The 57,671-nt window shown below is 71.2% G+C and carries 47 protein-coding genes, 1 pseudogene and 1 riboswitch (2 of these 49 cut by a window edge); of the genes and pseudogenes, 33 read left to right on the top strand and 15 right to left on the bottom strand.

Going from position 1 to position 57,671, the window contains the following annotated elements; translation table 11 throughout:
- The 3 genes and pseudogenes from ABZ848_RS30515 to ABZ848_RS30505 all read left to right on the top strand — a co-directional run.
- Positions 1-105, top strand: the 3' end of a protein-coding gene (locus ABZ848_RS30515) for a YdbC family protein (protein WP_360837079.1). It extends 501 nt beyond the left edge of the window; the window shows 105 of its 606 coding nt (coding positions 502-606); its start codon lies off the left edge, out of view; the stop codon is at positions 103-105.
- A 151-nt stretch (positions 106-256) separates the two neighbouring features.
- Positions 257-916, top strand: coding sequence for a histidine phosphatase family protein (locus ABZ848_RS30510; RefSeq protein ID WP_360837077.1), 660 nt, complete (start codon positions 257-259; stop codon positions 914-916).
- 12 nt (positions 917-928) lie between these two features.
- Positions 929-1,845, top strand: a pseudogene (locus ABZ848_RS30505) (ADP-ribosylglycohydrolase family protein).
- A gap of 333 nt (positions 1,846-2,178) precedes the next feature.
- On the opposite strand, the gene ABZ848_RS30500 reads toward ABZ848_RS30505, so the two are convergent.
- A complete protein-coding gene (locus tag ABZ848_RS30500) occupies positions 2,179-3,726 on the bottom strand; it encodes an MFS transporter (protein ID WP_360837075.1) in 1,548 nt (515 codons plus the stop codon).
- A 186-nt stretch (positions 3,727-3,912) separates the two neighbouring features.
- On the opposite strand from ABZ848_RS30500, the gene ABZ848_RS30495 reads away from it, so the two are divergent.
- The 3 genes from ABZ848_RS30495 to ABZ848_RS30485 all read left to right on the top strand — a co-directional run bounded on the left by ABZ848_RS30495 (position 3,913) and on the right by ABZ848_RS30485 (position 6,027).
- Positions 3,913-4,536: a TetR/AcrR family transcriptional regulator gene (locus ABZ848_RS30495; protein WP_360837073.1), complete on the top strand. Its 624-nt coding sequence runs from the start codon at positions 3,913-3,915 to the stop codon at positions 4,534-4,536.
- Positions 4,537-4,618: 82 nt separating this feature from the next.
- Entirely contained in the window at positions 4,619-5,320 is a 702-nt protein-coding gene (locus ABZ848_RS30490; protein WP_360837071.1) for a ribonuclease HII, read from the top strand.
- 68 nt (positions 5,321-5,388) lie between these two features.
- Complete coding sequence (locus ABZ848_RS30485; RefSeq protein ID WP_360837069.1) at positions 5,389-6,027, top strand: hypothetical protein; 639 nt, start codon at positions 5,389-5,391, stop codon at positions 6,025-6,027.
- 256 nt (positions 6,028-6,283) lie between these two features.
- Here the strand turns inward: ABZ848_RS30485 and ABZ848_RS30480 are convergent, their stop codons facing one another.
- Positions 6,284-6,919: a hypothetical protein gene (locus tag ABZ848_RS30480; protein WP_360837067.1), complete on the bottom strand. Its 636-nt coding sequence runs from the start codon at positions 6,917-6,919 to the stop codon at positions 6,284-6,286.
- Between the two features lie 330 nt (positions 6,920-7,249).
- A complete protein-coding gene (locus ABZ848_RS30475; protein ID WP_360837065.1) occupies positions 7,250-9,415 on the bottom strand; it encodes a RecQ family ATP-dependent DNA helicase in 2,166 nt (721 codons plus the stop codon).
- A 339-nt stretch (positions 9,416-9,754) separates the two neighbouring features.
- Between ABZ848_RS30475 and ABZ848_RS30470 the strand changes: the two genes are divergently transcribed.
- The 7 genes from ABZ848_RS30470 (at position 9,755) to ABZ848_RS30440 (ending at position 21,227) form a co-directional block, all read left to right on the top strand.
- A complete protein-coding gene (locus ABZ848_RS30470) occupies positions 9,755-11,491 on the top strand; it encodes a DUF4192 domain-containing protein (protein ID WP_360837063.1) in 1,737 nt (578 codons plus the stop codon).
- 746 nt (positions 11,492-12,237) lie between these two features.
- Positions 12,238-14,157 carry a glycogen debranching N-terminal domain-containing protein gene (locus tag ABZ848_RS30465; RefSeq protein WP_360837061.1) on the top strand — a complete coding sequence of 640 codons (1,920 nt, stop codon included), beginning with the start codon at positions 12,238-12,240 and terminating at the stop codon, positions 14,155-14,157.
- A gap of 131 nt (positions 14,158-14,288) precedes the next feature.
- Positions 14,289-15,047, top strand: coding sequence for an NUDIX hydrolase (locus tag ABZ848_RS30460; RefSeq protein WP_030939512.1), 759 nt, complete (start codon positions 14,289-14,291; stop codon positions 15,045-15,047).
- Positions 15,048-15,114: 67 nt separating this feature from the next.
- Positions 15,115-17,214, top strand: coding sequence for an ATP-binding cassette domain-containing protein (locus ABZ848_RS30455; RefSeq protein ID WP_360837058.1), 2,100 nt, complete (start codon positions 15,115-15,117; stop codon positions 17,212-17,214).
- Positions 17,215-17,375: 161 nt separating this feature from the next.
- Positions 17,376-18,263 carry a FadR/GntR family transcriptional regulator gene (locus ABZ848_RS30450; protein ID WP_242764903.1) on the top strand — a complete coding sequence of 296 codons (888 nt, stop codon included), beginning with the start codon at positions 17,376-17,378 and terminating at the stop codon, positions 18,261-18,263.
- A 431-nt stretch (positions 18,264-18,694) separates the two neighbouring features.
- Complete coding sequence (locus ABZ848_RS30445) at positions 18,695-20,230, top strand: RNA polymerase sigma factor (RefSeq protein ID WP_360837056.1); 1,536 nt, start codon at positions 18,695-18,697, stop codon at positions 20,228-20,230.
- 133 nt (positions 20,231-20,363) lie between these two features.
- On the top strand, positions 20,364-21,227 hold the full coding sequence (locus ABZ848_RS30440) for a serine protease (protein ID WP_360837054.1): 864 nt from the start codon (positions 20,364-20,366) through the stop codon (positions 21,225-21,227).
- A 104-nt stretch (positions 21,228-21,331) separates the two neighbouring features.
- On the opposite strand, the gene ABZ848_RS30435 is transcribed toward ABZ848_RS30440, so the two are convergent.
- Entirely contained in the window at positions 21,332-21,562 is a 231-nt protein-coding gene (locus tag ABZ848_RS30435) for a hypothetical protein (RefSeq protein ID WP_242764899.1), read from the bottom strand.
- A 442-nt stretch (positions 21,563-22,004) separates the two neighbouring features.
- On the opposite strand from ABZ848_RS30435, the gene ABZ848_RS30430 reads away from it, so the two are divergent.
- The 6 genes from ABZ848_RS30430 (at position 22,005) to ABZ848_RS30405 (ending at position 28,897) form a co-directional block, all read left to right on the top strand.
- Positions 22,005-24,128 carry a DNA topoisomerase IV subunit B gene (locus ABZ848_RS30430; RefSeq protein WP_360837052.1) on the top strand — a complete coding sequence of 708 codons (2,124 nt, stop codon included), beginning with the start codon at positions 22,005-22,007 and terminating at the stop codon, positions 24,126-24,128.
- Positions 24,129-24,325: 197 nt separating this feature from the next.
- Positions 24,326-24,850: a DUF1453 domain-containing protein gene (locus ABZ848_RS30425; protein WP_360837050.1), complete on the top strand. Its 525-nt coding sequence runs from the start codon at positions 24,326-24,328 to the stop codon at positions 24,848-24,850.
- Positions 24,847-25,998, top strand: coding sequence for a histidine kinase (locus ABZ848_RS30420; RefSeq protein WP_360837048.1), 1,152 nt, complete (start codon positions 24,847-24,849; stop codon positions 25,996-25,998). The genes ABZ848_RS30425 and ABZ848_RS30420 overlap by 4 nt, the downstream gene beginning before the upstream one ends.
- A complete protein-coding gene (locus tag ABZ848_RS30415) occupies positions 25,995-26,678 on the top strand; it encodes a response regulator transcription factor (protein WP_360837046.1) in 684 nt (227 codons plus the stop codon). Before ABZ848_RS30420 ends, ABZ848_RS30415 begins: the two co-directional genes overlap by 4 nt.
- 69 nt (positions 26,679-26,747) lie before the next feature.
- Positions 26,748-27,308 carry a DUF485 domain-containing protein gene (locus ABZ848_RS30410; RefSeq protein WP_360837186.1) on the top strand — a complete coding sequence of 187 codons (561 nt, stop codon included), beginning with the start codon at positions 26,748-26,750 and terminating at the stop codon, positions 27,306-27,308.
- Positions 27,305-28,897, top strand: coding sequence for a cation acetate symporter (locus tag ABZ848_RS30405; protein ID WP_360837044.1), 1,593 nt, complete (start codon positions 27,305-27,307; stop codon positions 28,895-28,897). Before ABZ848_RS30410 ends, ABZ848_RS30405 begins: the two co-directional genes overlap by 4 nt.
- Positions 28,898-29,006: 109 nt before the next feature.
- On the opposite strand, the gene ABZ848_RS30400 is transcribed toward ABZ848_RS30405, so the two are convergent.
- Complete coding sequence (locus ABZ848_RS30400) at positions 29,007-29,699, bottom strand: response regulator (protein WP_242764885.1); 693 nt, start codon at positions 29,697-29,699, stop codon at positions 29,007-29,009.
- A gap of 161 nt (positions 29,700-29,860) precedes the next feature.
- On the opposite strand from ABZ848_RS30400, the gene ABZ848_RS30395 reads away from it, so the two are divergent.
- The 3 genes from ABZ848_RS30395 (at position 29,861) to ABZ848_RS30385 (ending at position 32,644) form a co-directional block, all read left to right on the top strand.
- A complete protein-coding gene (locus ABZ848_RS30395; protein ID WP_242764883.1) occupies positions 29,861-30,676 on the top strand; it encodes an ABC transporter ATP-binding protein in 816 nt (271 codons plus the stop codon).
- A complete protein-coding gene (locus ABZ848_RS30390) occupies positions 30,666-31,529 on the top strand; it encodes an ABC transporter permease (protein ID WP_360837042.1) in 864 nt (287 codons plus the stop codon). The genes ABZ848_RS30395 and ABZ848_RS30390 overlap by 11 nt, the downstream gene beginning before the upstream one ends.
- 62 nt (positions 31,530-31,591) lie before the next feature.
- The gene (locus tag ABZ848_RS30385; RefSeq protein WP_360837040.1) at positions 31,592-32,644 is read left to right on the top strand and encodes an ABC transporter substrate-binding protein; all 1,053 of its coding nucleotides are present in this window, start codon (positions 31,592-31,594) and stop codon (positions 32,642-32,644) included.
- A gap of 54 nt (positions 32,645-32,698) precedes the next feature.
- Here ABZ848_RS30385 and ABZ848_RS30380 read toward each other — a convergent pair whose 3' ends face one another.
- The 4 genes from ABZ848_RS30380 to ABZ848_RS30365 all read right to left on the bottom strand — a co-directional run bounded on the left by ABZ848_RS30380 (position 32,699) and on the right by ABZ848_RS30365 (position 37,422).
- Positions 32,699-33,379 (bottom strand): response regulator, encoded by a 681-nt coding sequence (locus ABZ848_RS30380; RefSeq protein WP_360837038.1) that lies wholly within the window; start codon positions 33,377-33,379, stop codon positions 32,699-32,701.
- Positions 33,376-35,046, bottom strand: coding sequence for a sensor histidine kinase (locus ABZ848_RS30375; protein ID WP_360837036.1), 1,671 nt, complete (start codon positions 35,044-35,046; stop codon positions 33,376-33,378). Before ABZ848_RS30375 ends, ABZ848_RS30380 begins: the two co-directional genes overlap by 4 nt.
- Positions 35,047-35,169: 123 nt before the next feature.
- Complete coding sequence (locus tag ABZ848_RS30370; protein WP_360837034.1) at positions 35,170-36,114, bottom strand: sucrase ferredoxin; 945 nt, start codon at positions 36,112-36,114, stop codon at positions 35,170-35,172.
- Between the two features lie 54 nt (positions 36,115-36,168).
- Positions 36,169-37,422 (bottom strand): citrate synthase, encoded by a 1,254-nt coding sequence (locus ABZ848_RS30365; RefSeq protein ID WP_360837032.1) that lies wholly within the window; start codon positions 37,420-37,422, stop codon positions 36,169-36,171.
- A gap of 109 nt (positions 37,423-37,531) precedes the next feature.
- Here ABZ848_RS30365 and ABZ848_RS30360 point away from each other — a divergent pair, with 109 nt between their 5' ends.
- Entirely contained in the window at positions 37,532-38,692 is a 1,161-nt protein-coding gene (locus ABZ848_RS30360) for a citrate synthase/methylcitrate synthase (RefSeq protein ID WP_360837030.1), read from the top strand.
- Between the two features lie 170 nt (positions 38,693-38,862).
- Here ABZ848_RS30360 and ABZ848_RS30355 read toward each other — a convergent pair whose 3' ends face one another.
- Entirely contained in the window at positions 38,863-39,099 is a 237-nt protein-coding gene (locus tag ABZ848_RS30355) for a hypothetical protein (RefSeq protein ID WP_242764867.1), read from the bottom strand.
- Positions 39,100-39,280: 181 nt separating this feature from the next.
- A complete protein-coding gene (locus ABZ848_RS30350; RefSeq protein ID WP_360837028.1) occupies positions 39,281-39,829 on the bottom strand; it encodes a DUF6082 family protein in 549 nt (182 codons plus the stop codon).
- 323 nt (positions 39,830-40,152) lie between these two features.
- On the opposite strand from ABZ848_RS30350, the gene ABZ848_RS30345 reads away from it, so the two are divergent.
- Positions 40,153-41,214, top strand: a complete 1,062-nt coding sequence (locus ABZ848_RS30345; protein ID WP_360837026.1) for a GTP-binding protein — start codon at positions 40,153-40,155, stop codon at positions 41,212-41,214.
- Here ABZ848_RS30345 and ABZ848_RS30340 read toward each other — a convergent pair.
- Entirely contained in the window at positions 41,211-43,667 is a 2,457-nt protein-coding gene (locus ABZ848_RS30340; protein WP_360837024.1) for a DNA topoisomerase IV subunit A, read from the bottom strand. The two genes, ABZ848_RS30345 and ABZ848_RS30340, sit on opposite strands and share 4 nt — an antisense overlap.
- A 294-nt stretch (positions 43,668-43,961) precedes the next feature.
- Here ABZ848_RS30340 and ABZ848_RS30335 point away from each other — a divergent pair, with 294 nt between their 5' ends.
- The 4 genes from ABZ848_RS30335 (at position 43,962) to ABZ848_RS30320 (ending at position 48,759) form a co-directional block, all read left to right on the top strand.
- Positions 43,962-45,356: a pitrilysin family protein gene (locus ABZ848_RS30335; RefSeq protein ID WP_360837023.1), complete on the top strand. Its 1,395-nt coding sequence runs from the start codon at positions 43,962-43,964 to the stop codon at positions 45,354-45,356.
- Positions 45,353-46,741 (top strand): pitrilysin family protein, encoded by a 1,389-nt coding sequence (locus ABZ848_RS30330; RefSeq protein ID WP_360837022.1) that lies wholly within the window; start codon positions 45,353-45,355, stop codon positions 46,739-46,741. Before ABZ848_RS30335 ends, ABZ848_RS30330 begins: the two co-directional genes overlap by 4 nt.
- Positions 46,742-46,933: 192 nt before the next feature.
- Positions 46,934-47,095, top strand: a riboswitch (cyclic di-AMP (ydaO/yuaA leader).
- 13 nt (positions 47,096-47,108) lie between these two features.
- A complete protein-coding gene (locus ABZ848_RS30325; protein ID WP_360837021.1) occupies positions 47,109-47,885 on the top strand; it encodes a M23 family metallopeptidase in 777 nt (258 codons plus the stop codon).
- A 187-nt stretch (positions 47,886-48,072) separates the two neighbouring features.
- Positions 48,073-48,759, top strand: coding sequence for a GntR family transcriptional regulator (locus ABZ848_RS30320; protein WP_360837019.1), 687 nt, complete (start codon positions 48,073-48,075; stop codon positions 48,757-48,759).
- A gap of 138 nt (positions 48,760-48,897) precedes the next feature.
- Here the strand turns inward: ABZ848_RS30320 and ABZ848_RS30315 are convergent, their stop codons facing one another.
- Positions 48,898-49,179: an HPr family phosphocarrier protein gene (locus ABZ848_RS30315; RefSeq protein ID WP_067441040.1), complete on the bottom strand. Its 282-nt coding sequence runs from the start codon at positions 49,177-49,179 to the stop codon at positions 48,898-48,900.
- A gap of 199 nt (positions 49,180-49,378) precedes the next feature.
- On the opposite strand from ABZ848_RS30315, the gene ABZ848_RS30310 reads away from it, so the two are divergent.
- Genes ABZ848_RS30310 through ABZ848_RS30295 form a run of 4 tightly spaced genes read left to right on the top strand, consistent with a single transcriptional unit; the run spans position 49,379 to position 54,761 of the window.
- Positions 49,379-52,219, top strand: a complete 2,841-nt coding sequence (locus ABZ848_RS30310) for a GNAT family N-acetyltransferase (RefSeq protein WP_360837018.1) — start codon at positions 49,379-49,381, stop codon at positions 52,217-52,219.
- Positions 52,220-52,274: 55 nt separating this feature from the next.
- Entirely contained in the window at positions 52,275-52,871 is a 597-nt protein-coding gene (locus ABZ848_RS30305) for a DUF5998 family protein (protein WP_360837016.1), read from the top strand.
- Positions 52,871-54,061: a nucleotide pyrophosphatase/phosphodiesterase family protein gene (locus ABZ848_RS30300; protein ID WP_360837015.1), complete on the top strand. Its 1,191-nt coding sequence runs from the start codon at positions 52,871-52,873 to the stop codon at positions 54,059-54,061. Before ABZ848_RS30305 ends, ABZ848_RS30300 begins: the two co-directional genes overlap by 1 nt.
- Before the next feature lie 46 nt (positions 54,062-54,107).
- A complete protein-coding gene (locus ABZ848_RS30295; RefSeq protein WP_360837013.1) occupies positions 54,108-54,761 on the top strand; it encodes a thymidine kinase in 654 nt (217 codons plus the stop codon).
- Between the two features lie 30 nt (positions 54,762-54,791).
- Here the strand turns inward: ABZ848_RS30295 and ABZ848_RS30290 are convergent, their stop codons facing one another.
- Positions 54,792-55,595 (bottom strand): VOC family protein, encoded by an 804-nt coding sequence (locus ABZ848_RS30290; RefSeq protein WP_360837012.1) that lies wholly within the window; start codon positions 55,593-55,595, stop codon positions 54,792-54,794.
- Between the two features lie 288 nt (positions 55,596-55,883).
- On the opposite strand from ABZ848_RS30290, the gene ABZ848_RS30285 reads away from it, so the two are divergent.
- The gene (locus tag ABZ848_RS30285; RefSeq protein ID WP_360837184.1) at positions 55,884-56,744 is read left to right on the top strand and encodes a sulfurtransferase; all 861 of its coding nucleotides are present in this window, start codon (positions 55,884-55,886) and stop codon (positions 56,742-56,744) included.
- Between the two features lie 108 nt (positions 56,745-56,852).
- Here ABZ848_RS30285 and sepH read toward each other — a convergent pair whose 3' ends face one another.
- Positions 56,853-57,671, bottom strand: the 3' portion of a protein-coding gene (sepH, locus tag ABZ848_RS30280; protein WP_360837010.1) for a septation protein SepH. 225 nt of this gene lie beyond the right edge of the window; the window shows 819 of its 1,044 coding nt (coding positions 226-1,044); its start codon lies off the right edge, out of view; the stop codon is at positions 56,853-56,855.

The following is a 57,671-nucleotide window of genomic DNA, read 5'->3' as shown; positions in this document are numbered from 1 at the left end:
CGCACCGAGCGCGTGGAGCGGCTGGCCCTGCGCGCACAGATCGAGGCCGACGTGGCGGCCCTCTCGGGTGACATCGTGGAGCTGGAACCGACCTGGACGGTCTGACGGGTCGGTTTGAAAGCCAACGGTCAGTTTGAAAACCGGACCCGCGAATCGTGCACTCTCATGTGGCCTGTGGTGCGAAAACTGTGTGACCTACGCCGTATGGAGCCCGTACGAGTGCTCGATCGGCCGTCACTCGATCTAGGGTTTTGGCATGGCACGACCACGGCGCATCGTCCTTGTCCGGCACGGGGAGTCAACGGGCAATGTTGATGACACCGTGTACGAGCGTGAACCCGACCACGCCCTCGCACTGACCGACCGCGGCTGGCAGCAGGCCGAGGAGACCGGCAAACGGCTGCGCGAGGTGTTCGGCCGCGAGCGGGTCAGCGTGTACGTGTCCCCGTACCGCCGTACGCACGAGACGCTCCGGGCCTTCCACCTCGACCCCGATCTCATACGGGTGCGCGAGGAACCCAGGCTCCGGGAGCAGGACTGGGGCAACTGGCAGGACCGCGACGACGTACGCCTGCAGAAGGCCTACCGGGACGCGTACGGCCACTTCTTCTACCGCTTCGCCCAGGGCGAGTCCGGCGCCGACGTCTACGACCGGGTCGGCGGCTTCCTGGAGAGCCTGTTCCGCAGCTTCGAGGCCCCCGACCACCCGCCGAACGTGCTGCTGGTGACCCATGGTCTGGCCATGCGCCTGTTCTGCATGCGCTGGTTCCACTGGACGGTCGCGGAATTCGAGTCGCTGTCCAACCCCGGGAACGCGGAGATGCGGATGCTCGTTCTCGGGGACGACGGCAGGTATGGGCTGGACCGGCCGTTCGAACGCTGGCGGGACCCGGAGCCGTACGGGATCACCGGATAGAGTGGCAGCGCGATGACCTTTGACTTGTCCCCCGGCGGGCGCCTGGACCGCGCCCTGGCGAGCCTGCGTGGACTGGCGGTGGGGGACGCGCTGGGCTCGCAGTTCTTCGTGCCGGCGAACCACCCGCTGCTGAAGCGTCGCGAGCTGCCGCAGGGCCCCTGGCAGTGGACCGACGACACGGAGATGGCCTGTTCCGTGGTCGCCGTCCTCGCCGCCCACCACCGCATCGACCAGGACGCGCTGGCGCAGTCCTTCGCCGAGCACCACGACTTCGACCGCGGGTACGGTCCCGCTGTCAACCGTCTGCTGCGACTGGTCCGGGAGGGCGGCGACTGGCGCGAGCTGGCCGCCGCGCTTTTCAACGGGCAGGGATCCTGGGGCAATGGCGCGGCCATGCGCATCGCCCCCCTGGGCGCCTGGTATGCGGATGATCCGGAACAGGCGACCCACCAGGCGGAGATCTCCGCCTACCCCACCCACCAGCACCGCGAGGCCGTCGTCGGCGCCATGGCCGTCGCGGCCGCCGCTGCCCTGGTCGCCTCGCCCGACGGGCCGCCGAGCCCCGGGGCGTTGCTCGACGGGGTCGTCGCGCTGGTGCCGAAGAGTGCCGTCGGCGCGGGACTGCGCCGAGCCCGGGACATGCTCGACTACGGCGACGCGGGCACGGTGGCGGCCGTGCTGGGCTGCGGACGGCGTACGTCGGCACACGACACGGTGCCCTTCGCGCTCTGGTCGGCGGCGCGGGCCCTCGCGACTACGAGCGGGCGTTCTGGACGACCGCCCAGGTCGGCGGCGACGTGGACACCACCTGCGCCATCGTGGGCGGGGTGATCGCGGCAGGGAAGGCGGGGGCGCCGCCGGCGGAGTGGGTGGGTCGGACGGAGGCGCTGCCTAAGTGGGTGCCGGACGTCCGGGCGACGCCGTCCTGAGTGCGCGGTCGCCGGGGAGCGGTGGTGAAGCCTTGCCGTCCCGGAGCGGCGATGAAGCGCTGCCGCCCGGGCGGGGCGGTGAAGGCGCAGCCGTTCAAAACTCTCCGTGTCCGGCGGGAACTCTGCGTGACCGGACGCCCGTTGTCATCGTGTCGGCCCGTGTTCCGTACGCGCCGACGGCTACGGACGACACGCGAGAGGTCCTAGGGGGTGGTCATGCGGTTCATGTCGCCTTGGCGAGCCCTGTGTGTGCGGATGGCCGGGCCGACGTCCTCGCCGTCGGTCCCCTGGACTCGGTCCGGCCACCCGCGGTCCCTCGCGGACCCGGGCGGATCAGCCCACCGCCGGGCCCGCCGTGCCGGCGAGTGCCTCCAGGTCGCTCTTGCGGACCCGGATCACGAACCAGGCCGTACCGAGGGCGAGTACGGCCATGGCCGCCGCCGCGACGAAGCCCATCGAGATGCCCTGGGCCAGCACCTCGTGCCCCCAAGTACCGGGCAGCTGGTGCGTCTTGGCGAACTCCGCCTTCTGTTCCGCCGAACCGTCGGCAAGGAACTTCGGCAGTTGCTTCTGCGCCTCGTCCTTGCTGGCCGAGCCGAACACCGTGGTCAGGATGGACAGGCCGAGCGAACCGCCCACCTGCTGCGTGGCGTTGAGCAGTCCGGAGGCCGCGCCCGCCTCGTGCTGGGAGACGCCGGAGACCGCGGTCACCGTGAGGGTCACGAAGTTCAGGCCCATGCCGAAGCCGAACACCAGCATCGGACCGAGCACCCCGCCCGCGTACGAGCTGTCGGAGCTGATGAGGGTCTGCCAGGCCAGGCCGACCACCGCGAGCGCCGAACCCGTCACCATGAAGGGCTTGGGCCCGAACACCGGCAGGAACCGCTGGGAGAGCCCGGCGCCGATCGCGATCACGACCGTCACCGGCAGGAAGGCGAGACCTGCCTGGATCGGGCTGTACCCCAGCACGTTCTGCACGAAGAGCACGATGTAGAAGAACATGCCGAACATCGCCGCGGCCAGGCTCAGCATGATCACGTACGTGCCCGAGCGGTTGCGGTCGGCGAACATCCGCAGGGGCGTGATCGGTTCCTTGGCGCGGGACTCGACGAGCGCGAAGGCCGCGAGCAGGACCACGGCCGCTGCGAAGGAGCCGATGGTCAGGCTGTCCCGCCAGCCCTCGTCCGCGGCGCGGATGAAGCCGTAGACGAGGGCCGCCATGCCCGCCGTCGAGGTCACCGCGCCCGCGATGTCGAAGCGGCCGGTGTGCCGCTCGGACTCGCTGATGTAGAGCGGCGCGAGCAGGGCGATCACCACGCCGATCGGTACGTTCACGAAGAGCACCCAGCGCCAGTCGAGCCACTCGGTGAGCATGCCGCCCGCAAGCAGGCCGATCGCGCCGCCGCCCGCGGAGACGGCGGCGAAGACGCCGAAGGCCCGGTTGCGTTCCGGGCCCTCGGGGAAGGTCGTGGTGATCAGCGCGAGCGACGTGGGCGACGCGATCGCGCCACCCATGCCCTGCAGCACGCGCGCGGCCAGCAACTGCCAGGGTTCCTGTGCGAGTCCGCCGAGCAGAGAGGCGAAGGTGAACAGCAGGATGCCGGTCATGAAGACCCGGCGGCGGCCGAGGATGTCACCGGCCCGGCCGCCCAGAAGCAGCAGGCCGCCGAAGGTGAGCGTGTAGGCGCTGACGACCCAGGTGAGGTCGGTCGTGCTGAACTTGAGAGCGTCTTGAATGTGCGGGAGCGCGATGTTCACAATCGTCGCATCGAGTACCACCATGAGTTGGCAGGCCGCGATGACCGCGAGCGCGATGCCGGGATGCCCTTGCCGGCGAGCCGCACCTGGCTTCTGGTCCTTGATCAATTGAGAGGATGTCACTATGGGTCCCCCACGAACGCTTTAGTGAACGATCCCGTTCACTGTCGCGTCAACGTTAGTGAGTCCCCAATAGTGAACGCAAGCGTTCACTTAAATTGGTGTCGTGCGGCGGGTCCCCCGTTGCCGTCGCGCGGCGCTCCACATCCCCGAAAACTCCACTCCCCCATGCATGCTGGAGACACTCAGATGGTTACCTCGCGCTGGACGGCCGCCCCCGCTCAGGCGGCCTCTCTCCGTCGGCGCGGCGCCGTGCTCGAACGCGCGATCCTCGATGCCGCCCTGGAGCAACTCAGTACGGTCGGCTGGAACGGCCTCACCATGGAGGGCGTCGCCGCCGGCGCCCAGACCGGCAAGGCCGCGGTCTACCGCCGCTGGCCGTCCAAGGAGGATCTCGTCGCGGACGCCCTGCAGGCCGGACTGCCGAGCTTCGCGGAGGCGCCCGACCTCGGCAGTGTGCGCGAGGATCTGCTCGCGCTGTGCCGGCAGGCGCGCGACGCGATGTTCTCGCGCCCCGGGTTCGCGGTCCGCGCTGTGATTCACGAGTGCGATCCGATCCAGGCCGAGCGCTTCCACAGTGTCATCTTCGACGGGATCGTGGAGCCGACGATCGAGCTGCTCCGTGAGGTCATCGCCCGTGGAATAGAGCGGAACGAGGTGCGGCCCGACGCGGCGAACAGCTATGTCATCGATGCCATTCCGGCCATGATGATGTACCGCTCGAAGATGCGCGGAAGCGAATGGGGGGATGGCGACATCGAGGAGATGATCGACCAGTTGATGGTTCCGCTGCTGCGGCCCGACGGCGAATGACCGGGGTTCGGGACGGTCTTGGCGCGGCGCGCGGAAACCGGGGTGTCGCCGGGTGATCCCCGAGGCGTACGCTAAGGGCGCCATGCCGTACGAACCACCTACTCACACCGTCGAGCGCTCCCTTCGCGCAACGACCGGAGCGAAGATCATTGCCGGTGTCGACGAGGTGGGGCGGGGTGCCTGGGCCGGACCTGTCACCGTCTGCGCGGCGGTCACCGGACTGCGCCGGCCCCCCGAAGGCCTCACCGACTCCAAGTTGCTCACCGTCAAGCGGCGCACCGTGCTCGCCGCGGAGTTGCAGAAGTGGGTCACCTCGTACGCTCTGGGTCACGCTTCGCACGAGGAGATCGACGAACAGGGCATGACGGCCGCCCTGCGGCTCGCCGCGGTGCGGGCCCTGGAGGCGCTGCCCGTCCGGCCCGACGCGGTGATCCTCGACGGGAAGCACGACTATCTCGGGACGCCCTGGAAGGTCCGCACGGTGATCAAGGGTGACCGGTCCTGCGTGGCGGTCGCGGCGGCTTCGGTGATCGCCAAGGTTCAGCGCGACAAAATGATGGCCGAACTGGGTATCGACCATGCAGACTTCGGTTTTGCGGACAATGCCGGGTATCCGTCTCCCGTGCACAAGGCCGCGCTGGAGGAGCGGGGCCCCACCCCGTACCACCGGTTGTCGTGGGCGTATCTTGATGCGCTGCCCCAGTGGCGGCACCTCAAGAAGGCCCGCAGTTGGGCGGACGGAAGCGTTCCGGAGATCGAGGGACAGCTCGGCTTCGACTTCTGACGACTCCGCTCGCACTCATGTGCCACCCCCCGACGCGAGCCGTACCAACGTTTGATAAATATCAGCTCATGCCTCTCATTCCCGAGGAGCCTCAGATTCACGAGAGTGCCCAGGGTCCCCGCGCCACTCCGGCCAGTGGCCGAACCGCGCCGACCCCTCGCCCCGTACCCGGCCCCCGCCCCGCGGCCCCGCCGCGACCCGGCCGACCCGGTCCGCTCCGGCCCACTCCGCCGGTGCAACGTACGTCGCGTGACGTGGCCGCCAAGCCCGGACCTTCGGGTCCGGTTGCCGCCGCAGCCCCCGTCGCGGCTCCGGCGACCCCGCAGATCCAGCTGATCCCGGCCTCGCTCGAAGGCGCGCTCGACGCCGCCGAGGAAGCCGTGGACCTGCTCCTGGACTCGGGCCGCGCCCCCGGCGACGTGCTGGTCATCACCACCGGCGAACAGCACCCGTGGGCCGCCCACGAACTGTCCTTCGGTGAAGCCTCCTACTGGGCTCAGCACGACGCGGGCGACGACGTCTTCTACACGGACGCCGCCGTCGCCTCTCGTGCCGGCTCGCGCCCGGTGGTCGTGGTCGCCGTCAACGGCGGTCCCGACACTGCCGCCGCCACCGCCCTGCCGCTGGCCCATGCCCGGGCCGGCGCCCTGCTGATCGTCTGCGGCGACCCGCAGCAGATCAACTCGGTTCTGGGCGCAGGCGTCTGAGCCCGCTCCGGGCTGTCCACGGGGACCCCGGAGCGAGGACGACGCCACGGTTGCGGCATCGGTACGGCGGACGCTTCGGCATGCTCGAATGACGGCCGAGGTGCCCACCGAGGGTGCCCACAGTACGGGCCCGTTCGCCGTGATCCGCAGGTCGCGGGGAGTGCCCGCGCGGCTCGGTGTTACGGCCTACGCGCGGGTCTCGGTCCCAGGTGCTCTACGTGAATACGGCGGGAACGTGCCGTACGGCCCGGTGGGCTCAGCGGGCTGCTACGCGGCGCAGGACCTCCGAGGCGGCACCGCCGGTACGCGGCAGCGGGGGCGGCGCCTCGGCCATGCCGAACGGTTCCGGCGACGAGTCGGCGCTCGGGCGGCGACCGCCACGGCCCTCGCCGAGGACCTGCCAGCCGTCCCGGGTCAGCGTTATGTAGGCCCCGCAGCGCAGTCCGTGCAGTGTGCAGGCGTCACGCAGGCCCCACATCCACGCGCCGTCCTCCTCCGTCCAACGCGCGTCCCCCTCGCGGCAGTACAGCAGCACGGCCGTGCGGACCGGCGTTCGTAGGCGCAGGTCGTGCGGGATGACCCGGCGCAGCTGGGCGAGCAGCGTGTTGCGGAACATCCAGCCGTCCGCCGGAGCCGGGCGGCGGGTGAACGAGGCGCTGGCGCGCAGCCGTTCGTCCGGGTCCAGGACCGCCACGATCGCGGTCGCCGGCCTGGGGCGGTGCCGGGAGTGCAGTCCGCTGACGACCTCCCGTGGATTGCGCAGCAGCGGGATGCCGGCGGCGGCCCACTCCGCCGGTTCGAGCATGCGGGCGAGCGGGTTGGCGGAAGCGGCGGACAGGTCGGCAGACGTCGACGTGGATGCCGCGGAGGACGGAGCGAATGCGAAGGTCACGGTCCTCCCTTCGGCTACGCGCCCACACTGCGGGCGAGGTCGGATTCGGGGGAGCGCACACCGCAGCAGAGCCCTACCGGACCACGGACGAGCCGTGCGGGGAGCGGAGTTCAATTCTTGCTGTCGAACTTGGATGCGGCAACGAGCAATTGGGGCCACTGACCGGATTCTGACGGTACGCGGTTTATATCCCTACCCCGGGCTTACTGCCGCGACGCGTGAGACGACCATTCACCTCGTGTTCGTACACCGTTGGGGCACAGCTGGTCCAGGGGGCGTCGGTCGACTCGGCTGAGGGTGTGACCGAAGCGCCTGCCCGAGGGCCGGCGATCAGCCCTGGACGGCCAGGACGAGAGGCAGCACCTCCTTCGCGCCGGCCCGTCGCAGCGCGCGGGCCGCGACCGCGAGCGTCCAGCCCGTCTCGGTGTAGTCGTCGACGAGCAGGACGGGGCCCGAGGCGTTGGCGAGGGCGGAGGCGAGCGCCGGTGGCACGGTTAGCGTGCCGTCCAGTGCCTTGAGGCGCTGGGCACTGTTGCTGCGGGAGACGTGGGGCGCGTCGGCCGCGTACTCGACGGCGCCCAACAGCGGCAGCCTGCCGATCTCCGCGATCCGCGCGCCCAGGGAATCGATCAGCCGGGGCCGGGTGCGCGAGGCGACGGTGACGACGCCCACGGGGCGCGCCTGCGCGCCTGCCTCCCCCGAGGCCCAGCCACCGGGCCCCTTGGCCCAGTCGGCGAGCACACCGACCACGGCCTTCGCCACGTCGTCCGGCACGGGCGCGTCCGGGGCCTGGGGCGTGAGCATGGGCCGCAGCCGGTTACCCCAGCCGATGTCCGACAGCCGGCCCAACGCCCGCCCGGCAGCCGCCTGTTCACCGGCCGGGATACGGCCCTTGAGGTCGACGCCGATCGACGGCAGCCCGGTCGGCCACATCCGGCGCGGCTCCACCTCGACACCCGCGCGGCCGAGATCGACGCGTGCCGCGTCCAGCGCGGCCGTGGACGTGTCCGCGGTGAAGCGGGTCCCCGCGCAGTTGTCGCAGCGCCCGCACGGCTTGGCACCCTCGTCGTCCAGCTGGCGTTGCAGGAACTCCATGCGGCAGTCCGTCGTCGAGGCGTACTCGCGCATCGCCTGCTGTTCGGCCTTGCGCTGCCGCGCGACCCACTCGTACCGCTCCGCTTCGTACGTCCATGGCCGGCCGGTCGCGATCCAGCCGCCCTTGACCCGCTGGACCGCCCCGTCCACGTCGAGCACCTTGAGCATGGTCTCCAGGCGGGAGCGGCGCAGCTCGACCAGGGGTTCCAGGGCGGGCAGCGACACGGGCCGGTCCGCACGCGCGAGGACGTCGAGTGTGCGGCGCACCAGTTCCTCCGGCGGGAAGGCGAGAGACGCGAAGTACTCCCAGATCGCCTCGTCCTCCCGGCCGGGCAGCAGCAGCACTTCGGCGTGCTCGACACCGCGTCCGGCGCGGCCCACCTGCTGGTAGTAGGCGATCGGCGAGGACGGCGAGCCGAGGTGCACCACGAAGCCGAGGTCCGGCTTGTCGAAGCCCATGCCCAGCGCGGAGGTGGCGACCAGGGCCTTCACCCTGTTCGCGAGGAGATCGTCCTCGGCCTGCTGCCGATCCGCGTTCTCCGTCCTTCCGGTGTACGAGGTGACCGTGTGGCCGCGTTGGCGTAGGAAGGCGGTGACTTCCTCGGCGGCGGCCACCGTGAGCGTGTAGATGATCCCGGAGCCCGGCAACTCGTCCAGATGGTCGGCGAGCCAGGCCATCCGGTGCGCGGCGTCCGGCAGCCGCAGCACGCCCAGACTCAGACTCTCCCGGTCCAGCGGGCCGCGCAGCACCAGGGCGTCCGACGTGCCCCCGGTGCCGAGCTGCTCCGCGACGTCGGCGGTAACGCGCGCGTTGGCGGTCGCGGTGGTCGCGAGCACCGGTACGCCCGGTGGGAGATCGGCGAGCATGGTGCGCAGCCGTCGGTAGTCCGGGCGGAAGTCGTGCCCCCAGTCGGAGATGCAGTGCGCCTCGTCCACCACGAGAAGCCCGGTGGCGGAGGCCAGCTTGGGCAGTACCTGGTCGCGGAAGTCCGGGTTGTTGAGCCGCTCCGGGCTGACCAGCAGGACGTCGACCTCGCCCGCAGCGATCTCGGCCTGGACGGTCTCCCACTCCTCGGTGTTGGCCGAGTTGATCGTCCGAGCGTGGATCCCGGCGCGGGCCGCCGCCTCGACCTGGTTGCGCATGAGGGCGAGCAGCGGGGAGACGATCACCGTCGGACCGCTGCCGCGGGCCCGTAGCAGCGACGTCGCCACGAAGTACACCGCGGACTTGCCCCACCCCGTGCGCTGCACGACGAGCGCGCGGCGTCTGTCGGCGACCAGTGCCTCGATCGCCCGCCACTGGTCCTCGCGCAGCCGGGCCGCGCCGGTGGCGTCCCCGACGAGGCGGGCGAGGACCGCGTCGGCGGCCGCCCGGAGTTCCGCGTTGCTCGTGTGCTCCATGCGTCCCATCCAACAGGACGGCACTGACAATCCGGACCGGGGCGGCTTGGGAGGGGGCCGGGGTGTCGGTGTTTCCGAAGAAGGGAGCGGGGGTGTCGTTGTGCCCGAAGGAGCTGGCCGGGGTTCAGGAGGAGCCTGGGGTAGCGGGCCTGTTTCCGAGTAGCCGGGTTCGGGTCCCGTGCGACCGACGAGGAGATCCTCCCAATCGTCCAACTCGTCGGGCGAGTGACCCGGCTCGGCTTGGCGATTCCGCTCGGTCGGCTTTGGTGTTGACGTGTCCCTGGTCGGACTTATCCACAGGGCAAAGCGGAACTTCATGATCCGCGAGATCGTCGGCGCATGACGAATCATGGCGAAACCACTGGATCCCCCGAAAACGGCAAGTCTGCCGGACGCGATGGCCACGAGCCCCGCGAGGACCGTCACGCGGCCCGCCCTGCCCCGGTCGACTGCACCGCGTACGACAGCCACGGCCCCGAGCACCAGGTCACGCTGCGCACCCCGGCCGAACTGGCCGACGCGCTGCCGTATCTGCTCGGATACCGCCCCGAGGACAGCATCGTCCTGGTCGCCCTGCACGACAGGGACGGCCGTGGGCGGTTCGGCGGCCGTGCCCGCCTCGGTATTCCGACCAGCGCGGACGACTGGCCGTCCGCGGCACGGCAGTTGGCGCACGGGCTGGTGACGGGCAGCGAGCGCAGAGGAGCGCGGCCCGAACAGATCGTCGCCTACCTCTGCCAGGAGCCGGCGAAGGGGGAGTCGGGTCGGCAGGTGATGGAACGGCTGCGCCCGCTGGCCCAGAAACTCCGCATCGAGTGCGGTCAGCTGGACGTCCCGGTGATCGAGGCGCTGTGCATCTCGGACGGCCGCTTCTGGTCGTACTGCTGCGTGAACGAGACCTGCTGCCCGTCCGAAGGCGTGCCCATGGGCCTGCCCGGCACCTCCGTGCTGGCCGCCGCGGCCACCTACGCCGGCCTGCAGGTACGGGGAACCCTGCGTGAGCTGCGAGCCAGGCTGCAGCCCTTGGAAACCGCGGCGGTCCTGGAACAGGAAGTCGCCCTGGACACCGCGAGCATGGCACTGGTGCCCAGGATTCTCGACGGCGCCAGCCGCGCGGGCGTGGCCGAGGAGACGCTGGAGCTGGCCGAGCGGATCAGGCACCGCCTGGCGGAGGCCCCTCCGGTGTCCGGCACGCTCATGGCGGACCTCCGCGACGACGAACTGCTCGGGCACGACGAAGCGGCATCGCTGATTCTCGGTCTGCAGGACCGGTCCACGCGCGACCGCGCGGCTGAGTGGATGGAGGGCGAGGAGGCCGCCCCGGCACTGCGCCTCTGGCGCGCCCTCGCCCGCCGCTGCGTCGGGCCGTACGGCGAGCATGCCGCGGCGCCGCTGACCCTCGCCGGCTGGGTCGCCTGGTCCGGCGGCGACGAACTGGAGGCGCGGGAGGCGCTGGCGATGGCACTGGGCGCCGACCCTGGCTATCTGTTCGCCCGACTGTTGCATCAGGCCTGCAACGAGAATCTGGATCCGGAGTCGATCCGGCGCTGCTTGCGGGCGGAACGGCGGGATCGCGAAAGGGGGGTGGATCGGGGGTCCAGGAGTCGGGAGACGGGCGTTGATGTGGGGCCGGCACAAGGGGAGAGCTCGGAGGGAGTCGAGGCCATCGGGGCAGCTTCGGCACCGGAAATGGGTGACGTGACCGGGGTGCCTTCGGGGGCGCGAATGGCCTCAGAGGCGGCTGAGGCTTGCGAAGCCATTCCTGCGTCGGAGGAAGAGGTTTCCCGGCGACGGCGCCGTACTCGTTCCGGTGGTGCGGCCGGGAGTCGGACTCGCCCAGCGAAGGCGGAGGGTGGCGCGACCGGGAGCCGAACTCGCCCAGCGAGGGCAGACGGTCGGGGCAGCACCGCAGGCGTTGCCCGTTCGCGGAAGTCGACGGCCGACGGCACCCGCCCTCGCCCCGCCCGCACGGCAGGCACGCACTCGCGCGCAGGCGTGAACGGACCGGCACACCGCCAGGGCAGCGATTCCGCGGGCACGCACCCCGGAGGCGACGGTGGCGAGGGGGACACGTGAGCAATGGCCGGGAGCGCCCTGGAATTCGTCGGCGAATCGACGTTGAGTGTGGAGCGACGAGTGAACGGCGGCGACAGGCCGCCGAGAGTGGCCCGTTCCGCCACCGCCATTCGGACGGGTCGGCCGTTCGTGAGCGTGACCCGGCAGAGCCCCGCCGCGTTCACCTGAGTGGCGGAGCGCCTGGATGGGCTGTGCCGCCGTGCAGCCCACGTCCGTCCGGATCCTTCACCCGGTGCCACACACGCCCGAGGTGCACTGAGCGCAGAAGAAGCCACCGCATGCATCAGCCGACCCCGTCCTACGCCGCCGACGACCGCCCACGCGACGCCCGGTTCGAGCCGTTCCCCCGGGCGGGCGCGGACCTGCCGACGCTCGTGAGCCCCAGGGGTGGGCCTGAGCCACTGTTCGCCGAAGACGATCTGCGTACCTCTGCGTCCGCTGGCACTGACCGGCGACCGGCCGCACCGGTGGATCGGCGACCGGTCGGCGGCGCGGTCGGCCGGGCTCCGTCCAACAGCTGGAATCCGCCCGCCGGCCGGCCCGCGGACCACCCCGTCACCCCCGCTCGACCGACGGATCCAGGACCGCCGATGCCTCGTTCGCCCGGCGTGGACCGGCCCGCCCCTCCGCCCACCGGCCCGACGCGTCGCCCACTCGCCTTCCCACCTTCAGGAACTGCCCCTCAAACCCGAGGAGTTCCCACGCCGTCCCGCCGGCCAGTAGAGCTGCCGTCAACCCACACCGCCATGATCTGCGTCGCCCTTCCCGGCCTCGCCATCTCCACGGAGCAGGGGCAGATGACCGGTCAGGGGCTGGAGGGGTTCTACCGCGCGGGTCGGCGCGTCCTGTCCCGTTGCCAGGTCCGGGTGGCCGGGCGTGAACCGGTCGCCGTGCAAGCCCGGATGACCGCGGCCGACCGCGCCCGTTTCGTGGGCACCCTGCGTGTCTCCCCGCACTCCGGCCCGGACCCGGACGTCGTGGTCAAGCGCATCCGGCACGCGGACGGTACCGAACGCATCACCCTGCACAGCGCGGCACTGCGCCCCCTGCGGATCCCGGTCGAGGTCGCCCTCGGCACGGACCTGGCCGATCTGGGCGCCATCGCCTCGGGAACCGCCGGCCCCGAACTGCCCGCCAGCGTCCACGACTCGGGCCTGCGCTGGTCCTGCGCCACCGGGAACTCCTGGGTCACGGCGGATCCGCCACCCGCCGACGCGCTGGCCTCCGCGGGGCTGCTGCGCTGGGAGTTGGAGCTAGCACCAGGCGGCAGCACGACCGTGGAGTTACGGGTGCGGCCGGACGGCGCCGGACCCGTCCGGGCTGCGGGCCGCGCTGCGACGAGCCCGCTCGCCGCAGCACGCGCGTCGGGCGACGATCCCCGGATCGGATCGCTCCTGCGCACGAGCGTCGAGGACCTCCAGGCCCTCCTGATGCGTGACCCTGTGCACCCCTCCGACCTGTACCTCGCAGCCGGGGCACCTTGGCGCTGCGGCCTGGCCCCGGCCGACGCCCTCGCCGCGGCCCGGATGACGCTGGCCCTCGGCACCCGGCTCGCCGCGGGCACGCTGCGCACTCTCGCCCGCACCCAACTCCCGGGATCCGGGCCGCAGTCCGGCATGATCCCCGGCCCGCGGCGCGACGCGGGCACCCACCTGCCGCCGGGCTGCACCGGCACGGAGGCCACTCTGCTCTTCCCCGTGCTCCTGGCGGAAGCCCGCCGCTGGGGGCTTCCCGAGCAGGAGACCGAGGAACTCCTGCCGGCGGCGGAGCGCTGCCTGACCTGGCTGCGGACGACTGTTGGCGACGGTACCTACCTGTCCGACCCCCACCCCGGCGGCCCCGTCCGCTGCGAGACACAGGCCCACGCACACCGCGCCGCGCTCCTCGGCGCCGACCTGCTCGACGCCTGCGGCAGACCCGGCGGCGCCGAGCTGCGGCAGTGGGCGCAGGCGCTGCGGACGGCGTTCCGCGAGGACTTCTGGATCGACGACCTCGGCGGCGGCAGACCCGCGGCCGCCCTCGCCCCGGACGGAGGCCCCGTGCCGCACCTCGGCGCGGCAGCCGCCCACCTCCTCGACACCGGCCTGCTGGGCGGGGGCGCACTGGCCGTCGGGCTGCTCGACAAGGTGCAGACCGAGCAGCTCGCACGATTGCTCGGCGGTCCGGCCATGGACTCGGGCTGGGGGCTGCGCGGACTGGGCGTGAAGGAAGCCGGATACAACCCGTTCGGCCACCGTAGCGGTGCCGTACGGGTACACGAGACGGCTGTGGCCGTCGCGGGGCTGGCAGCCGCCGGATACGAGAAGGAGGCCAACTCGCTGCTGCGCGGCGTGCTCGCGGCGGCGGAGGCCTTCGACCACCGGCTGCCCGAGATGTACGCGGGGGAGCAGCGCACCGACGGAAGCGTTCCCCTCCCGCACCCGGCGTCCTGCCGCCCCGCCGCCACCGCGGCGGCCGCCGGAGTGCTGCTGCCGATCACCCTCGCGGGCATCCGCCCCGACGCTCCCGGCGGGACCGTCACCCTGCGCCCCGTGCACAGCGCACCCCTGGGCGAGATCGTCCTGACGGGACTGCGCGTCGCGGGCGCCCCCTTCTCCGTACGGGTCAGCAGACTCGGCCTCGCCATGGTCGAGGAGGCGGGCGACGGGCTCCAACTGGGCGGGTGACCTCGGATGACGTACCACCGGAGGGCGGCCGGGAGCGGATGGCGAGGCGCATACCAGACCGAATTGGATCAGCCACCGAAGCGGCCGACGAAGGGAGTGTTTATCGTCAGGCAGACGACTATGATCGCCGCATGCCCTACGACCCGTCAGCCTTTCCGCCCTTTGCCGTCACCGTGGACCTGGTCGTGCTGACCGTGCGCCGCCATGCGCTGTGCGCGCTCGCGGTGCGCAGGGGCGAACCACCGTTCCAGGGGCGCTGGGCGCTTCCCGGCGGATTCGTACGGGCCGACGAGGATCTGGCACAGGCGGCGGCGCGCGAGCTGGCCGAGGAGACAGGGCTGCGCGCGCACGACCCCGCCGTACCGGCTCAGGACAACGGTGCCCATCTGGAGCAGCTAGCCACCTACGGCGACCCCAAGCGGGACCCGCGGATGCGCGTCGTGAGCGTCGCCCACCTGGCGCTCGCCCCCGACCTGCCCGCGCCCCGGGCCGGCGGCGACGCCAGCAACGCGCGATGGGCGCCGGTCGAGGAACTGCTGCAGCAGGGTGGTTACGGCCGTGACGGCGAACCGGTGGCGCCGCTCGCCTTCGACCATGCCCAGATCCTCTCCGACGGCGTGGAGCGCGCCCGCTCGAAGATCGAGTACTCGTCGCTGGCCACGGCGTTCTGCCCCACCGAGTTCACCGTCGGCGAGTTGCGCCGGGTCTACGAGGCGGTCTGGGGCGTGGCGCTCGACCCGCGCAACTTCCACCGCAAGGTGACGGGCACGCCCGGCTTCCTGGTGCCCACCGGTGGTACGACGACTCGCCAAGGCGGTCGCCCCGCCCAGTTGTTCCGCGCGGGCGGCGCCACGCTGCTCAACCCGCCGATGCTGCGCCCCGAGGTATGACGGCCGCCCGCGTGGAGCGAGCGCCACTATGCCCAAAAAGCGGACATAGCGCGCTATCTTGCTGCGGGTGATCCAGGCCTTCGGACTGACCAGCAACCCCCGCAAGGACCTTCCGCCCGCCGTCGACGACGTCTCCTTCGAGGCGCGCGCGGGCCGTGTCACCGCGCTGCTCGGTGCTCCGGGCGCCGGCCGGACGACGGCGCTCAGACTCATGCTCGAACTCCAACAGGGCCGTGGCATCACCTACTTCAGGGGCCGCCCCCTGCACCGCATCGCCCACCCCTCGCGCGAAGTGGGCGTGCTACTCGGTGACGTACCGGGACACCCGGCCCGCACCGTCCGCGGCCACCTCCGCATGCTCTGCGCCGCCGCCGGGGTTCCGGTCCGGCGCGCCGATGAAGTCCTCGAAGTGGTCGGCCTGGTGAGCCTGCGCGACGAACGCCTCGGCACGCTCTCGCGCGGCATGGACCGCCGCCTCGGCCTCGCCTGCGCGCTGCTGTCCGACCCCCACACGCTCGTCCTCGACGAACCCGCCGACGGCCTCTCCACCCGCGAAACCCACTGGCTGTACGGCATGCTCCGCGCTCACGCGACCCAGGGCGGCACCGTCCTGCTCACCACGGCCGACCCCAAGGAGGCCGCACGCAGCGCCGACCGGGTGGTCACGCTGGAGCAGGGCAGACTCGTCGCCGACCAGGACGCCGCCGAGTTCGCCCGCACCCGGCTGCGGCCCCGCGTCGCCGTCCGCAGCCCGCACGCCGCACGCCTCGCCGCCCTCCTCACCAAGGAGGCCCGCACCGCACACCGCTCTGTGGAGATCGTCCGCGAGGGCGGCAACCGTCTCTCCGTGTACGGCAGCACCTGCGCCGACATCGGCGAGACGGCGTTCCGCCACGGCATCCTCGTACACCAACTGGCGGACGAGATCGGGGACATGGGGCCGGGAGCGGGGGCTACGCCGCTGCACGGTTCGGAAGCGGCCGAGGCCACCTGGCGGGTGGCCGACGCGCCCATCACCAACGCGCCCACTATCGAGACACCCGCCACCGGGGCACCCGCCATCGAGGCACCGGCCACCGACGCGTCCACCACTGACTCAGGCCAGGCACTCCGAAGCACACCACACCACTCGGCGCCGGCCGGCGCCCCTCAATCCGCCGCCGCCCCTGGCATTGCCGACAGCGACCACGCCCCCCGCGGTGCTACCGGCCGCCCTCACACCGCCCCCGCTATCGCCGACAGCACTCGCACCGCCCCCTCCGACACCCCCAAGGCCGCCCCCGCACAGCCGCCCGAGCGCCCACGCCGTCAGGACCACCCAGGCACTTCCGCCCCCCGCTCCCTCGACCCCCGAGACCCCCTCTCCCCCCTCCCGCCCCCCATCTCCGTCCGCCCCGCCCCCAGCCCCCTCCGCCCCCTGCGCTACGAGATCCGCCGTGCCACCGGTATCGGGACCGGGTTCCTCACCGCCGCCGCCGTGCTTCTCGTGTCCGCGCTCACCGCCGTACTCCTGGCACGGATCGGACACACCCCGCAGTCGCGCCTGCTGGCCGCGTGGCCGCGGGAGGTGCCGTTGCCGCCGGCTGCCCTGGGGGCGGGGCTGCTCGGGGCGCTGGCCTTCGGTGACGAGTTCCGCCACCCCGCGCTGGCGGCGGATCGCGGCACCGTGCCCCGGCGGCTGGGGCTGCTCGTCGCGAAGCTCCTCGTCGCCGCGGCCACCGCGCTGACGCTGGCCTTCCTCACGGTCGGCTGCGACGCCGAAGTGCTCTATCTCGTATACGGACGAGAGCTCGCAAAGGTTCCCGCCGACTGGCTCTCGCTGAGCGCGAGTTGGATCGGGCTCGTCGTCGGCTGCGCCTGGGCCGGGGTGCTGGCGGCCGGCGTCTTCCGGTCCACCACGGCAGGGCTCGCGGCCGTGGTCGCCGTACCGGTGCTCGTCGTTCCGCTCGTACAGAAGGCCTTGCAGGGATCGTCCGTGCGGACCGCGGCCGGTCTTCCGATGCGGTTGCGCGAGACGCTCCTGCTGCAGTGGCCCTTCGGGGGAGAGCAATATCTTTCCGCCGCGGTACGGGTGCTCGCCCAACCCGTGGGCGGCGCGCTGACGTTGTCGCTGACCGCTCTGCTCTGCGCGTATCTGCTCACGACCCTGCGCAGCAGGGTCCGATGACGACCGTCCGTGTCCGTTCGCCCCACCCTGCGCACAACTCCCCGGGGAAAGCCCATTTCTTTCCGATAAGGCGTCAATTGCGACGGGGTGAGCGATCACCCTTTCGTGTGCTTTTCACCAAAGACCTCAAGGGAGTTGGAGGCGACGCCGACAAAGGATCCGTGAGTACCCTTGCGCACACCATGATGACCGCCGCCCGCTCCGCAGACTCCGGTCTCGCCGGCCCGGGCGAACTCGACCGCTACCCCTATGCGGAGGCCCCCGTCGCCGACCGTGTCGGAGTCCCTGCCTGGGAGAGCGCGGACCCGGAGCTGGGCCGCGTGGGCCGCCGCGCCGCGGGCAGCCGCGGACGCGGACTGCACGGCCAACTCGTCCAGCAGCTGGGCCAGATGATCGTCTCCGGCGACCTGGGCGCCGACCGCCCGCTGGTGCCCGAGGAGATCGGCCAGCGTTTCGAGGTCTCCCGCACCGTCGTCCGCGAGTCGCTCCGCGTCCTGGAGGCCAAGGGCCTGGTGAGCGCCCGGCCGAACGTCGGCACGCGCGTGCGTCCCGTCAGCGACTGGAACCTGCTCGACCCGGACATCATCGAGTGGCGCGCCTTCGGGCCGCAGCGCGACGACCAGCGCCGCGAGCTGAGCGAGCTGCGCTGGACGATCGAGCCGCTCGCCGCCCGCCTCGCCGCCGGGCACGGGCGCGAGGACGTCCAGCAGCGCCTCGCCGACATGGTGGAGATCATGGGCCACGCGATGGGGCAGGGTGACGCGCTCACCTTCTCCCGCGCCGACGCCGAGTTCCACTCGCTGCTCATCCAGGTCGCCGGCAACCGCATGCTGGAGCACCTCTCCGGGATCGTGTCGGCCGCGCTCCAGGTCTCCGGAGGCCCCGTCACCGGCTGTGACCGGCCCAACGAGACCTCGCTGACGTACCACGGCCGGATCGTCGACGCCCTCGCGGCCGGCGACGGCACGGGCGCCGAGACGGCCATGCGCCAACTGCTCACCGTCCACCCCGAGGTGGAGCGCGTGGTGCCGGCGCCGCGCGAGCACTGAGCGCGCGTACCGCGGGTGGCGCGGCCGGGGATGTCTCCCCCTCCTGTGGCATCGCCCGGCCGGCGAACCGTCTCCCGTCGGACCCCGCAGGATCTCCGCCATCCTGCGGGGTCCGACGGCGCGACGGGCCGTGTGTTCCGGGCGCGAGCCCTGGGTAGGAGGTGTTGGTGGCCTCCTCTGCCCTTGTCTGACCGTTTTTGAACGCTTACGGGGTGTGACTCGGGCCACGCAGATTGGGCGTAACGCTCGTGGGAACAGCACGATGACCTAAGAGGTGACAGCCGAGGAGGGAATACGGACGCCGTTCGCGGCGCTGTGCATCTTCCCGGCCCCCGCCCGCGCCGTCGGCCCAATCCCCAAAGCCGGCGGTCGGCTCCTGTCCGTCCCGGACGGGGCCGGAAGCCGTTTTCCAACGTTCCGAGAGGTTGTTCGTGTCGGCCAGCACATCCCGTACGCTCCCGCCGGAGATCGCCGAGTCCGTCTCTGTCATGGCTCTCATCGAGCGGGGAAAGGCCGAGGGGCAGATCGCCGGCGACGATGTGCGTCGGGCCTTCGAAGCTGACCAGATTCCGGCCACTCAGTGGAAGAACGTACTGCGCAGCCTCAACCAGATCCTCGAGGAAGAGGGTGTGACGCTGATGGTCAGTGCCGCGGAGCCCAAGCGCACCCGAAAGAGCGTCGCAGCGAAGAGTCCGGCCAAGCGCACCGCCACCAAGACGGTCGCCGCGAAGACGGTGACCACCAAGAAGGCCACCGCCACCGCCACCCCGGCGGCGCCCGCTGCCGACTCGCCGGTCGAGGACGACGCCCCCAAGGCCGCTGCCAAGAAGACCGTCGCCAAGAAGACGACGGCGGCGGCCGCCAAGAAGACCGTCGCCAAGAAGACGGCGGCGAAGAAGACCACCGCCAAGAAGGACGACGCCGAGGTCATCGAGGAAGAGGTCCTCGAGGACGCTCCCAAGGCCGGCGACGAGCCCGAGGGCACCGAGAGCGCGGGCTTCGTCCTGTCCGACGAGGACGAGGACGACGCGCCGGCGCAGCAGGTCGCCGCTGCCGGTGCCACCGCCGACCCGGTCAAGGACTACCTCAAGCAGATCGGCAAGGTCCCGCTGCTCAACGCCGAGCAGGAGGTCGAGCTCGCCAAGCGCATCGAGGCCGGTCTGTTCGCCGAGGACAAGCTGGCCAACGCCGACAAGCTGGCCCCCAAGCTCAAGCGCGAGCTGGAGATCATCGCCGAGGACGGCCGCCGCGCCAAGAACCACCTTCTGGAGGCCAACCTCCGTCTGGTGGTCTCCCTGGCCAAGCGCTACACCGGCCGCGGCATGCTCTTCCTGGACCTCATCCAGGAGGGCAACCTCGGTCTGATCCGCGCGGTCGAGAAGTTCGACTACACCAAGGGCTACAAGTTCTCCACGTACGCCACCTGGTGGATCCGTCAGGCGATCACCCGCGCCATGGCCGACCAGGCCCGCACCATCCGTATCCCGGTGCACATGGTCGAGGTCATCAACAAGCTCGCGCGCGTGCAGCGTCAGATGCTCCAGGACTTGGGCCGCGAGCCCACCCCGGAGGAGCTGGCCAAGGAACTCGACATGACCCCCGAGAAGGTCATCGAGGTCCAGAAGTACGGCCGCGAGCCCATCTCGCTGCACACCCCCCTGGGTGAGGACGGCGACAGCGAGTTCGGTGACCTCATCGAGGACTCCGAGGCCGTCGTCCCGGCCGACGCGGTCAGCTTCACGCTCCTGCAGGAGCAGCTGCACTCCGTCCTGGACACCCTGTCCGAGCGCGAGGCGGGCGTCGTCTCCATGCGCTTCGGTCTCACCGACGGTCAGCCGAAGACCCTCGACGAGATCGGCAAGGTGTACGGCGTCACGCGCGAGCGCATCCGCCAGATCGAGTCCAAGACCATGTCGAAGCTGCGCCACCCGTCGCGTTCCCAGGTGCTGCGCGACTACCTCGACTAGGTCGCGGTCGTACGACGTCCAAGGCCCGGTTTCCCCGCGGGGACCGGGCCTTGTCGTGCCGTGCGCGGGTGCGGGGTGCGCGTGGCTGGATCACTCTGGGTGTCTCATGACCACCCCAGAGTGAGGAGCGTGCATGCGCCGTTCTCTTGTCCGGGCCCTGGCCCGGCCGCTGGTCCTGGCGGCCGCGGCGACCGCCATACCGCTGCTGTCCGCCGCCCAGGCGCCCGCCGACGTCGTCGTGGGCGGCTTCCCGGTCGACATCTCCGGGAGCCCCTGGACGGTCGCGCTGTCCAGCCGTGACCGGTTCGGGGGTACGCGCGCGGGCCAGTTCTGCGGAGGCGTGGCCGTCGGCCGTACGACCGTGCTCACGGCGGCCCACTGCATGGGCGAGGACGTCCTGGGGGCGCCGCCGAACCGGGTACGCGACCTGAAGGCCATCGTGGGCCGTACGGACCTGCTGTCGGACCAGGGCCGGGAGATCCGGGTCCGCAAGGTCCGGGTGAATCCGGGCTACGACAGCCTCAGCAACGCCGGGGACTTCGCCGTACTCACTCTCGCCGAGCCGCTGCCGCAGAGTTGGGTCGTCGCGATGGCGGCCGCCGGCGATCCCGCCTACGAGCCCGGTACGAGCGCCACGGTCTACGGCTGGGGGGATGTCACGGGCGGCGGTGACTACGCGCGCGGTCTGCGCGCGGCAAGCGTGCACGTCATGCCCGACGCCCAGTGCGAGCAGGCGTATCCGGGGAGCTCCGACGGCACCTATGTGGCCCGGAGCATGCTGTGCGCCGGGGAGTCGGAGGGCGGGCGGGACGCCTGCCAGGGGGACAGCGGTGGGCCCCTCGTCGCCCAGGGGAAGCTGATCGGGCTGGTGTCCTGGGGGAGCGGCTGTGGCCGGGCGGGCAGTCCAGGCGTCTACACGCGCGTGTCCGAGGTCGTACGGGCGCTGGGCCCGGGCGGGGCGACGGGCGGCCCGGAGAGGGCCGCAGGCGGGGCCTGAGCGCGTCCACGGTTACGAGAGCGGGCGGCGCGGTCCCTGGAAGCAGGGGCCGCGCCGCCCGTAACCGGCCTGTGCCGGAGCTGGCTCGTCGTGGATGCGAGGTGTCAGCGCTCTTCTTCGGAGGCGGTGGCAGGAACGGTCGTCAGCCGCTCCGTCTCGTCCTGTATCTCAGCGGCGATCTTCTTGAGTTCCGGCTCGAACTTGCGACCGTGGTGGGCGCAGAAGAGCAGTTCGCCACCGCTGAGCAGTACAACGCGCACGTATGCCTGTGCGCCGCAGCGGTCGCAGCGATCGGCGGCCGTCAGCGGGCTCGCGGGGGTCAGAACAGTAGTCACGTCGCCTCTTCTCTAGCTCGACGAGCTGTCGTACCAGGGTCAACATCCAACCAGCCCCAAAACGTTCCCGCCCGGGGCTTTTCCTCGAAAGATTTTTTCGAGGCCGGCTGTCTGCTGCCGGTTGGCGGCGAATGTGCCGTATTGCGTGTCTGTGTGTCGTACGGGTTCGCGCTGGCTGTCAGTGTCCGGTCCTCCCGGCTGGCTTGCCGGTTTGTTCATGAGGACGTGCCCGGAGCCTAAATGGTTCATGCCTGGAAGGGAACGTGATATGTACTTCACTCCATCGAGGGATCGAACACCCATGCGACTCTGGACTAGTCTGAGTTCGGACGAGGGTGGCGTGACAACGGCTCTACCAGGCCTCGGTACCCTCTTCACGGCAACCGAAGCCGCGCCCTTACCCAGAAGGGCCCCATCTGAAATTCAGCGAGGAGCGAACCGCGTGACCGCCGAAACGTCCGTGTCGTCCACAGCGCTGCTGGCAGGAGCAGAGCGGGACGGTTCCAACTACACCGCGCGGCACCTGCTCGTCCTCGAGGGGCTCGAGGCCGTGCGCAAGCGTCCCGGTATGTACATCGGGTCGACCGACAGCCGTGGTCTGATGCACTGCCTGTGGGAGATCATCGACAACTCCGTCGACGAAGCCCTCGGTGGCTACTGCGACCACATCGAGGTGATCCTCCACGACGACGGGTCGGTGGAGGTCCGGGACAACGGCCGGGGCATCCCGGTCGACGTAGAGCCGAAGACCGGCCTGTCCGGCGTCGAGGTCGTCATGACCAAGCTGCACGCCGGCGGCAAGTTCGGCGGCGGCTCCTACGCCGCCTCCGGCGGCCTGCACGGCGTCGGCGCCTCCGTGGTGAACGCCCTGTCGGCCCGGCTGGACGTCGAGGTGGACCGTGGCGGCCACACGCACGCCATCAGCTTCCGGCGCGGTGTGCCGGGCGCCTTCTCCGCGACCGGCCCGGACGCCAAGTTCGAGGCCACCAGCGGCCTGCGCAAGGCCAAGAAGATCCCCCGGACCCGCACCGGCACGCGCGTGCGTTACTGGGCCGACCGCCAGATCTTCCTCAAGGACGCCAAGCTCTCCCTGGACAACCTCCACCAGCGTGCCCGCCAGACCGCGTTCCTGGTGCCCGGCCTGACCATCGTCGTCCGCGACGAGTTCGGCCTCGGCGAGGGCGGCAGCAAGGGCGAGGAGTCGTTCCGCTTCGACGGCGGCATCAGCGAGTTCTGCGAGTACCTGGCGAGCGACAAGCCGGTCAACGACGTCCTCCGCTTCTCCGGCCAGGGCACCTTCAAGGAGACGGTCCCGGTCCTGGACGAGCACGGGCAGATGACGCCCACCCAGGTCACCCGCGAGCTCGACGTCGACGTCGCGATGCGGTGGGGCACCGGGTACGACACGACCCTGAAGTCGTTCGTGAACATCATCGCCACCCCCAAGGGCGGCACCCACGTCGCGGGCTTCGAGACGGCGGTGACCAGCACGCTGAACGAGGTGCTGCGCGCCAAGAAGCTGCTGCGCGTCGCCGAGGACGACATCGTCAAGGACGACGCCCTGGAAGGACTCACCGCGGTCGTCACCGTCCGCCTGGCCGAGCCGCAGTTCGAGGGCCAGACCAAGGAGGTCCTCGGCACCTCCGCGGCCCGCCGCATCGTGAACACCGTGATCTCCAAGGAGCTCAAGGCGTTCCTGACCTCCACCAAGCGGGACGCCGCGGCCCAGGCCCGGGTCGTCATGGAGAAGGCCGTCGCCGCGGCACGCACGCGTATCGCCGCCCGCCAGCACAAGGACGCCCAGCGCCGGAAGACGGCCCTGGAGTCCTCGTCGCTGCCGGCCAAGCTCGCCGACTGCCGCAGCGACGACGTGGACCGCAGCGAGCTGTTCATCGTCGAGGGAGACTCCGCGCTCGGCACCGCCAAGCTGGCCCGGAACTCCGAGTTCCAGGCGCTGCTGCCGATCCGCGGCAAGATCCTCAACGTCCAGAAGTCGTCCGTGACCGACATGCTGAAGAACGCCGAGTGCGGCGCGATCATCCAGGTCATAGGGGCGGGCTCGGGCCGGACCTTCGACATCGACGCGGCCCGCTACGGCAAGATCATCATGATGACCGACGCCGACGTCGACGGCTCGCACATCCGGACGCTGCTGCTGACGCTCTTCCACCGCTACATGCGGCCGATGGTCGAGGCCGGCCGGGTCTTCGCCGCGGTGCCCCCGCTGCACCGCATCGAGCTCGTCCAGCCGAAGAAGGGCCAGGACAAGTACGTCTACACGTACTCGGACCGCGAACTGCGCGACAAGCTGCTCGAGTTCGAGAGCAAGGGCATCCGGTACAAGGACTCCATCCAGCGCTACAAGGGTCTGGGCGAGATGGACGCCGACCAGCTGGCCGAGACGACGATGGACCCCCGCCACCGCACCCTGCGCCGGATCAACCTCTCCGACCTGGACTCCGCGGAGACGGTCTTCGACCTGCTGATGGGCAACGACGTGGCTCCCCGCAAGGAGTTCATCTCCAGCTCGGCGGCGACGCTGGACAGGTCCCGCATCGACGCGTAGCGGCCGCGCCGGCCCGGCGGCCCAGTCCGACGAGCCTGGTTCCCGTCGGCTCCACCCATGGGTGGAGCCGACGGCCGTTTGCGGATCCACCCACGATCCACCCCTGCTCCGATCTGCCGACCTGCGGATTTCCGTAGCGTCGAAGGCGTCGGCAGCGCTCGCTGCCGCCACTCCCTTCCTCGCACACGGAGGCTCAGATGTCCGGGCTCGCCAACGCGCTGATGATCGCGGCCGTCGTCGTCCTGGTGATCGTGCGGCAGTTCCGCGCCCAGCAGATAGGCGCCTCGAAGCGCTGGTGGCTCGTCCCCGTCGTCCTCGCCGTCGTCGCACTGCGCCAGCCCGGAGTCGTCGACGCCCACCACCGCGCGGAGTCGGTAGCCCTGCTGGCCGTGGAGCTGCTCATCGGCCTCGCCACAGGAGCCGGCTGGGCCTGGACCACCCGCATATGGGCCGAGCCCGACGGCAGCGTGTGGAGCAGGAGCAGCAAGGCGAGCGTGACCGTCTGGATCATCGGCATCGCCCTGCGCGTCGGCCTCTTCGCGCTCGGCGCCGCGCTCGGTGTGCACCAGGACAGCTCCGCCCTGCTCCTCGCCCTCGCGGCCACCCTGCTGGTCCGCGGCGGGATCCTGGTCTGGCGGGCCCAGTCCCTCGCACCGGCGGCCGGTGCGGCCGCGACGTACGGTGACGACACGGCCCGGTTCGCGCGGAAGGAGCGTGTGTGACGGAGACTTCATGGACACGTTGGCCTTCCCGGGAGGCGCTGAGCCGTGACGGAATCTCACGGTCCCGGCGGCTGCTCGGCTGGGTCGTGCGGCTGCTGGTGATCGGCATGCTCCTGTGGGGCGCCTACAACAGCACCCATGTCCACGGATGGGGCGCGGTCGCGGCCGTCGCGGGAGTCCTGCTCGTGTCGGTCGCGGCCTGGGCCTTCTGGCGGACCACGCTGGAGCACCGGCTCCTGCCGTCGATCGCCCTCATCGCCGTACTCATGGGGCTCGCGGTCGCGGGCGAGGCCGGCGGGTTCACGTCGGCGGCCCTCGTCGTCTGGTGCGGCTGTGCCATCGGCGCCCTGGAGCGGCTGCCGCTCGCCGCCGCCGTGCCCGTCATGTCGGTCGCCCTCGCAGCCTTCGCCGCGATGAACAACGACGTGTGGCTCACCACCGCGGTGACGACAGCCGGGCTGGGGCTCGCCGGGTACACCCTGCGCCTAGACGCCGAGGCCCGTGGCACCGCGCAGCAACTGCTCACGCAGGAGCGGGCCGCCCGGGCCGCCGAGGCGGAGTCGGCGGCGCTCGCGGAGCGCGCCAGGATCGCGCGCGAGATCCACGACGTGCTGGCGCACAGCCTCTCGGCGCAGCTCGTGCACCTGGAGGCGGCCCGTCTGCTGATCGAGCGGGGCGCCGACCGGGAGCAGATCCTGGAGCGGGTGGTGGCGGCACGCGGCATGGCCAGGGACGGCCTCGACGAGACACGGCAGGCGCTCTCCGCGCTGCGCGGCGAGCTGACTCCGCTGGAGGACTTCCTGTCGCAGCTCGTCGGTACGTCCTCCGGGGCCGAGGTCACCATTACGGGTGAGCGCAAGCCATTGCCCGTGGAGGCCTCGCAGGCCGTGCGCAGGGTCGCCCAGGAAGCCCTGACGAACGTGCGCAAGCACGCGCCGGGGGCCAAGGTGCGGGTGCGGCTGGACTACGGAGACCATCAAGTGACGCTGGCCGTACGGGACTCGGGCGGTCCGCCGGGCGAGCTGAGCGGGGCGGGCGCCGGGTACGGTCTGCTGGGCATGCGGGAGCGTGCCGAGCTGCTGGGCGGTTCGCTGCACGCAGGGCCGGACGAGGAGGGGTTCGCGGTGACGCTGAAGGTGCCCGTATGACGGAAGGGGAGGAGACGCGGCCCGCGCGGGTCGTCGTCGCGGACGACCAGACCGTCGTCCGGGAGGGCATCGTGATGCTGCTCGGCCTGCTGCCCGGGATCGAGGTCGTCGGCGCCGCGGGAGACGGCGAGGAGGCGGTGCAGCTCGTCGCCGAACTCGCCCCGGACGTCGTGCTGATGGACCTGCGCATGCCGCGGTGCGACGGCGTCGAGGCGACCCGGCGCATCAGGGCCGAGCACCCCGGGACACAGGTCGTGGTGCTGACGACGTTCGCGGACGACGAGTCGCTGTTCCCGGCGCTGCGGGCAGGAGCGCGGGGTTATCTCACCAAGGACGCGGGAGGGGACGAGATCGTACGGGCCGTGCAGAGCGTGCTGTCCGGGGACGCGGGGCTGTCGCCCAGCATCCAACGGAGGCTGCTGGAGCGGCTGTCGGAGCCCGCACCGCGGCCGGCCGCTCCGGCCGAGCCGCCCGACGGGCTCACCGCGCGGGAGATCGAGGTCCTGGTGCTGATCGCGGAGGGGCTCAGCAACACGGAGATCGGCCGCAAGCTGCATGTGTCCACGGCGACGGTGAAGACGCACATCAACAACATGTTCACCAAGACGGGGCTCAAGGACCGTGCCCAGGCGGTGCGTTATGCGTACGCGAAGGGGATCGCGCGGCCACCGGTGGGTTGAATCACCTGATGGGGTGAAGAGCGCGGGGAAGAGAAGTCGGGGATCTTCCCGTTCTGTCCATCCTTGAGCATGCAGTCAAGCAATGGTCGTCCCCGCAAAGGCGGGGGTGGCGCCGAGAGTCCGGCCGAGCACCGCGAGCGTCAAGGGCAGGCCCGTGCCGAGGCGCCCGGGGGCATGACGTACGACGACCCGTGGTACGACGCACTCGCCTCCGGCTGGGGCGAGTCGGACGGCACCGGCGCGCCCGTGCCCGCGCCGGTGCCGGCGCAACAGGCGGGCGGGGAACGAGGAGTCGCCGCGGCCGACGTCTACCTGGAGGTGCAGCGGAGCGCGGCGTTCCAGGAAGTACGCAGCCGCTACCGGCGGTTCGTGGTGCCGGGAGTCGTCGTCTTCCTGACCTGGTACGTGGGGTACGTCGTGACCGCCACGACCGCGCCGGGACTGATGGCGCGGCCGGTGGCGGGCGCGGTGAACGTGGCGATGCTCGCGGGGCTCGGACAGTTCCTCACGACGTTCCTGCTCGCCTGGGCCTACGCCCGGCATGCTCGGCTGCGCAGGGACCGGGCCGCGCTCGAACTGCGCTGGGACACCCAGGAGCTGACGCGCTCGGTCCGGGGCGGTGCGCTGTGACGGGCCATCATCAGACACTGGCGTTGCTCCTGTTCAGCGCGTTCGTCGCCGTCACGCTGGCGATCACGACCTGGGTCAGCCGCAACCGGCACGGCTCGGCGGAGGAGTTCTACGCCGGCGGGCGGCTCTTCTCGCCCCTGGAGAATGGTTTTGCCATCGCGGGCGACTACATGTCGGCCGCCTCCTTCCTGGGCGTCACCGGACTCATCTCGCTGTTCGGCTACGACGGTCTGCTCTACGTGGTCGGCTTCCTGGTGGCCTGGCTGCTGGTGCTGTTCCTGGTCGCCGAACTGGTCCGCAACTGCGGGCGGTTCACCCTCGCCGACGTGGTGGCGGCTCGGATGAGCGAGCGGCCGGTGCGGATCGCGGCGGGAACTTCCTCGGTCACCGTGTCCGTTCTGTATTTGGTGGCGCAAATGGTCGGGGCGGGCAGCCTGGTGGCGCTGCTGCTGGGGCGGACGAGCGAGGCCGCGCAGGCATGGACCGTGATCGGTGTCGGCGCGCTCATGGTGATCTATGTGTCGATGGGAGGGATGCGGGCCACCACCTGGATCCAGATCGTCAAGGCGGTACTGCTGCTCGGCGGCACGATCGCGCTCACCGTGCTCGTCCTGCTGCGCTTCCACGGCGACTTCGACCGCCTGCTGCTCACGGCGGCCGAGCGCAGTGGCCACGGCGACGCCTTCCTGGCACCGGGGCTGAAGTACGGCGGGAGCTGGACCGCCCGCTTCGACTTCATCAGCCTGGGGCTCGCGCTGGTGCTGGGCACGGCGGGGCTGCCGCACATCCTGTCCCGTTTCTACACCGTGCCCACCGCCCGGGCGGCCCGGCGTTCGGTGCTCTGGTCGATCGGGCTCATCGGCGGCTTCTACCTGATGACGATCATCCTCGGCTTCGGTGCCGCCGCGATCGTCGGGCCCGAGGCGGTACGAGGGTCGAACGCGGCCGGGAACACGGCGGTTCCGCTCCTGGCGCTCGATCTGGGAGGCGGTGCGGATTCCACCGGAGGAACGGTTCTCTTCGCAATTGTCGCCGCCGTCGCCTTCGCAACGATCCTCGCCGTGGTCGCCGGGATCACGCTCGCCTCCTCGGCGTCCGTGGCCCACGACCTGTACGCGTCCCTGCGGCGCAGGCGGACCGAGCCGCGCAGCGAGGTGGCCGTCGCGCGCGTTGCCTCCGTCGGCATCGGCGTGGTCGCGATCGGCCTCGGTCTGCTGGCCCGCGACCTCAACGTCGCCTTCCTGGTGGGGCTCGCCTTCGCGGTCGCCGCCTCCGCGAACCTCCCGGTGCTGATGTACTCGCTGTTCTGGCGCGGCTTCACCACCCGCGGCGCGGTGTGGGCCGTATACGGCGGGCTGGTCCCCGCGCTCGGGCTCGTCGTGCTGTCCCCGGTGGTGTCGGGCAGCCCCGAATCGCTGTTCCCCGGCGTCGACTTCCAGTACTTCCCGCTGCAGAACCCCGGTCTGGTGTCGATCCCGCTCGGTTTCCTCGCGGGCTGGCTCGGCACGGTCACCTCCGCGGAAGTCCCGGACGAGGCCAAGCACGCGGAGACCGAGGTGCGGTCGCTGACGGGGGCGGGAGCCGCGTAGGGGCGGCACCCTCACCGCCGTAGCGCATGCAACGGCCGCCCTTTCGCCGCCGTACCGGACGAAATGACGGCCCCTTCACCGCCGTACCCCATGAAGTGCGGTTTTCGGGCTACGGGGCCACCCATGCGTACAGGTGTTCCGGGCGGCCCGTGTCGCCGTATTTGAGGGAGAGGCGGAGGCGGCCGGCCTGTTCGAGGTTACGGAGGTAGCGCTGGGCCGTGGAGCGGCTCAGGCCCGTTTCGGCGGCGACCTCGTGGGCCGAGAGCGGGTGGTCGGCGTGGTGCAGGACGCGGCAGATGAGATCGCTCGTCGGCTCCGAGTGGCCGCTGGGGAGGCCGGGGGACGACGGCGCCGGGCTGGTGCGCAGCGCGCCGAAGATCCGGTCGACCTGCTCCTGGCCGGCGATACCGCGGCCGCCGACCCGGTCGACCGTGCGGCGCAGGGCGGCGTAGGAGTCGAGGCGGGTGCGCAGGGCGGCGAAGGTGAACGGTTTCACCAGGTAGTGCAGTGCGCCCAGGCGCATCGCGGCCTGCACGGTGGTCACATCGCTGGCCGCGGTGATCATGATGACGTCGGTGCCGTGGCCCTGTTCCCGCATGCGGTGGACGAGTTCGAGGCCCGTCTGGTCGGGCAGGTAGTGGTCGAGCAGGACCAGGTCGATGGTTCCGCGCTGGACGCTGGCCAGGGCCTGGGCAGCGCTGTGTGCGCGGGCGGCGACCCGGAAGCCGGGAACCTTTCCCACGTACTTGGCGTTGATCTCGGCGACGCGGAAATCATCGTCCACGACCAGGACGTCAATCATCGGGCCTCTTTCTGTCAAGGCCTGGCGAGCGTTAAGCCCGTGTTTCGGCTCCGCTGTTGTAGCGCGAGCAAAACGAGCACAACAGGCTGTTGCAAGCAAAAGAACGGCATGTGCTCACAAGGCTGCTGCTGTGGCCCGGGCCACATCTACCGTCCCCGGCCATGAGCGCAGACACCAGCCCCGCCATTCAGCTGCGGGGCGCGAGCAAGATCTTCAGGACCCCGTCGGGGGGTCTGCACACGGCCGTCAGGGAACTCGATCTCACGGTCGGGCGTGGGGAGTTCGTGGCGGTCGTCGGTCCCACGGGCTGCGGCAAGTCGACCACGTTGACGCTGGTCAGCGGGTTGGAGGAGCCCACCGAGGGCGAGGTTCTGGTCGCGGGGGAGCCGGTGAACGGCGTCGGCGACAAGGTCGGTTTCGTCTTCCAGCAGGACGCCACCTTCCCGTGGCGCACCGTCCTGTCCAACGTCATGGCGGGCCCGCGCTTCCGCGGCGTCCCCAAAGCGGAGGCGAAGCAGAAGGCCCGCGAATGGCTGGCCCGGGTCGGGCTCGCCGCCTTCGAGGACCGCTACCCCCACCAGCTCTCCGGCGGCCAGCGCAAGCGTGTCGCGCTCGCCGCGACCTTCGTCAACGACCCCGAGATCCTGCTCATGGACGAGCCCTTCTCGGCGCTCGACGTGCAGACCAGGGCGCTGATGTCGGACGAGCTGCTGGAGCTGTGGTCGGGCACGGGCGCCTCCGTCGTCTTCGTCACCCACGACCTGGAGGAGTCCATCGCCCTGGCCGACAAGGTCGTCGTGATGACCGCCGGGCCCGCCACCGTCAAGCAGGTCTTCGACATCGACCTGCCACGCCCGCGCAAGGTCGAGTCGGTGCGCCTGGAGCCGCGGTTCATCGAGATCTACCGCGAGATCTGGGAGTCGCTCGGCGAAGAGGTCCGCATCACCCGCGAGAGGGGTGCCGCCAATGTCGCCTGACGTCCTCAGCACACCGGTCGTCGACACGGTCAAGGCACCGGACCGCGCCCAGTCACGCGCGCGTGCCGCCCGCAGACGCAAGATCGTCGTCACGGTCACCCGCGTGCTGCTCCTGGTCGCCGTCCTCGGTCTCTGGGAGGTGTTCGCCCGGACCAAGGTCATCGATCCGTTCAACTTCTCGATGCCCTCGAAGATCTGGGACCAGATCTCCACCTGGGTGATGCACGGGACGGCCATCGGCTCCCTGGGCGAGCAGATCTGGTACACGCTGTACGAGGCGCTGCTCGGCTGGGTCCTCGGTGTGCTCGCCGGTGTCGTGTTCGGCATCGTCCTCGGGCGGATCACCTTCCTCGCCGATGTCCTTGGTCCATACATCAAGGTGCTCAACTCAATACCCAGGATCGTCCTTGCACCGATCTTCATGATCTGGTTCGGACTTGGCCCGGCCTCCAAGGTGGCCTCCGCCGTCGTCCTGGTCTTCTTCCCGGTCTTCTTCAACGCCTTCCAGGGCGCCCGCGAGGTCGACCGCAACCTCGTCGCCAACGCCCGCATCCTCGGCGCGAGCAACCGCAGGGTCACGCTCCAGGTGGTCATCCCCTCCGCGACCTCGTGGATCTTCACCAGCCTGCACGTCAGCTTCGGCTTCGCCCTCATCGGCGCCATCGTCGGCGAGTACATCGGCGCGACCAAGGGCGTCGGCCTGCTCATCTCGCAGTCGCAGGGCACCTTCAACACGGCCGGCGTGTACGCCGCGATGGTCATCCTCGCCGTCGTCGCGCTCGCCGCCGAGGGGCTGCTGACCTTCGCCGAGCGCCGCATCTTCCGGTGGAAGCCGGCGGACTCCGACAGCTGAACGGCCCCTGAAGCCACCCCCCTTCCTCCCCGCACCGCCCTCTCACAAGGACGTGAACCCTCATGCGCAAGTCCGCCAGATACACCACCCTGGCCGCCGCCGGCCTGCTCGCCCTCTCCTCCCTCACCGCCTGCGCCAACGACGCGGCCAGCACCGCCTCCACCAGCAAGGGCGACGGCAAGGGTACGAAGGTCAAGATCATGGTCGGCGGCCTGGACAAGGTCATCTACCTGCCCGCGATGCTCGCCCAGCGCCTGGGCTACTTCGACGCCGAGGGCCTCGACGTCGAGCTGCTGAGCGAGCCGGCCGGCGTCCAGGCCGAGACCGCGCTCGTCTCCGGGCAGGTCCAGGGGGCCGTCGGCTTCTACGACCACACGCTCGACCTGCAGACCAAGGGCAAGTCCGTGGAGTCCGTCGTGCAGTTCTCGCAGGCGCCCGGCGAGGTCGAGATCGTCTCCACCAAGGCGGAGGGCGACATCAAGTCGCCGAAGGACTTCAAGGGCAAGAAGCTCGGCATCACCGGCCTCGGCTCGTCGACGGACTTCCTCACCAAGTACCTCGCCGTCAAGAACGGCGTGAAGGTCAGCGAGTTCACACCGGTCGCCGTCGGGGCGGGCCCGACCTTCATCTCGGCGCTGCAGAAGGGCGCGATCGACGGCGGTATGACGACCGACCCGACCGTCGCCACGATCCTCGACAAGAAGGCGGGCAAGGTCCTGCTCGACATGCGGACGCCCGAGGGCTCCCAGGAGGCGCTCGGCGGTCCGTACCCGTCGTCAAGCCTGTACATGCAGACCGACTGGGTCAATGGTCACAAGGACACCGTCCAGAAGTTGGCCAATGCATTCGTCAAGACGCTCAAGTGGATGTCCACCCACAGCCCGACCCAGATCGCCGACAAGATGCCCGCCGACTACTCCCAGGGCAACAAGGTCCTCTACGCCGCGGCCATCGAGAGCTCGCTGCCGATGTTCACCAAGGACGGCGTGATGCCCGCCGAGGGACCCGCAACCGTTGAGAAGGTGCTCAAAGCGTTCAACCCCAACATCAAGAACGCCAAGGTGGATCTGAGCAAGACGTTCACTACCGAGTTCGTGGAGAAGGCCGCGCACTGAATCCGTATCCATGAGGGGGTACGGCCCCTTCCCCCGCCCCCAACGGCCGTGCCCTCAGGCGCGGGTCGCCCACACGTAACGGTGTTCAGGGCGGCCCGCGTCGCCGTACTTCAGCGTGAGCCGGGCCCGGCCCGTGCGCTCCAGGAGCTTCAGATAGCGCTGCGCGGTCTGCCGGCTCACTCCCGTCCGGTCCGCGATCTCCTGCGCGGACAGCGGGCCTTCGGCGTTCATCAGGGACTGGCGCACGAGCTCCGCGGTGGAGGGGGAGTGGCCCTTGGGCAGCCCCGGCTCCGAAGGCGCGGACAGCGCGCCGAAGATGCGGTCCACCTCGGCCTGCTCCGCCTCGCCACCGCCGTCCAGCGTGCGGCGCAGTGCCGCGTACGCCTCCAGCTTGGTGCGCAGGCCCGCGAACGCGAACGGCTTCACCAGGTACTGCAGCGCCCCGTGCCGCATCGCGGCCTGTACGGTCGACACGTCCCGGGCCGCCGTCACCATGATCACGTCGGTCTGGTGGCCGCGCCGGCGCATCTCCTGGACGACCGCCAGACCCGTCTCGTCGGGCAGATAGTGGTCCATCAGGACCAGGTCCAGTCCGGGCAGCGCCTCCAGCTGCCGCAGCGCCTCGGCCGCGCTGTGCGCCTCACCTGCGACGTGGAAGCCCGGCACCTTCTCGACGTAGGCGGCGTTGACCTGCGCGACCCTGGTGTCGTCGTCCACGACCAGGACCTCGATCATCGCGACTCCTCCTTGACGGGCGTGTCCACGGGCGCGATCGGCGCCGGAACCGGCGTCGGCTCGTCCAGCGCCTCGGGCAGTACGACGACGAACTCAGCGCCGCCGCCGTGCGCCTCGCCCACGGTCGCGCTGCCGCCCTGCCGCTCCGCGAGCCTGCGCACCATGGAGAGCCCGATACCGCGCTTGCGGTGGGCGGGCGGCTCCTTGGTGGACCACCCCTCGGTGAAGACCAACTCCCGCTGTTCCGCGGGGATTCCGGGCCCGGTGTCGCGCACCCTGAGGACAGCGGTACGTCCCTCGGCGCGCAACTCGATCTCCACGCGCGCGTGCGGAGTGCCCGCCACCGCGTCGAGCGCGTTGTCGACCAGGTTGCCGACGACCGTGACGACCCCCCTGGCGTCGATCAGCCGGTCCGGGAGCCGGGTCCGGTCCGAGATCCACAGCGCGACGCCGCGCTCGGCCGCCACGGTCGCCTTGCCGACCAGCAGGGCCGCGAGCAGTGGGTCCTGGATCTTCTCGGTGACCTGCTCCGAGGTGGCCCGGTGATCGCCGACCACCTCACCGACGAAGTCCACGGCGTCGTCGTACATCTCCAGTTCGAGCAGCCCGAGGAGCGTGTGCATGCGGTTGGCGTGCTCGTGGTCCTGGGCGCGCAGGGCGTCGATCAGCCCGCGCGTGGAGTCGAGTTCCCGGCCGAGCTGCTCCAGCTCGGTGCGGTCGCGCAGGGTGGCTACGGCGCCGCCGTCGTCGGTGGGCATGCGATTGGCGACCAGGACGCGCTGGCCGCGGACGGTGAGCAGGTCGGTGCCGGTCACCCGGCCGGCCAGGATGTCGGCCGTGCGTCCCTCGCCGAGCGCCTCGTCGGGGGAGCGGCCTACGGCCTCCTCGTCGATGCCCAGCAGGCGGTGTGCCTCGTCGTTGAGGAGACGCACCCGGCCGGCGCGGTCCAGGGCCACGACGCCCTCCCGGATGCCGTGCAGCATCGCCTCGCGCTCCGCGAGCAGCGCCGAGATGTCGGAGAAGGCCAGGTCGCGGGTCTGCCGCTGGACCCGGCGGGAGATGAGCCAGGCGGCCAGCGCACCGACCGCCAGGGCGCCGCCCGCGTATGCGAGCAGCCCCGGGATCGCGCTGAGCAGCCGGGCGCGCACGCTGTCGTAGGCGATGCCGACCGAGACCGCGCCGACGATCCGGTGCTCGGTGTCGTACAGCGGCACCTTGCCGCGGGCCGTGCGGCCCAGGGTGCCGTTGTCGATCGCCATGACCTCGTTGCCGGCCAGGGCCTCGCCGGGGTTCGTCGAGACGATGCCGCCGATCTGCTTGGTGTCGGTGTGCGACCAGCGCACGCCCCGCCAGTCCATGATCACGACATAGCGGGCGTGGGTGGCCTTGCGGATCCGTTCCGCCGCCTTCTGCAGCGGACCGTCCGGCGACGGCGGGGTGGTCTGCAGCTCCTCGGCGATCTGCGGCTCCTGCGCGGTGGTCTCCGCGATCGACAGCGCCAGGCGCATCGCCTGATCGTCCAGCTGCTGGCTGAGCGGTGCGAGGAAGAGTCCGGTCGCGAGCACCGCGACCCCCGCGGCGATCGCCACCTGCATCAGCAGCACCTGCGAGAACATCCGCTTCGGCATACCGAGGCGCAGGCGGCGTGCGGGGGGAGTGGGGCTCATACCCACGACGGTACGTGGGCGTGCGGGAACTGCCGTAGGGGGTGTGGCATGGATCTCTTGATCGGGGACCTGGATCTCTTGATCAATGCTGAGATGTGCTGATCGCGATGTTGATCAACTGGATCAGCTCGCGAGTGCGGTCGTCCTGATCAACTCGCGGACCTCCACGACGTCCATACGTGCCGGCGCGCCCAGGATCGATGTGCCGCAGCTCTCGGGGCGGGGCGGCGCGGACGCGCCCTGGGCCACGACGACCCGCCAGCGGCGCCCGTCCGCGTGCGTGACGGTCACCTCCCAGCGCGGGGCCGCGCCGTCCGTCCGTACGACACTCAGGGCGTCCGCGGCGTACACGCGCGCGTGCGAGCGCACGGCCAGCTCGGCCGCCTGGCCCGGACGCTCCCAGGCGGAGTTCCCGCGGCAGCCCTCCACGACGATCCGCCCCTCCTGGACGCCGTGCAGGACCTCCTTGACGGCGTGCGCCTCGGCGCGGCCGTACGCGTAGCCGTACGGCAGGACCAGCAGCGTGGGCGAGAAGCGATGACCACCCAGATGGGTGACCTCCCAGACGCCTTCCACGCCGGACGCGGCCAGCTCAGCCGCGAGCGGGCGGCCCAGCAGGGCGCAGCAGCGGTCGCGCTTGCCGTTGGTGCACACGAGCGCGAGCGGGTCGCCCGCGTGCGGCCGCGCGGCGAGAACCGAGTCGAAGTTGTGGTGCTCGCCCCGGCCGAGTGCGGTGAAGTCCAGGTCGAGCAGGTCCCGCGGATCGCGGGTCGTGGCCGAGTGCAGCCACACCTTGCCGGGCGCGGTGTGGGCCGCGTAGACCTGCCGGGTGGCGGGCGTGCGGCAGTCGGCGTGCCGTCCGGGGCGGCGGATGAGCGCGACGCGGACGCCCGTGCCCTTCGCGGCCGCCTCCAGGGCGCGGCCGAGTGCCGGATCGAGGTGGCTCGACGTGAGCGCCTTGGCGCCCCAGGGACCGGACTGCTCCAGCAGCAGCCAGGTCCGCGCGGTGGCCGCGGTTCCCGCAAGGGGCTCGTCGAGATCCCGGGACGCGGTTGAGCACGTACTCACAGAGGTGAGCCTAACCTGACTTGGCCCGTGGTGACTTCCTGGCCGGGTCGTGTCCTACTCCGGCAGGGGCTGAGGAGGTTTCGGGCCTACGTAGTGTCCGCTCGGGCGCATACGCAGCGGCCGTTCGCCGTACTCCTCCAGGGCGTGCGCGATCCAGCCCGCCGTACGGGCCACGGCGAAGATCGTCTCGCCCGCCGAGGACGGCATGCCGCTGGAGGCGGTGAACACGGCGAGGGCCAGGTCGACGTTGGCGTGCAACGGTGTGTGGCGGGCGGCGGTGGCGACGATGTCACGGGCCGCGGCCAGGGCGGGGGCCGAGCGGGGGATCTCTTCGAGGAGGCCGAAGAGGACACGCGCGCGTGGATCCTCGCCCGGGTAGAGCCGGTGGCCGAGTCCCGGGATACGGCGGCCCGCGCGTAGTTCCTCCGCGATCGCGGGGGCGGCGTCGCCCTCGTCGAGGACGTCGAGCAGCAGCCGGTGGGCGTGGTTGCTGGCGGCTCCGTGCAGCGGGCCTTCGAGCACGCCGAGTCCGGCGGAGACGGCCGCGTAGGCGTGCGCGCGGGCCGACGCGGCGACACGCACGGCGAGCGTCGAGGCGGCCAGGTCGTGGTCGACGAGCAGGGCGAGGGCGGTGTCCAGGACGCGCAGCGAGGCCTCGTCGGGATCCTGTCGGCTCAGCCGCCCCCACAGCCGGTGGGCCAGCGGGCCCTCGTCCAGGAGGCTGCCGCGGGCCGGGAGGGCGGCGACGAGGGTGGGGATGAGGGTGCGTGCGGTGCCGAGCACGGCGTCCTCGGAGAGGTCGAAGCGCAGCGGGTCGGCCACCGCTGCGGCGATCGCCGCGACCCGCAACCGGTCGGTGGGACCGGCGTGTTCGGGCAGTGCGTCGACCGCGTGGCGGGCCACGGTGACCGAGGCCTTCGGCGCGGTGAAGGCGATGCCGGGGCGGAGGGTGCCGGTCCACAGCCACTCCGCGACCTCTTCGTACGAGTGCCGCGTGGCCAGTTCGGTGGCGTCGACGCCCCGGAAGTAGTACCGGTCCTCCTCGATGAGGGTCAGGCGGGTCCGGACGGACAGCTCGCCGCCGGACGCCGGACTTCCGCTGCTCTCCCGCCTGTTGCGCCGGGCGAGCGCGGCGACCTCGTCGGCGTCGAAGGTGCTGCCCCGGCCGCCGGGCACGCGGCGGCTGCTGAGCTGACCGCGGCTCACGTACGCGTACACGGTCTCGGGTTTCACGCCCAGCAGTTCGGCGGCTTCCTTGGTGGTCAGCCGTTGCTCGGCGGGGCCGCGGGAGGGGTCTTGATCGCGCATGGGGTCACCGTATCGGCATCACGACGTATGGATTGAATGCATTGATTGAATCAATATTGACATGAGGTTAGTCAAGCATGGACAGTCGAATCAAGTCCAGGGAGGAATCATGTCCGTCAACAGGTCAGCAGCCGTCACCGTCGACGTACCGCGGGGACTCGCCGGTGTCGTCGTCACCGACACCGAGATCGGGGACGTCCGGGGGGTCGAGGGCTTCTACCACTACCGCCAGTACTCGGCCGTCGAGCTCGCACAGACCCGCGGCTTCGAGGACGTCTGGCATCTCCTGGTCCACGGCGAACTGCCGGACGCGGCACAGCGGTCGGCGTTCGCCGCCGAGACGGCCGCACTGCGGCGGCTGCCCGACGAGGTGCGGGCGGCGCTGCCGGCCATCGCGGCGGCGAGCGGACGCTCGGGCCCGCTGTCCGGCATGCGCACCGCACTCTCGCTGCTCGGCGCGGCCAAGGGCTTCCGGCCGGTTTACGACATCGGAGCGGAGGAGCGCCGCCGGGACACCCTCGTGGCTGCGGCAGCCGTGCCTACCTTGCTCACGGCACTGCACCGATTGGGCCATGGGCTCGACCCGGTCGAACCCCGCGACGACCTCTCCTACGCGGCCAACTACCTCTACATGCTGACGGGTTCGGAGCCGGGTGTGCGGGAGGCGCGGGCGGTCGAGCAGTACTTGATCTCAACCATTGATCACGGATTCAATGCATCAACCTTCACGGCGCGGGTGATCGCGTCGACCGGAGCGGACGTTGCCGCGTGCCTCGTCGGGGCCGTGGGGGCGCTGTCGGGGCCGCTGCACGGGGGTGCGCCGAGCCGGGCGCTGGACACGCTGGACGCGATCGGCACGCCGGACCGCATTGACGCGTGGATCCGCGAACGTGTCCTGTCCGGCGACCGGATCATGGGCTTCGGCCATGCCGTCTACCGTACGGAGGACCCTCGTTCGCGCATGCTCCGCGAGGTGGCCGAGAGCTTCGGGGGGCCGCGGGTGGCGTTCGCCGTGGAGGTCGAGCGCCGGGTGGAGGCGATCCTGGCGGAACTGAAGCCCGGTCGCGAGCTCCACACGAACGTCGAGTTCTACGCGGGCGTCGTCATGGAACTCTGCGGCCTGCCGCGCGAGATGTTCACGCCGACCTTCGCGGCGGCGCGGGTGGTGGGCTGGAGCGCGAACATCCTGGAACAGGCGGAGGACCGAAAGATCATCAGGCCGGTGGCACGGTATGTGGGGCCGGGGGCGCCGGTGGCGGTGCCGGCCTGAGAGACGCGTGCGGCCTGGTGCCGTTCTGGCGCCAGGCCTCATCGGTGGTGGTCGAGCAGAGACGGGGTGCCGGGCTGCTCGCGGCAGGTGCCCGGCGCGGAGCGTTGTCGCGTGCGGCCGGGGGGCTGGGACGGGACGGAGCTGGGGTGGAGACGTGCCCGTGGGGGAGGTCAGGCGTCGGGGATGTCCGCCTTGGCGCGGATCAGGGTCTCCCGGCTCACGACGACGATGCGTTCATAGTCGGCTCGGGAGGCGTCGGAAGGGAGCTCACGCTCCAGCGCCTCGGTGGCCTCGGTGCCGATGACGGCGAAATTTCCGTCGCTCAGTTCGAAGACGTCCGGGCAGTTCGCTCCTGAGGCACTGCCACGGGCACTTGGAGGCACACCGATGCGGCGCACGATCTTCAAGGGGTACCGGTCCTTACACACGATCTGGGCAGAGTGGTGGGCAGCACGTTACTGGGATTGCTGATGCACGTGCGTCTGCATCGACAAAAGTCACCCGAACCACGCTGCTGATGCTCGTGTGTTGACCGGCGTCCCAGGAAGCCCAGGCGTACCCCCGGAGACCGGACACACCCTCGGAAGATCAATCGGGCGGGTCCCCCACCACCCACCACTCGTCCGTGTCGGCCTCGTCGATCTCCTTGATGAGCTTGTCGACCAGGCGTCCGAGCCGTGCCTCGTCGGATGCCGCCTTCAGCGTCGCGCGCTGCCCCTTGGAGGCTTGCCAGTACTCGCGCATCAAGGGGTTCTGGAACAGCTCGCGAGCATGCCCGTAGAACTGCTCCTGGTCGAGGATTCCCGCCCGATAGAGGTGGTAGAGGTTGATGTACCAGGCATTGGCGTACAGGTACTGCCGCCGTTTCGCCTCCGGGATCTCCGAGTCGTACGTGTCGATCACCGCGGCCAGCGACGGATCGTCGATCGCCCTGGACAGCAACTCCCAGTGCATGCGCTGCTGGTGCGCGAGGGCCCTGCGCCGGGCGGCCCGCTCTTCCAGTTCCAGTCGTTTCGTCTGTAGCCGTTCCGCCTCGATGCGCCTTCGGCCTGCGGCCAGGGCCATCCCGGTGGTGGCGAGCAGCAGGCTGGCCGCGGCGAAGCCGAGCCTCCCCGCGGCGTACTTCCGTGTGGCCATGTCAACTACCCCCGATCAGGCGGCCGTCCGCCGGTCGTCGGGGTGCGGGTCGACTGATGGGGACCGGCGAGCGGTGGGCGGCGCTTGCCGTCTCCCAGAGTGCCGAGCGGCTCTGATCGGCGGGGAGGCGGAGAGGAGGCGCACGGAGGGAAGCGAGGGTCGCACACTCCGGCGCCTTCCCCAACGTCTGCCCCGCAAGTGCTGCTAACAATCGTTCACTTCGCAGTGATTATTCCGGCTCGTATCCTGGTCCGGCATTCAAATCTCGTACGTGCGCCGCAGCCGCGATCCGGCGCACAAGGAAGCGCGGAAGAGGTCGCACGTTGAGCCAGCCGAGCCGCAGCCGTCGGCAGATCCCCGTCGTCGTCCTCGCCGGATTCCTCGGTTCCGGCAAGACCACGCTCCTCAACCACCTCCTCCACCGCAGTGGTGGCAGCCGTATCGGCGCCATCGTCAACGACTTCGGCGCCGTCGAGATCGACGCCATGGCCGTCGCCGGTGCGCTCGGCGACTCCACCGTCTCCCTCGGCAACGGATGCCTGTGCTGCGCCGTCGACGTCAGCGAACTCGATCTCTATCTCGAGAAGCTCGCGCGGCCCGAGGCCGGCATCGACGTGATTGTCATCGAGGCCAGCGGGCTCGCCGAGCCGGAGGAACTCGTGCGGATGGTGCTCGCCAGCGAGCAGCCGGACATCGTCTACGGTGGTCTCGTCGAGGTCGTCGACGCCGCCGAGTTCGACGACACGCGCGCGAAGCATCCCGGCATCGACCGCCATCTCGCCCTCGCCGACCTCGTCGTCGTCAACAAGGTCGACCGGGTCGAGGACGGGGAGAGGGTCCTGACGCTCGTGCGGTCCCTCGTCGATCGCGCCGCCGTCGTGCCTGCCGCATACGGCCGCATCGACCCCGAGTTCCTCTTCGACTGCCGGCCCAGCGAGGAGCGCGTCGGACAGCTCTCCTTCGACGACCTGCACGACGACACCGCGGACGGACACGAGGCCCATCTCCACAGCGCGTACGACAGCCTGTCCTTCAGCTCCGAAGTGCCCATGGACCCGCGCCGGCTGATGTCGTTCCTCGACAGCCGCCCCGAGGGGCTCTACCGGATCAAGGGATACGTCGACTTCGGCGCGTACGACGCGCGGAACCGGTACGCCGTGCACGCCGTCGGCCGCTTTCTTCGGTTCTGTCCAGAGGCCTGGGGAGCGGACGATCCGCGGCTCACCCAGCTCGTCCTGATCGGCTCCGGCATCGACTCCGCCGCCCTCGGCAAGGAGCTGGAGGCGTGCAAGAGCGACGCCCCGCACACCGCCGACGAGCACGGTATGTGGGGCGTCCTGCGCTACGTAAGAGAGCCGGATGACGTGGAGGAGCCGTCGGTCTAGACCGGGCCCGCCACCACCGCCACCGTCTTCGGCAGTGACACGCCCGAGCCGTCGCGGCGCGGGTCGATCTCGGGGAGGTCGGCCGGTGTGCCGTTCTTCTGTGCCGCCTTGGCCGGGACCGGGCCCGCCCAGGCCAGGGAGAGGCAGTCCTCGCCCTTGAGGAACCGCTGGCAGCGGACGCCGCCGGTGGCCCGGCCCTTGCGCGGGTACTGGTCGAACGGGGTCAGCTTGGCCGTCGTCTGGACCGAGTCGTCGAGCGTGCCGCGGGAGCCCGCGACCGTGAACACGACAGCGTCGGCCGCAGGGTCCACCGCCGTGAAGGAGATGACCTTCGCGCCGTCCGTGAGCTTGATGCCGGCCATGCCGCCCGCCGGGCGTCCCTGAGGACGGACCTGGGAGGCCTGGTAGCGCAGCAACTGCGCGTCGTCCGTGATGAAGACCAGGTCCTCCTCGCCGGTGCTCAGCTCGACCGCGCCGACGATCCGGTCGCCGTCCTTGAGCGTGATGACCTCCAACTCCTCCTTGTTGGACGGGTAGTCGGGCACCACACGCTTGACCACGCCCTGCTCGGTGCCGAGCGCGAGACCGGGGGAGGACTCGTCGAGGGTGGTCAGGCAGACCACCGTCTCGTCGTCCTCCAGGGAGAGGAACTCGGTCAGGGGCGCTCCGCCGGACAGGTTCGGTGCCGACGCCGTCTCCGGGAGCTGCGGGAGGTCGACGACGTTGATGCGCAGGAGGCGGCCGGAGGACGTCACGGCGCCGATCTCGCCGCGGGCCGTCGCGGGTACCGACGAGACGATCACGTCGTGCTTCACGCGCCGGGCGTCGGCGTCCTCCGGGAAGGGCTCGCCGTTCGACGTACGCGCCAGCAGGCCCGTCGAGGAGAGCAGCACCCGGCACGGGTCGTCCGCCACCTGCAGCGGTACGGCGGCCGCCGGGGCGCCGGACGCCTCCAGCAGGACCGTACGCCGCTCGGTGCCGAACTTCTTGGCCACCGCGGCCAGTTCGGTGGAGACCAGCTTGCGCAGCTCGGTGTCCGAGTCCAGGATCCGGGTCAGCTCGGCGATCTCCGCGTTGAGCTTCTCCTTCTCCGACTCCAGCTCGATGCGGTCGTACTTGGTGAGACGGCGCAGCGGGGTGTCGAGGATGTACTGGGTCTGGATCTCCGACAGGGAGAAGCGCTCCATCAGGCGCTCCTTGGCCTGCGCGCTGTTCTCGCTGGAGCGGATCAGACGGATGACCTCGTCGATGTCGACGAGGGCGGTCAGCAGGCCCTCCACCAGGTGCAGCCGGTCGCGACGCTTGGTGCGGCGGAACTCGCTGCGGCGCCGTACGACCTCGAAGCGGTGGTCGAGGTAGACCTCCAGGAGCTCCTTGAGGCCGAGGGTGAGCGGCTGGCCGTCCACCAGCGCGACGTTGTTGATGCCGAAGGACTCCTCCATCGGCGTCAGCTTGTACAGCTGCTCCAGGACTGCCTCCGGCACGAAGCCGTTCTTGATCTCGATGACCAGGCGCAGCCCGTGCTGGCGGTCGGTGAGGTCCTTGACGTCGGCGATGCCCTGGATCTTCTTCGAGCCGACCAGGTCCTTGATCTTGGCGATGACCTTCTCCGGACCGACCGTGAAGGGCAGCTCGGTGACGACCAAGCCCTTGCGGCGCGCGGTGACGGTCTCGACCTCGACCGTGGCGCGCATCTTGAAGGTGCCGCGGCCCGTCTCGTACGCGTCCCGGATGCCGGAGAGCCCGACGACACGGCCGCCGGTGGGCAGGTCGGGGCCGGGGACGTACTTCATCAGCGTTTCCAGATCCGCGTTCGGATAGCGGATCAGATGGCGGGCGGCCGCGATGACCTCGCCGAGGTTGTGCGGGGGCATGTTCGTCGCCATGCCGACCGCGATGCCCGACGAGCCGTTCACCAGCAGGTTCGGGAAGGCGGCCGGGAGGGCGACCGGCTCCTGCTCCTGGCCGTCGTAGTTGGGCGCGAAGTCGACCGTGTCCTCGTCGATCGACTCCGTCATCAGGCTGGTCGCCTGGGCCTGGCGGCACTCGGTGTACCGCATGGCGGCGGGCGGGTCGTCGTTGCCCAGCGAGCCGAAGTTGCCGTGGCCGTCGACCAGCGGGACGCGCATCGAGAAGGGCTGGGCCATGCGCACCAGGGCGTCGTAGATCGACGCGTCGCCATGGGGGTGCAACTTACCCATGACCTCGCCGACCACGCGCGCGCACTTCACATAGCCGCGCTCGGGGCGCAGGCCCATCTCGTTCATCTGGTAGACGATGCGCCGGTGCACCGGCTTGAGTCCGTCGCGGGCGTCGGGCAGGGCGCGGGAGTAGATGACCGAGTACGCGTACTCGAGGAAGGAGCCCTGCATCTCGTCGACGACGTCGATGTCGAGGATCCGCTCCTCGAACGAGTCGTCGGGCGGCGGGGTCTTCGTGCTGCGGCGGGCCATCGCTGCCGGCTCCTCTTTTCTGGTCGCTCGCCTTCGGGACGCGCCCCTTCGGCTCACTACTTGCTGAAGCGTGAACGGGATCTGACGCGAACCATTGTGGACCGCGGCACTGACAACACGGACGAGGACCCGGCGAGGGGCCCTCCTGTCCAACGTGCCCGCAGGCTACGCGATCCGCTGTGGGCGTACGTCCCGCGGGAACTTCGCCGACGGTGCGCACGCTTGCATACAGTGGCAGGACCGGCAGGAAAACCGCGGTTTCAACCACCGCATCCGCGAGGCGAAGGGACGTACATGCCCATGGCTCACACGGCCACAGACCAGGCAGGCACCGGGGGCCTGACAGCGACCGAGCACCGCCTGGCCAATGGGCTGCGCGTGGTGCTCTCCGAGGACCACCTGACCCCGGTCGCGGCGGTGTGCCTCTGGTACGACGTCGGCTCGCGGCACGAAGTCAAGGGACGTACCGGCCTTGCTCACCTCTTCGAGCACCTGATGTTCCAGGGCTCGGGCCAGGTCAAGGGCAACGGCCACTTCGAGCTGGTACAGGGCGCCGGCGGCTCGCTCAACGGTACGACCAGCTTCGAGCGCACCAACTACTTCGAGACCATGCCCGCCCACCAGCTGGAGCTCGCCCTCTGGCTGGAGGCCGACCGCATGGGCTCCCTGCTGGCCGCCCTGGACGACGAGTCCATGGAGAACCAGCGGGATGTGGTGAAGAACGAACGCAGGCAGCGCTACGACAACGTCCCGTACGGCACCGCGTTCGAGAAGCTCACCGCCCTCGCCTACCCGGAGGGCCACCCCTACCACCACACCCCGATCGGCTCGATGGCCGACCTGGACGCGGCGACCCTGGAGGACGCGCGCGCGTTCTTCCGCACGTACTACGCGCCGAACAACGCCGTCCTGTCGGTGGTCGGCGACATCGACCCGGAGCAGACCCTCGCCTGGGTCGAGAAGTACTTCGGCTCCATCGCCTCGCACGACGGCAAGCCCGCGCCCCGCGACGGCTCGCTGCCCGAGGTCATCGGCGAGCAGCTGCGCGAGGTCGTCGAGGAGGAGGTCCCCGCGCGCGCGTTGATGGCCGCCTACCGGCTCCCGCACGACGGCACGCGCGCGTGCGACGCGGCCGACCTGGCGCTGACCGTCCTCGGTGGCGGCGAGTCCTCCCGCCTCTACAACCGCCTGGTGCGGCGCGACCGTACGGCCGTCGCGGCCGGCTTCGGCCTGCTGCGGCTGGCCGGAGCGCCCTCCCTGGGCTGGCTGGACGTGAAGACCTCCGGTGACGTCGAGGTGCCAGTCATCGAGGCCGCCATCGACGAGGAGCTCGCCCGGTTCGCCGAGGAGGGCCCCACGGCCGAGGAAATGGAGCGCGCCCAGGCCCAGTTGGAGCGCGAGTGGCTCGACCGGCTCGGCACGGTCGCCGGCCGCGCCGACGAACTGTGCCGGTTCGCCGTCCTGTTCGGCGACCCGCAGCTCGCCCTGACCGCGGTGCAGCGCGTCCTGGAGGTGACGCCGCAGGAGGTCCAGGAGGTCGCCAAGGCCCGCCTGCGGCCCGACAACCGCGCGGTGCTCGTCTACGAACCCGTCACCGGAGAGGTCGCCGAGGACGCGGATCCCCCCGAAGACCCCGAGGCCGAGGCCACGGTCGAAGCCGGCGACAAGAACGAGGAGGCGGCCAAGTGACCGAGCTCGCCACGATGCAGTTCCACCCGCAGCCCCAGGCGGGCGAGGCCAAGCCGTGGGCGTTCCCCGCGCCCACGCGCGGGGCGCTCGGCAACGGCCTGACCGTCCTGCGCTGCCACCGCCCCGGCCAGCAGGTCGTCGCCGTCGAGGTCCTCCTGGACGCGCCCCTGGAGGCCGAGCCGGCCGACTTCGAAGGCGTCGCCACGATCATGGCGCGCGCCTTCTCCGAGGGCACCGACAAGCACTCCGCGGAGGACTTCGCCGCCGAGCTGGAGCGCTGCGGCGCCACCCTCGACGCGCACGCCGACCACCCCGGCGTCCGCCTCAGCCTGGAGGTGCCGGCCTCCCGCCTGGCCAAGGCGCTCGGCCTGCTCGCCGACGCCCTCAGGGCGCCCGCGTTCGCCGACAGCGAGGTCGAGCGGCTGGTCCGCAACCGCCTCGACGAGATCCCGCACGAGCTGGCCAACCCCTCCCGGCGGGCCGCCAAGGAACTCTCCCGGCAGCTGTTCCCGGCGACCTCGCGCATGTCCCGCCCGCGCCAGGGCACCGAGGAGACCGTCGAGAAGATCGACGCGGCGGCCGTACGCGCCTTCTACGACCGCCATGTCCGGCCCGCCACCGCCACCGCCGTGGTCGTCGGCGACCTCACCGGCATCGACCTGGACGCACTGCTCGGCGAGACCCTGGGCACCTGGACGGGCTCCACCGCCGAGCCCCGCCCGGTGCCGCCGGTCACCGCCGACGACACCGGCCGCGTGTTCATCGTCGACCGTCCCGGCGCCGTCCAGACCCAGCTGCTCATCGGCCGCGTCGGCGCCGACCGGCACGACCGCGTGTGGCCCGCGCAGGTGCTCGGCACGTACTGCCTCGGCGGCACCCTCACCTCCCGCCTGGACCGCGTCCTGCGCGAGGAGAAGGGCTACACCTACGGTGTGCGGGCGTTCGGCCAGGTGCTGCGCTCCGCCCCGGACGGCACCGGCGCCTCGATGCTCGCCATCAGCGGCTCCGTCGACACCCCGAACACCGGCCCGGCGCTGGACGACCTCTGGAAGGTGCTGCGCACCCTCGCCGAGGGCGGCCTCACCGACGCGGAGCGGGACGTCGCCGTACAGAACCTCGTCGGAGTCGCGCCGCTCAAGTACGAGACCGCGGCGGCCGTCGCGAGCACGCTGGCCGACCAGGTAGAGCAGCACCTGCCCGACGACTACCAGGCCACGCTGTACCGGCAGCTCGCCGCGACCGGCACCGTGGAGGCCACCGCGGCGGCCGTGAGCGCGTTCCCGGTGGACCGCCTGGTGACCGTCCTCGTCGGCGACGCGGCGCAGATCAAGGCGCCCGTGGAGGCGCTCGGCATCGGCGAAGTGACCGTGGTGTCCGCCGAGTAGCGGCACGCGCGCGTGGAGGGCCCTGGTGACTGATGCGTCACCAGGGCCCTCTTATGTCCGAATTGGGGCGGAGGTTGCCTGTCTGCCCTGTGGGATGCGCTACAAACACCGTGATCCGTTTGGGGATTGAAAGTCGCCCCGCTTAGCGTCGTCCGGGCTGTCCGTCAGGCACCGCGCCGCATCCGCGGCACCGGACAGTCATCGCCGAGTCCCCGTACGGCGCGAGCCAGGGGAGCCGGGGACCCACGCAGTCCCTGGGGTGAATCGGACGCCCGCGCTCCGGCGAGGGGGCCCGTAGGAGACCTTCCTGCTCCGAACCCGTCAGCTAACCCGGTAGGCGAGAAGGAAGGAAAGGACCAGCCAGTACATGGCGTTCATGTGCGCCACCGGGAAGCACCGCCGTCCCGGCAAGCTCAAGCGCTCCACCGTCCAGGCGGCCGGCGTCGCAGCCCTCGCCACCACCGGTGTCATCGGTACCCTCGCGGCCCCCGCGCTCGCCGCCGACAACTCGGTCGAGAGCACCGTCGAGCAGACCGGTCTCAACCCCGTCATCGCCATCGGCGACTCCATAGCCGACAAGATCGACGCCCAGGCCGACGCGCAGAAGCAGGCCGCCGAGGAGGCCGCCCGCAAGAAGGCCGCCGCCGAAGCCGCGCGCAAGAAGGCCGTCGCCAAGGCCAAGGCGGAGCGCGAGGCCAAGCAGCGCGCCGCCCGCGAGGCCGAGCGCAAGCGCCTCAACACCTTCGTGGCGCCGATCGCCAACTCCTATGTCTCCACGGGCTACAAGGCCAGCAGCTCTCTGTGGTCCTCCGGCAGCCACACAGGCATCGACTTCCACGCGGCCAGTGGTACGTCCGTGCACGCGGTCGGCTCCGGCACGGTCGTCGAGGCCGGGTGGGGCGGCTCGTACGGCAACAACATCGTGATCAAGATGAGCGACGGCATGTACACCCAGTACGGCCATCTGTCGTCCATCGGTGTCTCGGTGGGCCAGAAGGTCGCCCCGGGCCAGCAGATCGGCCTCTCCGGCGCGACCGGCAACGTCACCGGACCGCACCTGCACTTCGAGGCCCGTACGACCCCCGACTACGGCTCGGACGTCGACCCCGTCGCGTACCTGCGCTCGCACGGCGTGAACGTCTGACGACGGACCGCGAGATCTTCCGGAACCCCGGCTCCACGAGCCGGGGTTTCGCCGTTTCCGTCCGGTTGCTGTCCAAAAAATATCCATGGATTCCGGCCCCCCGTCGGAAATTCCCGCCGATTGCAATAGAGTCACGGAACACACGTCAATCGGCGACGTTTCACGGGGATTAAGACGGAGGTCGGTCATGCGTATTCCGGCGCACTCGGTATGCACGGCGATCAGAGACGACATCGTCGCCGGTGTCTACGAGCGCGGGAGCCGCCTCACCGAGGAACTCCTGGCCCGCCGCTACGGCGTCTCGCGCGTCCCCGTCCGCGAGGCCCTGCGCACCCTGGAGGCCGAGGGCTTCGTGGTGACCCGCCGGCACGCGGGCGCGTGCGTGGCCGAACCGAACGAGCAGGAGGCCGCCGACCTGCTGGAGATGCGCATGCTCCTGGAGCCGCTCGGCGCCTCCCGGGCCGCCCAGCGCCGCACCGAGGCCCACCTCAAGGTCCTGCGCGGCCTGGTCAGACTGGGCCAGGAGCGGGCCAGGAGGGGCAACAGCGAGGATCTGCGCTCCCTGGGCGGCTGGTTCCACGAGACGCTCGCCCAGGCCTCCGCCAGCCCCGCCCTGACCTCGATGCTGACCCAGCTGCGCCACAAGATCGCCTGGATGTACGCCGTGGACGCGCCCGCCAACCCCGTGGAGTCCTGGGCGGAGCACGGCGCGATCGTCGACGCCGTGGCGCGCGGCGACAGCGAACGCGCGCGTGCCGTCACCACCCTCCACACCGAGCGCTCCAGCGCGGCGCACCGGCTGCGGTTCGGTACCGGCGCCGAGCGTGTGAGGAACTCGCAACATCCCGTAAACATGCCGAGCCTGCGGCATTAACACAGGCGCCGTATACAAAGAAGTGAGAATTCCCGGGGGTTTATTCATGCTGCCCCCGAGTGGAATTCCGTGGTCTCTGTGCAGGAAATGCGAAGGGCTCGCCCGGTAATTCGGACGAGCCCTTCTGTGATGCCCTGATCAGACGGTCTCGGGAAGTTCCTCGAGACCCTCGGAGACCAGCTTGGCCAGTCGGTCGAGGGCGACGTCCGCACCCTCGGCGTCGGAGGCGAGGACGATCTCCTCGCCACCCTGGGCGCCCAGGCCCAGGACGGCCAGCATGGAGGCCGCGTTGACGGGGTTGCCGTCGGCCTTGGCGATCGTCACCGGGATACCTGCGGCCGTGGCGGCCCGGACGAAGATGGAAGCGGGGCGGGCGTGGAGGCCCTCGGCCCAGCCGACGTTGACGCGGCGCTCAGCCATGTGATGCTGCCCTTCGGTGTTCAGGGTTGTCTAGACCAGTTTCCCACACATGAAGCAAGCCCGGAACGGACCTTCGCCCGTCCGGATCGGGGGCGTCGGACCGCGGCCTCGGCCCGACTTCCGTCCTGTCCCTCTTCTGCTGTCGTTCTCCACAGACTGCCTCGCGCCGTTGTCGGACGCGAGCCGTACTCTGGGGCCCATGCAGACCTCGTCGGACCGGCACGAGTACCCCGCCCACTGGGAAGCCGACGTGGTGCTGCGCGACGGCGGCACCGCACGCGTCCGCCCCATCACCGTCGATGACGCCGAGCGCCTGGTCAGCTTCTACGAGCAGGTGTCGGACGAGTCGAAGTACTACCGCTTCTTCGCGCCCTACCCGCGTCTGTCCGCAAAGGACGTCCACCGCTTCACGCACCACGACTTTGTGGACCGGGTGGGACTCGCGGCCACGGTGGGCGGCGAGTTCATCGCCACCGTACGCTATGACCGCATTGGTGCCGACGGGATGCCCGCGTCCGCACCCGCCGACGAGGCCGAGGTCGCCTTCCTCGTCCAGGACGCGCACCAGGGCCGCGGCGTCGCCTCCGCCCTCCTCGAACACATCGGCGCCGTCGCCCGCGAGCGCGGCATCCGCCGCTTCGCCGCCGAGGTACTGCCGGCCAACACCAAGATGATCAAGGTGTTCACGGACGCCGGCTACACCCAGAAGCGCAGCTTCGAGGACGGCGTCGTACGCCTGGAGTTCGACCTCGAACCCACCGACCGCTCGCTCGCCGTCCAGCGCGCGCGTGAGCAGCGCGCCGAGGCGCGGTCGGTACGACGGCTCCTCGTGCCCGGCTCGGTCGCCGTGATCGGCACCGGGCGCATGGCCGGGGGCGTGGGCCGCAGCATCCTCGACAACATCAGGGAAGCCGGGTTCACGGGAGAGCTGTACGCCGTGAACAGGGCCTTCCCCGAAGACCTCAAGGAGCTCGACGGCATCCCCGCCCACCGCTCCGTCGGGGACATCGACAGGCACGTGGACCTCGCGGTCGTCGCCGTGCCCGCCGAACACGTCCCCGAGGTCGTCACCGAGTGCGGCGAGCACGGCGTGCAGGGGCTGGTCGTCGTCTCCGCCGGGTACGCCGAGAGCGGGCCCGAGGGCCGCGAGCGCCAGCGCGAACTCGTGCGGCACGCGCGCACGTACGGCATGCGGATCATCGGGCCGAACGCCTTCGGGGTCATCAACACCTCGGCGGACGTACGGCTCAACGCCTCCCTCGCCCCCGAGATGCCGCGCCCCGGCCGCATCGGCCTGTTCGCCCAGTCCGGCGCCATCGGCATCGCCCTGCTGTCCCGGCTGCACCGGCGCGGCGGCGGCGTCACCGGGGTCACGGGTGTGTCGACCTTCGTGTCGTCCGGCAACCGCGCGGACGTGTCCGGCAACGACGTCATCCAGTACTGGTACGACGACCCCGACACCGATGTCGTACTGATGTACCTGGAGTCCATCGGCAACCCGCGCAAGTTCACCCGCCTCGCCCGGCGCACCGCGGCCGCCAAGCCCCTGGTCGTCGTCCAGGGCGCCGGCTCGGCGCCGCAGGGGCATGCCGTACGGGCCACGCGGCTGCCGCACGCCACGGTGTCCGCGCTGCTGCGGCAGGCCGGCGTCATCCGCGTGGACACCATCACCGAACTCGTCGACGCGGGCCTGCTGCTGGCCCGGCAGCCGCTGCCGGCCGGCCCGCGCGTGGCGATCCTCGGCAACTCCGAGTCGCTGGGGCTGCTGACGTACGACGCCTGCCTCTCCGAGGGGCTCAGGCCGCAGCAGCCGCTGGACCTGACCACCGGGGCCACGGCGGGCGACTTCCACGCGGCCCTGCTGCGGGTCCTCGGGGACGACTCCTGCGACGCCGTGGTCGTCACCGCGATCCCGGCGATCGGCGAGGCCTCGGTCGCGGACGCCGAGCTGGCCGAGGCGCTGCGGTCCGCCGCCGAGCAGGTCCCCGGCAAGCCCGTGCTCGTCGTCCATGTGGAGCTCGGCGGGCTCGCCGAGGCCCTCTCGGCCGCCGCCGGCACCGCCCCGCAGGTCGAGGCCAAGGCGTCCGGCGCCCGCCGGCTCCGCCCCTCGCAGCAGCTGCCCCCGCCGTCGGCCTCCCCGGCCCCGCCCCAGGCACCGCGGGTCCCCGACACCACCCCCCGCCTCATCCCCGCCTACCCCGCCGCCGAGCGCGCCGTCCGCGCCCTCGGCGAGGCCGTGAAGTACGCCCAGTGGCGGCGCGAGGCGGCCGAGCCCGGCAAGGTGCCCGAGTACGAGGACATCGACGAGAAGGGCGCCGCCGAGCAGATCGACGGCATGCTCACGCGCGGGCAGGGCCTCACCCTCGGCACCGAGGAGACCTGCGAGCTGCTCGGGCGGTACGGCATCGCCGTCCGCAGGGCCGTCCCCGCCTTCACCGCGGACGACGCCGTACGGGCCGCCGACGGACTCGGCTACCCCGTCGCCCTCAAGGCCACCGCCCCGCACCTCAGGCACCGCGCCGACCTGGGCGGCGTACGCCTGGATCTCGCGGACGAGGAGCAACTGCGGCGGGCGTACGCCGAGTTGACCGGGCTGTTCGGGAAGCCGGAGGAGCTGCGCCCGGTGGTGCAGGGGATGGCGCCGCGCGGGGTCGACACGGTGATACGGGCCGTCATCGACCCGGCGGCCGGGGCCGTGCTGTCCTTCGGGCTGGCCGGAGCGGCCTCGCAGCTGCTCGGCGACATGGCGCACCGCCTGGTCCCGGTCACCGACCGGGACGCGACCTCGCTGATCCGGTCGATCCGGACGGCACCGCTCCTGTTCGGCTGGCGCGGCTCGACCCCGGTCGACACGCCTGCCCTGGAGGAACTGCTGCTGCGGGTGTCCCGGCTGGTCGACGACCACCCCGAGGTCGTCGCGGTGACCCTGGAGCCGGTCGTCGTCGCCCCCCGTGGCCTGAGCGTTCTCGGCGCCTCCGTCCGCCTGGCGCCGCCGCCCGTGCGCGACGACCTCGGCCCGCGCACCCTTCCCGTCTACTGAGACGTGCCGGGAGACAGCCCTGACCGGTGCCTCGCAGTCAGTGCACCCCCGTAGGATGGACGCCATGGCCAAGACCAGTACGACGACCCAGGGGCTGCGTGCGGCGATCGAGCGCAGCGGCTACTACCCGGCCCTCGTGGCCGAGGCGGTGGAGGCCGCCGTGGGCGGCGAGCCCATCCGGTCGTACCTGGTCCACCAGGAGACGACGTTCGACCAGAACGAGGTGCGGCGGCACGTGACCGTGCTCGTCCTCACCGGCACCCGCTTCATCGTCAGCCACACCGACGAGCAGGCGGCCGACAGCACCTCCCCGACGCCGTACGCGACGACCTCGACGGAGTCGGTCAAGCTCGGCCGGATCTCGTCGGTCGTGCTCAGCCGGGTGGTCGCCAACCCCGAGCAGTACCAGCCGGGCACGCTGCCCCGCGAGGTCGTACTGACCATCGGCTGGGGCGCCGTCTCCCGCATCGACCTGGAGCCCGCCGCCTGCGGCGACCCCAACTGCGAGGCGGACCACGGCTACACGGGCAACTCCACGGCGGACGACCTCAGCCTCCGCGTCAGCGAGGCCGGGGACGGCCCGGAGACGGTCCGCCAGGCCCTCGCCTTCGCCCAGTCGCTCTCCGAGGCGACCGCGGACACCACCCGCTGATGGTTCACGCTCCTTGGGACGCTGATCCGCAACCCCTCTCCGTCGACTCCGCACCGCTGCCCGAGTACGGCAGCGGCTCGCTCGCCGATCTGCTGCCCACGCTGGCCGCCGGCATGGGCGTACCGGACACGACCGCCGCGATCACCGAGCTGGCCCCCGCCGACCGGAACTGCGTGTTCCTGATCGACGGGCTCGGCTGGGAGCAGCTGAGGGCGCACCCGGACGAGGCACCCTTCATGACCTCGCTGCTCGGCAGCTCGCGCGGTGGCACCGGCCGCCCCCTGACCAGCGGCTACCCGGCGACCACCGCGACCTCGCTCGCGTCCGTCGGCACCGGGCTGCCGCCGGGCGCGCACGGCCTGCCCGGCTACACCGCGCGCAACCCGGAGACCGGCGAGCTGATGAACCAGCTGCGCTGGCAGCCCTGGACGTCGCCGCGCGCGTGGCAGCCGTATCCGACGGTCTTCCAACTCGCCCACGCCGCCGGGGTGCACGCGGCCCAGGTGTCCTCGCCGCACTTCGAGAACACCCCGCTCACCAAGGTCGCGCTCAGTGGCGGAACGTTCCTCGGGCGGCTGTCCGGCGAGGACCGCATGGACGTCGCGGCCGAGCAACTGGCCGTCGGCGACCGCTCCTTGGTCTACACGTACTACGCCGAGCTGGACGGCGCCGGGCACCGCTACGGCGTCGAGTCGGACACCTGGCGCGGCCAGCTCATGCACGTCGACCGGCTGGTCCAGCGCCTCGCCGAGCAACTGCCGCCGCGCACCGCGCTGTACGTCACCGCCGACCACGGCATGATCGACGTGCCGTTCGACGAGCAGCACCGCATCGACTTCGACGAGGACTGGGAACTGCGGGCGGGGGTCGCCCTGTTGGGCGGCGAGGGCCGCGCCCGGCACGTGTACGCCGTCCCCGGCGCCGAGAACGACGTCCTGACCTGCTGGCGCGAGGTGCTCGGCGAGCAGTTCTGGGTGGCGTCGCGGGACGAGGCGATCGCGGCGGGCTGGTTCGGGCCGCGCATCGACGAGCGGGTGTACGCCCGTATCGGCGATGTCGTCGCGGCCGCGCGGGACGACGTGCTGATCATCGCGTCCGAGCGGGAGCCGAAGGAGTCGGCGATGGTCGGCAACCACGGTTCGATGACCCCCGCCGAACAGCTGATCCCGCTCCTCGAAGTACGCTCCTGAAGCTCCGCCGTCTCCTCTCTCCTTGCCGAAAGGTGCTCGACTCCCCATGCCCGAGCTGGTGTTCTTCTCCGGAACGATGGACTGCGGGAAGTCCACGCTGGCTCTGCAGATAGAGCACAACCGCTCGGCGCGGGGCCTGGTGGGCATGATCTTCACGCGCGACGACCGGGCGGGCGAGGGAAAGCTCTCCTCGCGCCTGGGCCTGGTCAGGGACGCGGTGGAGGTCGGGGACGACCAGGATCTGTACGCGTACATCGTCGACCACCTCTCCCAGGGCGGCCGGGCGGACTACGTGATCGCCGACGAGGCGCAGTTCCTGGCGCCGGAGCAGATCGACCAACTGGCCCGGGTGGTCGACGACCTGGGCGTGGACGCGTACGCCTTCGGCATCACCACGGACTTCCGCTCGAAGCTCTTCCCCGGCTCCCAGCGCCTGGTCGAACTCGCCGACCGCGTCGAGGTCCTCCAGGTGGAGGCCCTGTGCTGGTGCGGAGCCCGCGCCACCCACAACGCCCGTACGGTCGGGGGCGAGATGGTGGTCGAGGGTGCCCAGGTGGTGGTGGGCGACGTCGACCAGCCGGACGCGATCGGCTACGAGGTCCTGTGCCGCCGCCACCACAGCCGCCGAATGACAGCGGCGACGGCCCGAGCAGCGGCCCTGTCCCCGGACGTGCTGCCGGTTTCGTCGGCCGGAGTCTGAGCCTGAGCCCCCGAGCCCTTGCGCCCCGGCTCAGTGCGGGTTCTGGATCAGGGAGAAGCGGGCGCCCTCCGGGTCCGTCACCGTGGCGATTCTGCCGTGGGCGGTGTCGGTCGGGGGTTTCAGGACGTGGCCGCCGAGGGCGGTCAGGTGGGTTGCCGAGGCGTCTGTGTCGGCCACCTCGAAGTACGTCATCCAGTGCGGGCCCCGGTCCCGGGGGAGGGCGTGGCCCACGCCGTGGATGCCGGCCACCGGGTGGGAGTCGATGTGGAGGGTCACGTAGTCGTCGGAGGAGGACACGAGCTGCTCCTCCTCGTAGCCGAAGACCGTTTCGTAGAACTTCGTCACGCTCGCCGACTCGAAGGTCAGGAGTTCGTTCCAGGCGGGGGTGCCGGGGACGCCCGTGATGCCCGTGCCCAGGTGGGCCGCCGCCTGCCAGATGCCGAACACCGCGCCGGACGGGTCCGAGCCGATCGCGAGCCGGCCGGCTTCCGCCGCGTCCAGCGGGCCCACCCCGATCGTGCCGCCGCACAGCCGTACTGTCTCCGCCGTCAGGTCCACGTCGTCCGAGGCGAGATACGGCGTCCACGCGACGGGAAGGTGACGGTCCGCCGGGAGCTGGCCGATGCCGGCCACCTCGTAGCCGTCCAGCAGGGCGCGGACATAGGGCCCGAGCTGCTGGGGGCCCGGCTCGAACTCCCAGCCGAACAGGGCGCCGTAGAACTCCTCGGTGGCGGCCAGTCCATGCACCATCAGGCTCACCCAGCAGGGCGTGCCGGGCGTGCGCCGGGCGTGCGTCTCGCCGTTCGGGCCGGCCGACCCCCGTGCCTCGGTCATCGTCACTCTCCCTCGACCCCTCGCGGTGGCCGTGTCGCGTCCGCTCTCGGATACCCGTGCCGATGCTCGCACCACCCGTCCCGCCGCGCGCTCCGGGCGCGCCGCGGGCTCGGGGGCCACATGCCCGCAGAATGCCCGGTGTGCGGTTTACTGTCCGTTTCCGTGCGATGGCCGACGTATGTCCATCGGCTGTACAGCATGTGCCCGAGTCCGTACGCCTCGTGATCGGGCCTGTCCGGCCGAGCAGAGTAGCCGGACATGGACGATGCGGCCACCCCGTGCGCAAGGATGGTGGCCATGAACGCCATCATCTCCGCTTCCGAACTCGCGAGCGGCCTGGCCGGATCCAACCCGCCGGTGCTGCTCGACGTCCGCTGGCAGCTCAGCGTGGCCAAGGCGGCCGGCGAGCCGCCCTTCGACGGCCGTGCCGAGTACGCCGCCGGGCACATTCCGGGTGCCGTCTACGTCGTCCTGGACTCGGAGCTCGCCTCCGCGCCCGGCGAACGCGGCCGGCACCCGCTGCCGGACCTGGCGGTCTTCGGCGCCGCGATGCGCCGGGCGGGCGTTTCGGCCGGGACACCGGTGGTCGTGTACGACGGCGGACAGGGCTGGGCCGCGGCCCGCGCGTGGTGGCTGCTGCGCTGGACGGGTCACCCGGACGTGCGGGTCCTCGACGGCGGGTTGCCGACCTGGGAGGGGGCGCTCGAGACGTCCGCGCCGACGCCGGCGGAGGGCGATTTCACGCCGGTTCCGCGTGACGCGGGGCTGCTGGACGCCGACGGCGCGGCGGTGCTCGCCCGTTCCGGCGTGTTGTTCGACGCTCGGGCGGGGGAGCGGTACCGCGGGGAGGTGGAGCCGATCGACCGCGTCGGCGGGCACATCCCGGGAGCGGTGTCGGCGCCGACGAACGAGAACGTGGGCCCCGACGGCCGCTTCCGGCCCGCCGAGGAGCTGGCCGAGCGCTTCAAGTCCCTTGGCGCGGCCGGTGGTTCGGACGTCGGCGTGTACTGCGGCTCGGGCGTCTCGGGGGCGCACGAGGTGCTGGCGCTGGCCGTCGCCGGGATCGACGCGGCGCTGTACGTCGGCTCGTGGTCCGAGTGGTCCTCGGATCCGTCACGGCCGGTCGCCGTCGGGGCGGAGCCCCAGTAGGCCGAGCCGGTCCAGTGGGCCGGGCAGGCCATGTGTAAGGGCCGCGCCTCCATGGGCGCGGCCCCTTACACCGTCGCGTCAACCGCCGTACGGCCGACTGCTCCTGCTCTACTCCTGCTTCTTGCGGCGCGTGCCGAACACGATCTCGTCCCAGCTCGGGACGGCCGCGCGGCGGCCCGGGCGGACGCCGTCGGCCTCGGCCTGGCGGTCGGTGGCGCCGACGAGGCGGTCGCGGTGGCTGCCCACCGAGCGGGGCATCAGGACGTCCGCGTAGGCGGAACCCGCCGAGGCCGCGGGCGCCGGGGGCTCCTCCGCCTCGGGTTCGGCGACCGGCTCCTCCGGGGGCGGAGGCGGTGTCTCGGACGGGCGCTCCGGCACCACCAGGTCGCCGCGGAAGCTCGGTACGGCCTCCAACAGGCTGGTCAGCGAGTCCCGTTCGCCCGCCGTGCTCTCCTCGGCGGGCTCGGTCGACTGCGCGGGCAGGCTCGGCCGGTGCAGCGCGCCGTCCAGCGGGCGGTCGCGCGGCAGCCGTGCGATGCGCGGGACGAAGGGGAAGCTGGGCTCCGGCGCGGCGAGTTCCTCGGACTCGCCGATCAGCGAGCGCGCCTCCTCGTCGACGGCCTGTACGAGCCGCCGGGGCGGGTCGTACGTCCAGCTCGCCGAGTGCGGTTCGCCCGCGACCCGGTAGACCAGCAGGACCTCCCAGGTGCCGTCGTCGCGGCGCCAGGAGTCCCACTGCACGGTGTCCTTCTCGGCGCCGCGCAGCAGCAGCCGCTCCTGGACGGCCTCGCCGAGCTGCGGACCGGCCGCGTTCTCGCCGGGGCGGCGGACAGGGGTCTTGCGGGCCCGCTCGGCCATGAACGCGCGCTCGGCGAGGACGGGGCCCTCGAAGCGGCGTACGCGGTCGACGGGGATTCCTGCCAGCTG

This window comes from Streptomyces sp. NPDC047081, from assembly GCF_040643775.1.
In the GTDB taxonomy this organism is placed as follows: Bacteria; Actinomycetota; Actinomycetes; order Streptomycetales; family Streptomycetaceae; genus Streptomyces.
This window is presented reverse-complemented; position numbering and strand designations above follow the sequence as displayed.

Excerpts from the sequence above, each read along its gene's own strand:
- ABZ848_RS30510 (WP_360837077.1), top strand. The coding sequence starts at position 257 with ATGGCACGACCACGGCGCATCGTCCTTGTCCGGCACGGGGAGTCAACG.
- ABZ848_RS30495 (WP_360837073.1), top strand. The coding sequence starts at position 3,913 with ATGGTTACCTCGCGCTGGACGGCCGCCCCCGCTCAGGCGGCCTCTCTC.
- ABZ848_RS30490 (WP_360837071.1), top strand. The coding sequence starts at position 4,619 with ATGCCGTACGAACCACCTACTCACACCGTCGAGCGCTCCCTTCGCGCA.
- ABZ848_RS30485 (WP_360837069.1), top strand. The coding sequence starts at position 5,389 with ATGCCTCTCATTCCCGAGGAGCCTCAGATTCACGAGAGTGCCCAGGGT.
- ABZ848_RS30475 (WP_360837065.1), bottom strand. The coding sequence starts at position 9,415 with ATGGAGCACACGAGCAACGCGGAACTCCGGGCGGCCGCCGACGCGGTC.
- ABZ848_RS30470 (WP_360837063.1), top strand. The coding sequence starts at position 9,755 with ATGACGAATCATGGCGAAACCACTGGATCCCCCGAAAACGGCAAGTCT.
- ABZ848_RS30465 (WP_360837061.1), top strand. The coding sequence starts at position 12,238 with ATGATCTGCGTCGCCCTTCCCGGCCTCGCCATCTCCACGGAGCAGGGG.
- ABZ848_RS30460 (WP_030939512.1), top strand. The coding sequence starts at position 14,289 with ATGCCCTACGACCCGTCAGCCTTTCCGCCCTTTGCCGTCACCGTGGAC.
- ABZ848_RS30440 (WP_360837054.1), top strand. The coding sequence starts at position 20,364 with ATGCGCCGTTCTCTTGTCCGGGCCCTGGCCCGGCCGCTGGTCCTGGCG.
- ABZ848_RS30425 (WP_360837050.1), top strand. The coding sequence starts at position 24,326 with ATGTCCGGGCTCGCCAACGCGCTGATGATCGCGGCCGTCGTCGTCCTG.
- ABZ848_RS30415 (WP_360837046.1), top strand. The coding sequence starts at position 25,995 with ATGACGGAAGGGGAGGAGACGCGGCCCGCGCGGGTCGTCGTCGCGGAC.
- ABZ848_RS30410 (WP_360837186.1), top strand. The coding sequence starts at position 26,748 with ATGCAGTCAAGCAATGGTCGTCCCCGCAAAGGCGGGGGTGGCGCCGAG.
- ABZ848_RS30400 (WP_242764885.1), bottom strand. The coding sequence starts at position 29,699 with ATGATTGACGTCCTGGTCGTGGACGATGATTTCCGCGTCGCCGAGATC.
- ABZ848_RS30395 (WP_242764883.1), top strand. The coding sequence starts at position 29,861 with ATGAGCGCAGACACCAGCCCCGCCATTCAGCTGCGGGGCGCGAGCAAG.
- ABZ848_RS30390 (WP_360837042.1), top strand. The coding sequence starts at position 30,666 with ATGTCGCCTGACGTCCTCAGCACACCGGTCGTCGACACGGTCAAGGCA.
- ABZ848_RS30385 (WP_360837040.1), top strand. The coding sequence starts at position 31,592 with ATGCGCAAGTCCGCCAGATACACCACCCTGGCCGCCGCCGGCCTGCTC.
- ABZ848_RS30380 (WP_360837038.1), bottom strand. The coding sequence starts at position 33,379 with ATGATCGAGGTCCTGGTCGTGGACGACGACACCAGGGTCGCGCAGGTC.
- ABZ848_RS30375 (WP_360837036.1), bottom strand. The coding sequence starts at position 35,046 with ATGAGCCCCACTCCCCCCGCACGCCGCCTGCGCCTCGGTATGCCGAAG.
- ABZ848_RS30365 (WP_360837032.1), bottom strand. The coding sequence starts at position 37,422 with ATGCGCGATCAAGACCCCTCCCGCGGCCCCGCCGAGCAACGGCTGACC.
- ABZ848_RS30360 (WP_360837030.1), top strand. The coding sequence starts at position 37,532 with ATGTCCGTCAACAGGTCAGCAGCCGTCACCGTCGACGTACCGCGGGGA.
- ABZ848_RS30350 (WP_360837028.1), bottom strand. The coding sequence starts at position 39,829 with ATGGCCACACGGAAGTACGCCGCGGGGAGGCTCGGCTTCGCCGCGGCC.
- ABZ848_RS30340 (WP_360837024.1), bottom strand. The coding sequence starts at position 43,667 with ATGGCCCGCCGCAGCACGAAGACCCCGCCGCCCGACGACTCGTTCGAG.
- ABZ848_RS30335 (WP_360837023.1), top strand. The coding sequence starts at position 43,962 with ATGCCCATGGCTCACACGGCCACAGACCAGGCAGGCACCGGGGGCCTG.
- ABZ848_RS30325 (WP_360837021.1), top strand. The coding sequence starts at position 47,109 with ATGGCGTTCATGTGCGCCACCGGGAAGCACCGCCGTCCCGGCAAGCTC.
- ABZ848_RS30320 (WP_360837019.1), top strand. The coding sequence starts at position 48,073 with ATGCGTATTCCGGCGCACTCGGTATGCACGGCGATCAGAGACGACATC.
- ABZ848_RS30315 (WP_067441040.1), bottom strand. The coding sequence starts at position 49,179 with ATGGCTGAGCGCCGCGTCAACGTCGGCTGGGCCGAGGGCCTCCACGCC.
- ABZ848_RS30310 (WP_360837018.1), top strand. The coding sequence starts at position 49,379 with ATGCAGACCTCGTCGGACCGGCACGAGTACCCCGCCCACTGGGAAGCC.
- ABZ848_RS30305 (WP_360837016.1), top strand. The coding sequence starts at position 52,275 with ATGGACGCCATGGCCAAGACCAGTACGACGACCCAGGGGCTGCGTGCG.
- ABZ848_RS30300 (WP_360837015.1), top strand. The coding sequence starts at position 52,871 with ATGGTTCACGCTCCTTGGGACGCTGATCCGCAACCCCTCTCCGTCGAC.
- ABZ848_RS30295 (WP_360837013.1), top strand. The coding sequence starts at position 54,108 with ATGCCCGAGCTGGTGTTCTTCTCCGGAACGATGGACTGCGGGAAGTCC.
- ABZ848_RS30290 (WP_360837012.1), bottom strand. The coding sequence starts at position 55,595 with ATGACCGAGGCACGGGGGTCGGCCGGCCCGAACGGCGAGACGCACGCC.
- ABZ848_RS30285 (WP_360837184.1), top strand. The coding sequence starts at position 55,884 with ATGGTGGCCATGAACGCCATCATCTCCGCTTCCGAACTCGCGAGCGGC.